This window comes from Celeribacter baekdonensis (assembly GCF_900102315.1).
Classification (GTDB): domain Bacteria; phylum Pseudomonadota; class Alphaproteobacteria; order Rhodobacterales; family Rhodobacteraceae; genus Celeribacter; species Celeribacter baekdonensis.
Genome location: NZ_FNBL01000015.1, coordinates 1 through 56823, shown reverse-complemented (window position 1 = coordinate 56823; position 56823 = coordinate 1). Strand labels below are relative to the sequence as shown.

Sequence of the window (56823 nt, the reverse complement as noted above, 5' to 3'; positions counted from 1 at the left end):
TTGCCGAAGGCGCATGGCATCTGGGCAATGGGTTTGAATTTAGCGCCGATCTGCGCGCCGCCTCCGACATTGCCTATCTGGTGGATTACGGCATTTATGACGGCGATTTTTTGCCCTCCAGACTGGCCCTCACGCGCTATTCCAAAGGCGAGGCCTTTGATGCGCAGTTGATCCATATGCGCACTTTGCGCGCTGCCGATCTGGGGATCGAGGACACGTTGCCGTTCTTTTTGGGCGAGGTCATGTATGAACGCCGGGTCGATCCGGGCGCCATTCCCGGGGCCCTGACCTTTGGCCTCTCCGCCTCCTCCTCCTATCGCGATTCTGAAGTCGATATTGACGGCTATGACGTCTTGCGCCTTGGCGCCGAGGCGGCTTGGATCACCAGCGCGGTGTTCGGGCCGGGGCTGAAATGGGACAGCACCGCCGCCGCCTATGTCGATGCCTATGCCATGCATCAAAATTCGACCTATGAAGACACAGTCGCCCGGTTCACCGGGTCGCTTGAGAGCAAACTGAGCTGGCCCTTGACCCGCACCACAGCGACAGGGGCCTCCGAATTGATCGAACCGATGATCCAACTCGGATGGTCTGACAGCATCGGCGGCGACGTCCCAAACACCGATTCGACCCTTGTTGAATTTGACGAGGGCAATCTGATGACCCTCGCCCGCTTTCCCGGCGCGGATCGCCGCGCCACCGGGGTTACGGCGGCGGCGGGTCTGCATTTTGCCCATTACGCCGAGACCACCCAATATGAGATCACCCTCGGCCGGGTGCTTTATCTGGACGACAGTGCCGCCTATTCTGACGCCTCGGGGCTGTCCACCACGCAATCGGATTGGCTTTTGGGGGCCTCTGTCGCCTTTGACACCGGCCTTGACACCAGCCTCGCCTTTCACACCCGGTCCTTGTTTGACGATGCCTTTGATCTGACCAAATGGGAAACCCGGCTCGATTACATGCGGCCCCGCTACACTCTTGGCGCGTCCTACGCCTATGTGGTGGCCGATGCTTTGGAATATCGCGACACGGCGCTCAATGAGTTTGGCCTCGATGGCACGTTCCGATTGGCCAAAAACTGGACCGCCAACCTCGAATATCTTTACGATTTCACCGAGGATGAGGCGACGCGCACCGGGCTTGGCTTTCAGTTTGAAAACGAATGCGCCCGTGTCAGGTTCAAGGTCTCGCGGCGCTATTCAGACACGGATGCGCTTGACCCCACCACCCGCTATTCCCTGTCTATCGGCTTTGGAGCCTATGGCGCGAACGGTAAGAAAGACACGAGCTGTGGCTTTGGGGCGCTCTAAATCCGCGCGCGCGGGCGGGCATCAGCGGGCACATGCCACTGGAACAAAATGGTGGGACAAACTGGGCCGCGCAATCCGCTTGGCCCGCGCGACGAAACCTCTTAGAAAGAGGTCAGACGCCATAAGCAGGCAACACACGAGGGTGGGCATGAGACGTAAATTCGGGACACTCGACACATCGCAGAGCAGAGCAATCAAGCGCCACGGCGCGCGTCGGATGTCTGCCGCGCTGCACGCCATGGCGCGCGCCGTGGTGCGTGGCATGGTGCAGATGGCGGCCATTGCGGCGCTGTCGCTTTCGGCCCTGTCTGTGACCCTCTCTCCGGTGCTGGCGCAAAACATGTTTGCCCCTGTTGCCTATGTGAATGACAAAGTGGTGACCCGCTATGAACTGACCCAACGCTTGGCGCTTTTGCGCGTCTTGGGTGGCGCGGCCTCGGAAAAAGACGCGCTTGATGCGCTGATTGACGAACGTCTCAAAGCCGAAGCCGCAGCCCGAGTGGGGTTGAGCGTCACCGACGAACAAATCGCCCAAGGCATCCAGGAATTCGCGGCGCGTGGCCAATTGAAGCCCGAACAATTCCTCAGCCTGATGGCCCAAAACGGCGTTTCTGCCCAGACCGTGCGTGATTTCCTCTCGACCGGGCTGATATGGCGCGATTACGCCCGTGGCCGTTTTGGTGCCAAGGCGCAGGTCTCAGACTCCGAGATTGACCGCGCCTTGCAAAACAATGGCCCTTCGGGTGGTTTGCGCGTGTTGTTGTCTGAATTGTTCCTGCCCGCGCGCACCCCGGAAGAGACGGCAAAATCGGAGGCTTTGGTCAAAGAAATCGCCGCAAACCCGACGATTTCAAACTTTGCCGCCGCGGCCGCCAAATATTCGGTTGCCCCGAGCCGTGAAAAATCCGGCCGCATGGATTGGGTCGCGGTTGGCGATTTGCCACCTGCCCTGCGCGGCGCTGTGATCGCGCTCAAACCGGGCGAAATGACCGCCCCCTTGTCGACCGGCAACGCCATTGGCGTGTTCCAATTGCGCCAAATCGCCGAAACCGATGTGGCCACGCCCAACGCCGACGCCATCGAATATGCCGCTTATTACATCAATGGGGGCCGCTCTGAGGCGGCGCTCAAACGCGCGGCGGACATCAAGGCCTCGGTGGACACCTGCGACGATCTCTATGGCATCGCCAAGGGCCAGCCGGAGAGTGTTTTGGACATCGACACCCTGCCCGTCAAAGACATCCCCAATGATGTGGCGATTGAACTCTCCAAACTCGATCCCGGCGAAGTCTCCACCGCGCTGACCCGCGCGGATGGGCAAACTTTGGTGTTTTTGATGATGTGTGGCCGCAGCTATGAAGCCAACGACAGCGCCGATCGCGACCAAATCCGCCAACAGCTTTTGTCGCAACGCATCGGTGCCTTGGCCGACAGTTTCGTGGCCGAATTGCGCGCAGATGCGACGATTGTGATCCCATGAGCAAATCGGCCTCCACCGCGCCAATCGTCCTGTCCTGTGGCGAACCTGCGGGGGTGGGGCCTGAGATTGCGGTGAAGGCGGCGCAGGCTTTGGACGGATCTGTGCCGTTTTTCTGGCTCGGCGATCCGCGCCATTTGCCCCATAGTGCCCGCTTTGCCGAAATTTCCGAACCCGCCGAGGCACATCATGTTGCCAGTGGCAGTTTGGCGGTGTTGCGTCATGAGTTTCAGGCCCTCGCCACGCCGGGCACCCCCGATTTCGCCAATGCCCAAGGGGTGATCGACGTGCTGCGCCGCGCTGTGGCCTTGGTGCAAACCGGCCAGGCTTCGGCGCTTTGCACCGCGCCGATCCACAAAAAAGTGCTCAAAGACGGGGCCGGGTTTGCCTATCCGGGCCATACCGAATTTCTGGCCCATCTTGCGGGCGTCGAGCAGGTTGTGATGATGCTGGCCTGCCCCGAGTTACGGGTGGTTCCGGTGACGATCCACATCGCACTGCGCGATGTGCCTGAGGCATTCACGCCCGAGCTTTTGGAAGAAACGATCCGCATCACTGCCGCCGATCTGGCCAAGTTTTGGGGCATTTCCACCCCGCGCATCGCCATTGCCGGGCTCAATCCCCATGCTGGCGAAGGTGGGGCGATGGGCGATGAGGAACTTGAGTGGATGATCCCGCTGATCACCCGCCTCAAGGGCGAAGGCTTTGATCTCAAAGGCCCAATGCCGCCCGACACGATGTTTCACGCGGCCGCGCGGGCAAACTATGATGTGGCGCTCTGTGCCTATCACGATCAGGCGCTGATCCCGATCAAGACGATTGATTTTGCCGGTGGCGTCAATGTCACGCTGGGCTTGCCGTTTATCCGCACCTCGCCGGATCATGGCACCGCCTTTGACATTGCGGGCCAAAATAAAGCCGACCCAACCAGCCTGATTGCGGCGCTCAAGATGGCGCATGAAATGAGCCACGCCAAAAGGCAAAAGGACCACGGATGACAAGTTTTGATGGGCTGCCACCGCTGCGCGATGTGATCGAGCGGCACGGGTTGGTGGCCAAAAAATCTTTGGGCCAAAACTTTTTGCTCGACCTCAACCTGACCTCGAAAATCGCCCGTTTGGCGGGGGATTTGTCAAAATGCGACGTCTTGGAGGTCGGTCCCGGCCCCGGCGGTTTGACCCGCGGGCTTTTGGCCGAGGGCGCGCGCAAAGTTTTGGCGGTGGAAAAGGACAGCCGCGCCATTGCAGCCCTCGACGAAATTTCCGCAATCTATCCCGGACGGTTGGAGGTTTTGAACGCCGATGCGCTTGAAATCGACCCGCTGGAACGGCTGACGCCGCCGGTGCGCATCATCGCCAACTTGCCCTATAACATCGGCACCGAACTTTTGGTGCGCTGGCTGACCCCGCCAAGCTGGCCGCCCTATTGGTCCTCGCTGACCTTGATGTTTCAGCGCGAAGTGGCCGAACGCATCGTGGCACAGCCGGGCAGCAAGAAATACGGTCGCCTCGCGATCCTCAGCCAATGGCGCACGCGCGCCAATATCGTGATGGAATTGCCGCCCGAGGCCTTCACCCCGCCGCCGAAAATCCATTCCGCCGTGGTGCATTTCGAAGCCCTGCACAAAGCGCGGTTCGAGGCCAATCCAAAAGTCTTGGAACGCATTGTTGCCGCCGGGTTCAACCAGCGTCGCAAAATGTTGCGCGCCTCGTTGAAAGGCGCAGCCCCCGAGATCGAAGACCGCCTGAATGCCGCCGGGATCAAACCAACGGATCGCGCCGAACAAATCTCGGTCGAGGGGTGGTGTGCGCTGGCGCGTGAAGTGGCCAAGACCTAAGCGGGAGAAAATCATGTTTTCGCATGTGACAGTTGGAGCCGATGATTTGGCCCAAGCGGCGGCGTTTTATGACGCGGTTTTGGGCGAAATTGGCATGGTACAACGGGTGGTTGAGCCGGATGGCGGGCCTGATTCGCGCTGTTGGGTCCGGCCAGAGGCGCCCTATCCCCGGTTTTACGTTTATCAGCCTTTTGACGGTGCCCCCGCGCGCGGCGGCAATGGCGCAATGTTGGCCTTTATCGCACCGTCACGCGCGGCGGTGGACGCGGCCCATGCCCAAGGACTTTTGCACGGCGGAACGGATGCTGGCGCGCCGGGTCTGCGCGCCCATTACGCGCCGGATTATTACGGTGCCTATCTGCGTGATCCTTCGGGCAATAAAATCCATATCGTGCATCGCGCCGAGTTTTGGGACGATCTGACGGATCGCTCAAACCGATAAGGCCCTCGGCGTGCATCGCGCCAAATGCAGCGCCTAAAGCGTTGCGTCATAAGCCTGTCTCACGGGGTTATGGCCGAACGCCCACAACATTGATATGTCTTAAAGCGTCACCCTTCCCCACGAAAGGACCCGCCATGGCGCGTTTCACCTCGGCCAAAGCCCCGGCGGCGATGATCACCTTGATTGCGATCCAGACCTTTTGTGCGGTTTTCTTTGTCTTCGATGTCTTCACCGATCTGCAAGAGGCAGGCGGCAAACCGACGACGCATCTTTTGATCGAAGCCATGGCGGCGGCGACTTTGGTTTTGGCGATCCTGTTGGAACTCGGTTATCTGATCGACCTGCAACAGCGCAAAGCGCGATTGGAACACAGCCTGCATGCGGCGTCACAGGCGGTGTTTGATGTGATCGAAAGCCATTTTGAGTTGTGGAAACTCTCACCCTCTGAGCGCGATGTGGCGCGGTTTTTGGTCAAAGGTTTTACCATCGGTGAGATCGCCGAATTTCGCGGCAACAAAGAGGGCACGATCAAGGCCCATCTCAATGCGATTTATCGCAAATCCGCGACCCGCAACCGAGCCGAGATGATGTCGGCGTTGATTGATACGCTGATTGACACGGCGCCGTCCTCACACGCCCCCTCCGATCGGGCCTGATTGACCACTGACCCTTTCAGCCTCAACATAAAACCCGCACAACCAAGTGCGGGTTTTATGTTTTGGTCATAAGCACCGCGCCCAAAGGCCCGGCGACTTATGCAATCACTCTGCGGCCTCGGAACTGTCGCCTGTGGCGGCACTGTCCGCCTCAGCTTTGCCCTTGCCAGTATCACCACCAGTATCACCGCCCGCATTGCCAGACGTCTCGTCCGTCGTTTTGGGTTTGCGCGGCGCGCGCGGTTTGCGCGGGGCACGGGGCTTTTTCGGCGCAGGTGCGGCACTTTCAGGTGTTTCCACCAGTCCGGTGTCGTCGCTTGCAGGCTGATCTTGTGTGCTGTGATCGACAAAGACCACATCGGGCTGATCGCCCTCACCGGCCACCGAGGATGGCGAAGACGCCGGTTGCGACACGTTCTCAGCCGCCTGCTCTTCGCGTTTGCGATGACGCTCGGCACGTTCTGCACGCTCAAGACGTTCCGATTCCTGACGGTCCCGGCGCTCTTGTTGCTCGCGCTCTTGTTGTTCGCGCTGCGCATCCATTTCTTTTTGCGCCACGCTCAACAAGCGCAGGTAATGTTCCGCGTGCTGCTGAAAGTTTTCAGCCGCCACACGGTCATTGGACAGCTGTGCGTCTCGCGCCAGCTGATTGTATTTGTCGATGATCTGTTGCGGCGTGCCGCGCACCTTGCCCTCCGGGCCGGAACTGTCAAACACGCGGTTGACGATGTTGCCGACGGTACGGGGGCGATTGTTGGTCTTGGACCGCGAACGGTTTTTAGAGGATCTCATACAGTATTCTCTCGAGCCTTTGTCTTCCGGGTTCTTCGGACCGGCTTATGCTAGATCGGGCTTGTCTGTCCCATGCGCTCCCCGAAATGGGAGCCCTCAACGTCTAAGCTGTGTTGGGTAACGGCGCTGGGGACAGAAGTCCTGCCAAACGCTGTCCTCAGTAATCATGTCCCACCCCTGTTGACAAGCAGTTTTTGCGCTCTTCACGGGCTAAATGCGACCGATGGCCCCTTTGTCGATGCCCCAGCGTCAGATCAATGTCACAAAATCACGCCTCAGGATCACATCACGGGATCACGTCACAGCATAACAACGCAGCATCACATTGCAAAGCACGCGATAGATTTTCTACGGACACTTTCGGACACCGTAGCGCATACATGACGCATACATGGCGCATAAGGGTTACGATTTTCCTGACGCTTGTCCGAAAGCATCGGCCCATGCTGTCCGAAAGGATCGGCCCATGGATCGCCCCCGGTGTCACTTACCCGCGTTGCGTGGATGTGGATTGGGCAATTGCCCCCGCACCACCCGGTCCCGGCCATCGAGATCGGCGATCACCCGCACCGCCTTGAACCCCTGCGCCAGCAACAGATCGGACACGGCCGCACCTTGGGTTGGGCCGATCTCCAACAGGATGCGCCCACGCGGGGCCAAATGCGCCCGCGCCTCGGCCACAATCGCACGGTAGGACGTCAATCCATCCGCCTCATCGGTCAACGCCATGCGCGGCTCATAGGCCAGTTCGGGCGAGAGCGCGGGCATCTCAGAGGCGGCAATATAAGGCGGGTTGGAGACGATCAGATCAAAACTCCCTTCGACCCCCTGCCACCAATGCGCCTGTTGAAACCGCGCCTGTTTGGTCAGGCCCAAAGCGGCGCAATTTTGACGCGCCACCGCCAAAGCCGCCTCGGACAGATCGGTCCCAAGCCCTTTAGATATAGGGTTTTCCGCAAGCAATGTCAAAAGGATAGCTCCCGATCCTGTGCCAAGATCAAGGGCGGAGGCAAAGGGCTGTGTCAGCGCCTCTTGGATCAATATCTCCGTCTCGGGACGCGGGTCCAACACATCGGCATTGACCTGAAACTCCCGACCATAAAAGGCACGGCGGCCCAGAATATGCGACACGGGTTCGCGCGCCACGCGCCGGGCAATGGTGGCGTCAAACGCGGCTTGCGCCTCTGGCGAAATCGCATCGGGCAACACCAAGGTCAGCCGGTCTGAGGCAATCCCCAACACATGCGCCATCAACAGTCGCGCATCGCGGCCTGCACCCTCAATCTCGGCGGTGGCCAGCGCGCGGGTGCCAATAACAAGCGCCTGCTGAACGGTGGTCGCCGTGCTCACACCCGATGTCACACCCGTTGTCACACCCGATGTCATTGCCCCATCTCCGCCATCAATCGCGCCTGATGATCGGAAATCAACGCGTCAATCACCTCGTCCAAATCGCCGTTCATCACCGCATCGAGCTTATAGAGCGTCAGGTTGATGCGGTGATCGGTCATCCGGCCTTGCGGAAAATTATAAGTGCGGATGCGCTCCGAGCGATCGCCGGAGCCGACCTGCGATTTGCGCTCGCTTGAGCGCGCATCATGCAGCTTTTGCCGCTCTGCGTCATAGAGCCGCGCACGCAACACGTTCATCGCGATCTCGCGGTTGCGGTGTTGCGATTTTTCTGAGGAGGTCACGACGATCCCGGTCGGGATGTGGGTGATCCGCACGGCAGAATCGGTGGTGTTGACGTGTTGCCCGCCCGCGCCAGAGGATCGCATCGTGTCGATGCGGATGTCATTGGCGTTGATTTCGATGTCCACGTCCTGCGCTTCGGGCAGAACAGCGACTGTAGCGGCGGAGGTATGCACCCGCCCACCCGATTCCGTGGTTGGCACGCGCTGCACCCGATGCACGCCGCTCTCGAATTTCATCCGGGCAAAGACGCCCTGCCCGGCGATATTGGCGATCACCTCTTTGACACCGCCCAATTCGCTTTCCTGCAGTTCGATGATCTCAAACCGCCAACCCCGGGCCTCGGCGTAGCGTTGATACATCCGCAACAAATCCCCGGCAAACAAGGCCGCTTCATCGCCGCCGGTGCCGGGGCGAATTTCGACGATGGCCGATCCGGTGTCGGCGGAATCCTTTGGCAAAAGCGCGATTTGCAGCGCCTCTTCGGCCTCGGGCAGTCTGGCCTTGAGCACAGGAATTTCCTCAAGCGCCAAAGCCCGCATATCCGGGTCCGAGAGCATCTCTTCGGCCTCTGAGAGATCGGACAACAGGCCTTGATAGGCGCAAATTTGGTCCACCACGGGCTTCAAATCGGAATATTCCCGCCCCAAAGCCGCAATATCGCCCGTTCCTTGCGCCATGGAGGCCTCAAGAAATTCAAAACGCTCAACGATCTGGTGCAAACGGTCCTGTGGTATCATGGGGTGATCTGTTGCCCTGCAAATGTCGCAGGGTCAAGAGAGGCCGACACAGCGCGCCTCAAAATCCTGCAGCCGCCCGCCATGCGGCCACCCGGCGACCATTGACGCCCATGTCGGAGCGACCAAAGCGCAGCCGCGCCAAAATCGCCACCTCTGCCCCGGTCTCCGTTGACCTCGCGGCGATGGTGGTGAAATCCGGGAAGCCCCAAAAGGCGGTGCGGGTGCGATAGGTCAACCGCCCCTCCTCCACCGATCCGGCCACATGCCGGGTGCGCAGTTCGGTTTCGGCGATGGCGGCAAGGCGCGCGAGGGCCTCGTCCGCCTCCATCGGCACGCTGAAGACCTCCAACACCCCGCCCGGCACCGGGTCCACCGCCGCAAACGGGTCGATATGCCACCGCGACGGCACCGTGGGCGCCAAACGCACCGCAGCTTGCAACAGGGCAAAAAGGCCAATGAGGAGGAGGAGCGCGGTTTTCACGTCATGCTTCCTTACGGCGGGTCCAGCCAAACAGGCTGATGATCTCCATCGCGACATGCGCACCCGCAATTGCCGTGGCCCCGGTGGTGTCATAGGGCGGCGAGACTTCGACCACATCACCGCCGGTCAGGTTCACCCCGGCCATGTCGCGCAAAATCGCGGCGGCCTCCCACGAACTCAAACCGCCCCACACCGGCGTGCCGGTGCCCGGCGCAAAGGCCGGGTCCAGACAGTCGATGTCAAAGGTCAGGTAACAGGCGCGCTCTGCGACGATCTTTTTGACCTCGGCGGCGACCCAGGCCGCACCACGTTCATGCACCATCCGCGCATCAATGATATTGACGCCCATCGTGTCCGGGTTGTCAGTGCGAATACCGATCTGGACCGACGTTTTCGGATCAATCAGCCCGGTTTTCACCGCCTTGTAAAACATCGTGCCGTGATCAATCCGGGTCAGGTCGTCATCGGCCCAAGTGTCGGAATGGGCATCGAAATGAATGAGGCTGAGGGGGCCGAATTTTTCGGCATGGGCCTTGAGGATCGGGTAGCTGATGTAATGATCGCCGCCCAAAACGAGGCTGCCAGCCCCAGAGGCCAAAATCGTGCGAATGTGGTCGGTCAGCGCATCGGGAAAATCGGAGACCTTGGCATAATCAAAGGCCAGATCGCCGTAATCCACCACGTTGAACTCATCAAAAGGCGAATAACCCCAACCGTAAGGCGCATCAAAGGCCTGCAACGCCGAGGCTTCGCGAATCGCGCGCGGGCCAAGGCGGGTGCCGGGGCGGTTGGTCACGGCCTGATCAAACGGCACCCCGGTGATGGCCAAATCCACCCCGCTCAGATCCTTGGTATAACGGCGGCGAAAGGCGGACAGCGCGCCGCCAAAGGCGTTTTCAAACGCAAGCCCGCGCCCGGAGCCGGTGAAGGCCATATCAATCTGAGTTTTTGCGTCTTCCAATGCCATTTTGCACGGGCCTCCCTTTGCTTTGCCCCACTGTAGCGTGGCGCGCGGACTTGGCAATCAGATGCGGCAAAATTCTGATCCGCCACGATAAAACCCCCGCCCTGAGATCAGGACGGGGGCTGTGACGAGAGCAAGCGGGGGGCGCGCCCTTCGTCACTGGGGGGAACGCGGGAGAAATGCAAGGGCCACCCAAAGGCCGCCCTTCACTCCGAGGTTTAGAAGCGGAACGACACGCGCGCACCAAGCGTGGTGGCGGAAAGATCAGAACCGCTGTCGTCGAACTCGCTAAAGTCGTTTTGCAACAGCTCAACACCGGCGTTCATGTTGTCGGTCACGGCGTAATCGACACCGATACCGTAGGTCACGCCCGTGTCGGAATAGGAAGCCCCACCGATGTCAGCGTTGGCATAGGCCGCGCCGACCACACCGTAAACCAGCGTGGAGCCCATATCATAGCCAGCCCGCAATTTCAGACGGGTCAAGTCGTCGAGCTTGGTGGTGCCAACTTCCATTTCGGATTTGAGATATTCAAGCTCGCCACCCAAAACGAACTGACCGAAGTCGTAATCGTAGCCGCCAAACAGGCCATAGGTCATGTCATCGGCGTCATCGAGCGCATCATTGCCCCAGCCGTAGCCAAGCGTGCCACCGGCATAAGCGCCCGTCCAATCAGCACCAACCGGAACAACCGGCGCCGGGGTATAAACAGTGGGTTCAGGGGTGGGAGCTGTCATGCCACCTGCAAATGCAGGAGCGGAAAGAGCCATGCTCGCGAGCACCAGAACGGAAGTTGTCATACGTTTCATAATAGTCTCCTTAACTGCCTCAGGATCGTCCAAAGGTGATGCCGTTTGCGACACCTCGATCAGGGAGATAATGGTTTTTTTCCAAAGAAACAGAGGGGTTAAGGTCACGCCCGCGTGAGGTCTTCGTGATGGGACAAAAGACGCCGAAGGATTTTGCCGTTCTGGCAGGAAGCCGCCGAAATTGGTCCTCAACTGGCCCTTAATGAGAAAAACCCCGACTTATGCGTCGGAATTTTTCTCCTCAAGCGTAAGCCATTCTTCCTCAGCCAGAGCGAGCGCCTCCTGGCGTTCGGTCAGCATATCCGTGGCTTTTTTAAACTTGACCGGCTCGCGGGTGAACAGGTCAGGATCGGCCAAAAGTTCGGACAATTTGCCAATCTGTGCTTCGATCTGCGCCATCTCGTCGGGCAGCGCCTCAAGACGGTGCTTTTCGGTGAAAGTCAGCGCGGTTTTTGCCTTGGCAGGCGCTTGCGATGCCTCTGCGGGCTTGGCATCCGCCGGTTTGCTCGCAGCACGCTCCGCCTGTTTGGCATTTTCGCGCTCCCGCGCCTTGGCCACGGCCCCGCGTTGCGATTGATAATCCGACCAGCCGCCGGGATAAGACGTGGCCCAGCCATCGCCCTCCATCGCCACGGTTTGTGTCGCCACCCGGTCAATGAAATCACGGTCGTGCGACACCAACAGAACCGTGCCCTCGAAATCGGTCAACAACTCCTGCAACAGGTCAAGCGTTTCGATATCAAGATCGTTGGTCGGCTCATCGAGCACCAAAAGGTTCGAGGGGTGCGCCATGATTTTGGCCAGCAACAGCCGCGCCTTTTCACCGCCCGACAATGAGCGCACAGGCGCGCGCGCTTGCGCATCGGTAAAGAGGAATTCTTTGAGATAGCCGACCACATGTTTCGGCACGCCGCGCACCATGACCTGATCGGCCTTGCCCGACACCCGCATGTCTTTGTCCGAGGTCATCGCCTCCCAAAGGGTCAGGTCTTCGCGGATGTTGGACCGGTTTTGGTCAAACACCGCCATGTCCAATTTGGTGCCGAGCTTGATCGTGCCGGTGTCCGGTTCCATCTCGCCGGTCAGCATTTTCAACAGCGTGGTTTTGCCCGCGCCATTGGGGCCGACAAAAGCGATCCGGTCGCCCCGCGCCACTTTGATCGAGAAATCGCGCAGGATCACCTTGTCGCCAAAGCTTTTGGAAATGCCTTCGGCCTCGACCACGCGTTTGCCGGATTTTTCAACCACTTCAAGATCCATCGCCGCCGTGCCCTGACGGCGGATTTGCCCGGAACGTTCGGCACGCAGGTCTTGCAATGCGCGCACCCGGCCCTGGTTGCGTTTGCGCCGGGCCGAAATGCCCTCGACCGCCCACCGCGCCTCGGCCTTGATCTTGCGATCCAACTTGTGGCGCTGCATGTCCTCGTCGTCCCAAATCTTGTCGCGCCATTCTTCAAAGGCTTCAAACCCTTGCTCTTGGCGCTTCACCTCGCCCCGGTCGATCCAAAGCGTCGCGCGGGTCAGGTGATTGAGAAACGCGCGGTCGTGCGAGATCAGCACAAAGGCGGTTTTGGTGGATTTCAACTCGTCTTCGAGCCAGGCAATGGCTTCAATGTCCAAATGGTTGGTCGGTTCGTCAAGCAACATCAACCCCGGCGCTTCGGCCAAAAGCTTCGCCAAGGCGGCGCGGCGTTTTTCCCCACCCGAGGCGGTGTCCACCGGCGTCTCGGGATTAAATTTCAACCCTTCGGCGACCATATCGACCTTATAGGTCTCGGCCGGATCAAGTTCCGAGGCGGCAAAATCGCCCAAGGTGGCAAAGCCCGACAGGTCCGGGTCCTGCTCCATATATCCGACCGTGATCCCCGGCCCCAAAACCCGCGATCCCCGGTCCGGTTCAACCAGCCCGGCCATGACCTTGAGCAAAGTCGATTTCCCCGACCCATTGCGCCCCACAAGGGCGACACGATCGCCCTCCTGAACCACAAGGCCAAGGCCATCAAATACGGGATCTCCCCCAAAAGTGAGGGAAATGTCGGAGAGCTGTAAGACGGGTGCGCGTGCCATGCCGCACCGCTACTGTGCGCCGCGCAAAAGGTCAACGGGGAACGGAGCGGTTGGGGACGTGGGCGGTGACTTAGGGTCGAAGTGAGTAGAGACTGCCCTTTGCAAAGGCTGATCGTTGCACCAAAGCCGCCATTGGGCAAAGTTGTGGCGAATGGCGGCTTTGAGGCCAGACTCTCAACCAAAGTTACTTTCAGAATGTAAATCCACTTGGCACATCTGGCCCATTTGCAAAAGATGATACGAACCGAACATCATTTGCACTCTTCAGCTCTTCACCACCAATAGCCAAAAGCGGATTCCCGCCACCTTTATCTTCGAAGACCAGCAACTTGAAGTAACCATCTTCAGCCAAACCGATATCATGCAACAAAAGCTCTTTTCCGTTGGCTTCTACAAGGCACCGAAGTTGTTTTTCCTTAGTATGGTTGCAGAATCCGATCCGTGCAAAGTCTTGTAAGAAATAGACATTTTGCGTGTCCACTATTGGTTGAATAATGAAAGAGCCGTAAAGAGCCTCTACGATCATCTCCCATTCGTCGTTTGCGCTATCATAGCTTGTTTCGATTCCCCCGAGAACAGCGAACGGATGAAGCGCATCCAGAGCCTTTAGAAGTAACCCTAATTGTTCAACAGCCTTATAGGGAAGTTCTACGTCGCTTTCCAAAAAACCATCCTCATGTTCGAGTTGTTCGCAGTCTAGAAGAAAATCAGTCATTTGACATAGGCGTTACCACGACTTTCAAAGGGCATCTTCATCCCGCACCGCCGTCATCCGGGCGCAACACTCGGAAGATCCGCTATCACTCTCTGATCTTAACGCCATATCTGCAAAGGGCCAAAATCAGCCCTTCAAACCGTCCCCCGTCACCCCGCCACGGCCCGCAACAATTTCTTGCGCGCGGGTGGGATGGCGTTGATTTCCACACCGGTGAAGACGTGCATGGTGCCGAGGTCGCGGTCCACGACGGCGTGATCGGAAACCCAGCCGCCCATCATCAGGTAGGTTTTCAGCAGCGGTGGCATTTTCAACATGGCGCGGCGGGCGTCGGGTTTGCGGCGCAGGCGGGCGGCGAATTTGAAGACGTTGGGGGCTTTGACCTTGGGCAGAAACCGTTTTGGCCCCAAATGGCGGTGTTTGAGCATGGCCAAAGCGTCGGCGTGGTCCTTCCATTCGGTGCCATGAAAAGACGAACAGCCAAACAGCAAAGCGATCTCTTGTTCATCGACGTAGCGCGTCATCGCGCCCCAGGCGACGCGCAAAATATCCGGGTCGCGGGCTTCGGGGTGAATGCAGAACCGGCCCATTTCCAACATCCGGCCTTCAAAATCGGCCAGACCGTCGAGGCCATAAAACTGCGCGGAATAGCTGCGGGCAATCTCGGCACCACCGGCCAGATCGAGGAAGCGATAGGTACAGACGAGCCGCCCGGTCTTGCGCTCTTCGATCAAGACATGGCGACAGAGCGCATCGAAATCATCGGCCTCAAGCCCATCTTCGCGCAGACCCGCGCCCTGAGCGCCTGATCCGACGATAAAGGCAAGGTAACGCAGGCGCTGTGCCGCTTCGATGTCGTGGCGGGTCTCAGCAAAACGGGCGGTGTAACGGCCCTTGAGCAACGGGATCATGGCACTGGTCCTTTTTCAGCCTCACCTCAGGCATCCGCCCCGAACAAGGGACGCCTATAGACTATGGTGTCTCTCCTTCTTGCCCGCAAGACATGACGATTTTTTGAAACCCGATGCGTCTTGCTTCACGCGGACACCCCCCTATCTGCTATATCAAAGAGCAAAAGGAGTGCGCCAATGGCGAAGATTGACAAAACAGAGGCCGAATGGCGCGACACATTGGACCCTGAGACCTTTCGCGTGACGCGACTGGCGGGAACAGAGCGGCCCTTTTCGCATCCCGGCTTTCCGAAATCGGCCGGGTCATTTAAATGCGCCTGTTGCGGGGCGGAGCTGTTCACCCAAGAGACGAAATACGAAAGCCACTGCGGCTGGCCCGCGTTTTACGCCACCAAAGAGGGCGCGCCCGTGGCCGAAACCCGCGATCTGTCGCATGGCATGGTGCGCGTCGAGGTGCATTGCGACGATTGTGGCGCGCATCTGGGCCATGTGTTTCCCGACGGGCCACAGGACAAAACCGGGATGCGCTATTGCATCAACGGCGTGTCGATCCGGTTTGAACCGAATGAGGGCGCAGAAGGATAAGGCGAAAACGCCCGAACAGTCTGCCCCACAAGACAGTCCGCCGCAAAGACCGCCAGCCAAACAAAAAGCCGCCCAATCAGGCGGCTTTTTCATACGAAGATTTCATGCGGGATACGACAGCCCGTCACAGCCCGTTATTGCAACAATTGATCGGCGGAAATTTGCCCCAAGTTGCCAAACAACTGTTTGATAAAGGTCGTGCCCTTGGTGTTGGCCACGGTCACACGACGCGACAAGACCACGACGCGGCCCTGTTCCAACCCGAACCGTTCGATATTGCTGACCGTGCCACGCGAATCAAAGGAGATGGCAACGACCTGACGGTCCACCTCTTTGGGCTCAAACGCCCCCATGTGACGGAATTGCGAGCGGACATAATACCACCCGGAACTGTCCAAAATGCCTTCGGTGCCGGGAACGCCGATCACGTCAGAGACGGTGTCTTTGGTGTCCACGCCCACGACGACCTGCGCCAGAGCCTCCTCAGAGGGGACATAGCCATGGTTGCGGTATTGCGCGACACAGCCGGACAAAACAACAGCAAAGACAACGCCCAAAGAGAGCCCTAGAATGCGGTTCAATCTCATGGTCGGTCCTTTTGGGAAAATGCGTGTGGACATGTGCCCCCTCTTGCCTTGTGCGCGCGCGCCTCGTATCCGGCTTATAGAAACAGCGCCCGACGATCAAGGAGACATCCAACATGGGACACGACGGTTTGACAAGCTGGGGCACTGAGTTGCGCTTGCGCGATCTCTCAAATGCCCACGCTCACCCGTTCCGCCTCATCCCCACCTCGGAAGACATGGAGGTGCTGGCCACGGCACTCGGTTTGTCTGCGGTGAAAAAATTGCGCTTTGAAGGCAAACTGACCCCCATCGGCAAACGCGACTGGCAATTGACCGGAACGCTGGGCGCGACGGTGGTTCAGCCCTGTGTGGCCACGCTTGCGCCGGTCACCACGCGGATTGATACGCCGCTCTCGCGCACCTATCTGGCCGATCACAGCGATGAGATCGACGTGGCCGATGCCGAAATCGAAGCGCCCGAGGACGATACGATCGAACCTTTGCCCGCAACCTTGTTGCTGTCTTTGGTGGCCGAAGAGGCGCTTGCGCTTGCCGCACCCGATTATCCCCGCGCCGAAGGCGTTGAAACCGTCAGCGCCCAGATCACCGAGCCGGGCAAAGCGCCCTTGCTTGATGAGGATACAAAGCCTTTTGCCAGCCTGAAAGCGCTGCGCGATATGCTTGGAAAAGATGACGCTTAAGACGGGGTGCAAGGCGGGGCGAAAGCCCAGAAAAAGGCGCATACACCACGACCAAACAAAAAGGTTGCACGCCTCAAGATTCCGAGTATGTTCCCGGCCTCGCTTCCCGTAACGGTTTTGCCTGTGGCATCTGTGGCGCATGGGATCGGTCCTGACACAGGTCACGGACCAAATTCATGTGCCATCCATGTCAAACTGCATGGTTTACACTCTGCCCGCGAAGCCCTATGAAGCGCCGAGAATTGATCGGGATAACACCCGAATGTATATGGGGCCACGGCCCCGCCCACCTAGGGGCCCGCACCAAAGGCGGATCAGATCCCCACGAACCCGAGGTCGAGACATGGCTGTTCCTCAGAATAAAGTCACCCGCTCCAAGCGGAACATGCGCCGCGCGCACGACGCATTGGTTGCTGGCAATCCGGCAGAATGCCCGAACTGTGGCGAGTTGAAACGCCCGCACCACGTCTGTGGCGCATGTGGCCACTACGACGAGCGCGAAGTCGTTGCAAAAGCCGACGAGATTGATCTCGACGACGACGCAGCATAAGCGCGTTTGACTGCCCTGATGCCGCCAAGAGCATGAGCACGCCCGTTCCCTCCTCTCCTATGACCGTCTCGGATGTTCCGAGTCGGGTTGATGAGACGAAAGGGCGGCTTGGCGCGCGCGGGGGCATTCAAGTCACGCTTTCTATCGACGCCATGGGTGGCGATCGTGGGCCGGCGACCATTGTCGCCGGCATTGCACGTTCTGCGTCCAAAAACCCCCATTTGAATTTCATCCTGCATGGGCCCGGTGACGAGCTTGATAAACTTGTGCGCAAGCGCAAGATTTTGAAAGATCGTGTCGAGATCCGCGACGTGCCCGGCGTTGTGCGCATGGATGAAAAACCATCGCAGGCGATGCGCCGCGCCGATACCTCGATGCGCTCAGCCATTGATGCCGTCAAAGACGGTGAGGCGCAGGCCTGTGTGTCCTGTGGCAACACCGGCGCATTGATGGCCACCTCGATGATCCGCCTGCGCAAGCTCGACGGCATCAACCGCCCCGCCATTGCCTGCCTCTGGCCCTCGCGCAATCCGCAAGGCTTTAACGTCATGCTTGACGTCGGCGCGGATATTCGCGCCGATGAACGCGACCTTTTGCAATATGCGATGATGGGCGCCTCCTACGCCCGCAACGGCCTAAACCTCAATGTCCCGCGCGTCGGTCTTTTGAACGTCGGCACCGAAGAGCACAAAGGCCGCGCCGAATTGAAAGCGGCCCAGGATTTGATCGCCAACGCCTCTGGCATTGGTGGCTATGAGTTCATGGGATTCATCGAAGGCGGCGATATTCCCGGCGATAAGGTCGATGTCATCGTCACCGACGGGTTCACCGGCAATGTCGCGTTGAAAACCGGCGAGGGCACGGCGAAACTCGTGGGTGATTTCCTCAAAGAAGCGTTCAAAGCCACGCCGCTGTCGCGCATCGCTGCGCTGCTCGCTTTGACCTCGCTCAAACGCCTGCAAAAGCGAATCGACCCGCGCCGCGTCAATGGCGGTGTGTTCCTTGGCCTCAGAGGCACCGTGGTCAAATCCCATGGCTCGGCGGACGCCACCGGCGTCTCTGCCGCGATCAAATTGGCCTATGAGCTCTCCGCCTCAGGTTTTTCCGAACGTTTGGCGGCACGGGTTGCATCTGCCGTCGCCTCAGCGCAAAATGACGGAACGTCACAACCAAAATAAGGCGGCAAAGCCATGACTATCCGGGCAGTTATCACGGGGGTGGGCCATTACCTTCCCGAACGTGTGGTTGAGAACGCCGAGTTCGAAAAAACCCTCGACACCTCCGATGAATGGATTCGCTCGCGCTCCGGCATTGAACGCCGCCATTTTGCCGCCGAGGGGGAAACCACCTCGATGATGGGCACCACCGCCGCCAGAGCTGCGCTGGCCGATGCGGGCCTGACGGCCGCCGACATTGATGCGGTGATCGTGGCCACCTCGACCCCGGATCTGACCTTCCCCTCTGTGGCGACGATGATCCAAAAAGAACTGGGCATGACCTGCGGCTTTGCCTTTGACGTACAAGCGGTCTGTGCCGGGTTTATCTATGCCCTCTCCAACGCCAATGCCCAAATTGTCTCAGGTCAGGTCAAACGCGTTCTGGTGATCGGTGCCGAAACCTTTAGCCGGATCATGGATTGGACCGATCGCTCAACCTGTGTGCTGTTTGGCGATGGCGCGGGGGCTTTGGTGCTTGAGGCGCGTGAGAGTGCTGGCACCTCCGAAGATCGCGGCATCCTCTCCGTCGATCTCAATTCCGATGGCACCTATAAAGACATGCTCTATGTCGATGGCGGTGTCTCCACCACCGGCACCTCTGGCAAATTGCGGATGCAGGGCAATGCTTTGTTCCGCCAAGCCGTGCAAAAACTGGCAGAAACGGCAGAAACCGCCATTGCCAAGGCCGGATTGACCCCTGCCGATATTGATTGGATCATCCCGCATCAGGCCAATATCCGCATCATCGAAGGCACCGCGAAAAAGCTCGGTCATGCGATGGATCAGGTCGTTGTCACCGTTCAGGACCACGGCAACACCTCCGCCGCCTCGATACCCCTGGCGATGTCCGTTGGCCGCGCCCGTGGTCAGATCAAAGACGGCGATCTCTGCGTGGCTGAGGCGATCGGCGGTGGTTTGGCCTGGGGCGCAGTGGTTCTGCGCTGGTGATCATGCGCGCAGTGGTTCTGCGCTGGTAGCCATGCGCGCAGTGGTTCTGCGCTGGTAGCCATGCGCGCAGTGGTTCTGCGCTGGTAAACTGGGGCAGATGTAAGCACACTTGCGACAAAATCCGCCCGTTCACCCATCTCAACACCCTGTGCCAAGTCATTGATATTGACGCTTGCTTTGCAAACTGCCACTCTCCTTGGCAACTCACTACACCGGGGGAGACCGATGAGCAAAACTTTGACACGAATGGATCTCAGCGAAGCCGTGTTTCGCGAGGTCGGCCTGAGCCGCAATGAATCCGCAGCCCTTGTTGAAAGCGTATTGGCCCATGTGTCCGACGCGCTGATCGGCGGCGAGACGGTGAAAATCTCTTCTTTCGGCACCTTCTCCGTGCGCGCCAAATCCGAACGCGTGGGTCGGAATCCAAAGACCGGCGACGAGGCCCCGATCCCCGCACGCCGGGTGTTGACCTTCCGCCCCTCGCATCTGATGAAAGATCGCGTGGCAGACGGCAACAAGGCCTGATCCGAGGCCCACAAACTCTTGTAAAGGTTTGTTTTAAATGGATAAATCACCGGACGCCTTTCGCACAATAAGCGAAGTCGCCGATTGGCTCGACACGCCTGCGCATGTGTTGCGCTTTTGGGAGAGCCGTTTTACCCAAGTCAAACCCGTGAAACGCGCGGGCGGGCGGCGCTATTACCGCCCTGCCGATATGGCGCTTTTGGGCGGGATCAAAAAACTGTTGCACGACGATGGGATGACCATTCGGGGCGTGCAAAAACTGTTGCGCGAACATGGGGTGAAATACGTCGCCTCGCTGTCGCCGCATATTGAGGGGGTCGATCCGATCTCGGCGCAGGCCAGCGGATCACCGGGTCCCCTCGCCCCTCCGGCGCATGAAGCGATTCCCACAACGAATCCCTCTGTGCATCCCCCAGTGAATCCCTCTGCCCCTGCCATGGCGCGGATCGCGGACGCGCCCATGGCCGAAAATGTGCCGCATGACGCCTTTGACATCGCCACCCCACCGGCAGAGAAAATTGTGCATTTCTCGCGGCCCTCTTCTCCCGCACCGCATGCCCGGTCCGAGCCAACGCCGGCTCCGGCGGAGCCCAGCACGCCCACGCCGGACGCTCCCTTCACGCCGCCGCATGGGTTTGAGCCACAGTTTGAGCAACCGGCCCCCTTTGTGGCGGACAGGAACGCAGAACCGCCCACCGCAGCAGAAGAGGATGCCGCCACGCCTGAGCTGACGTCAGACGCGATCCCAGAAGCGCCCCATGAGTCCATGGCGGAATCGGTGTTTGACATGCGGGCTGAAGAGGCGCTGACCCCGGAAGATCGAGACCAGGGACCGTTAACCGGCCCGGCTGAGGCCAACGAACCATCGCCGCGTCAGGACAGCCCTATCGCGGCAGACACGCCGGAGCACCCCGCCTTACCGCAGACCACCGAACAGCACACAACCGAACAGCACACAACCGAACAGCACACAACCGAACAGCACACAACCGAACAGCACACAACCGAACAGCGAACCACTGAACAGCGGACCTTTGACTTTGATCTGACATCGGCGGCCTCCGTGCCCGCACCCTTGACGCCAAGCGCCGACGCGCGGGCGACTTTGACCGCGGACTTTGCGGCAGACGAGGCGGCGGCGGATGAGGCCGATGAGATGTCTGGGGATATGGCCGATTTGGACCCGTCAGACGGCCCGGCCCTTTTCGCCGAACCGGGCGAAGAGCCTGTCGCGAAGGCCGGTCCAGACAGTCCCACAGATGTCAGCCCTGACATCGCAGCCGAAGCCCCTGCCCCCACAACTACCCCCACTGCGCCCGCGCACCTCCCGCCGCTTGGGGTCGGGATGGACCTGCCGGACGACCCGGATGAGGCGGCGGCGGATTTGGTCGTGGGAGACGGTATTTTAGGCCGGCTCAATCATCGCGACCTGATCCGGGTTCCGCCGCAAGACATCGCCACCCTCTTGGCGCGCACGCAAGCCCTGCGCGCGCGATTGGTGTCCTGATCCGCCATTGCGCTCCCATCATGTCCCGACCCACAGTCAGTGGCGCAGCGACACAAACCTCCCGCATGCGGTTTCGCATCAGATTTGCCGAAATTCCGCTTGCCCCTGCCAATAAAATCACTATGTAAGGCTCCAGTTCGGGCTATAGCGCAGCCTGGTAGCGCGTCCGTCTGGGGGACGGAAGGTCGCAGGTTCGAGTCCTGCTAGCCCGACCAAAACACCCTTAAAACCGCTCGTAAGCCTCTGGGCTTGCGGGCGGTTTTGCGTTAAGGGGGATAAACTGCGCCCTTTGGGGCCAAAGCGACGTGAGGGATGAACATGGGTGTATTGGCTGATCACGCGATCCGCGACATGGTGGCACGAGGCGAGATTACGGCCAGACCAGCGGTGATCGATGCACAGGTGCAACCCGCCTCCCTTGATCTGCGTCTTGGCACCCGTGCGTGGCGGGTGCGGGCCTCTTTTTTGGCGGGCGACGGGCGCAAAGTGGCGGATCGGCTGGCCGAATTTGAAATGCACCAGATTGATCTGAGCCACGGCGCGGTGCTGGAAAAAGGCTGTGTCTATGTCGTGCCCTTGATGGAATCTTTGGCCCTGCCAAAGGGCGTTCAGGCGGTGGCCAATGCCAAAAGCTCGACCGGGCGGTTGGATCTTTTGACCCGGCTGATCACCGATGAGGGCGTCGAATTTGACCGCATCGCCCCCGGCTATCACGGCCCGCTATTTGCCGAGATTTGCCCCCGCTCCTTCTCCGTTCTGGTGCGTCCCGGAATGCGGCTGAACCAAATCCGATTTCGGGCCGGACAAGCGATCCTCAGTGACGCGGAATTGAAAGCGCTGCACAGTGAAAGCCCGTTGGTCGATGGGCCTGCGATGATTGATCAGGGGCTTGGCTTTTCGGTCGATCTCAAACCTGCGTCGGGTGATCTGGTGGGTTACCGCGCCAAACCGCACACGGGCGTGATTGATCTCGACAATATTGGCTATTACGAACCCTCGGAATACTGGGAACCGATCCATGCCAAGGACGGGCGGATCATTTTGGACCCCGGTGCGTTCTACATTTTGGTGAGCCGCGAGGCGGTGCATATCCCGCCCGATTATGCCGCCGAAATGGCGCCTTATCTGGCAATGGTCGGGGAATTTCGCGTCCATTATGCCGGGTTCTTTGATCCGGGCTTTGGTCACGCCAATGCCGGAGGCGCGGGCTCGCGCGGGGTGTTGGAAGTGCGCTGTCACGAAGCGCCTTTCGTGTTGGAAGACGGGCAGATCGTCGGCCGTTTGGTCTATGAGCGGATGGACAGCCGTCCAGAGCGGCTTTATGGCGCGGATTTGGCGTCCAATTATCAGGGGCAGGGCCTGAAACTGTCGAAACATTTCCGCGCGCAGTGATCCCCATCTCGCGGTTCAGCACCTCAGTGAACCTTATCACGCGGTGGCAAAAGATCGGTGGCGCGCACCGTCTGACCGCGTTCTGATCTGAAACATTTGACCCGATTGCGCCCCTGCGTCTTGGCACTGTAAAGCGCCGTGTCGGCGTGTTGAATCGTCTTCTCCAACGAGTCGGCCCCGTTGCGACTGTCATAACAGGTCACGCCGATCGAAATGGTGATCGGTTCAACCTCCAACCCATTTTTCCAACTCACATGCGTCGCAATCGCCGTGCGCAAGACCTGTGCGATGTTCATCGCCTGATCCTGCGTGGCACCGGGCAGCAGCATCAAAAATTCTTCGCCGCCCCAGCGCGCCACCATATCAGAAGACCGCAGCTTGCCCCGCAACACGCCCGCCACGTTTTGCAACACCCGGTCCCCCGCTTCATGGCCCAGCGTGTCATTCACCCGTTTGAACAAATCAATATCGGCCAAAATCACCCCCACCGTGATCTCGTCGTCATCCCGGCGTCGGCCACGGGCCATATTCTGGACCATGGCGACATAATCGCCCACCGCATGGCGGTTCAAAAGCCCGGTCAGCGGATCATGGCGCGCCCGGTGTTCAACCTCGCGCAACAAAGCCCGCCTGTCGCGTTCGATCCGTTCAAACACTGATCCTGACACCAAAATGATCATGCCGAAAAGCCACATGGCCGAGGCCAGAATAGCCTCAAACATCATGGCGGTTTCGGTCAGATGTGACACGGCACCGACGATCCAAACCCCCACCATCGTGCCAAACAATTGCAGTCGCGCCATCCGTCCCCACGCCGATGTGGTGAGAAGCGGTCGCAAAATCACGCTGCGACTAAAAGAAAAAATTGAGGAAACCCCAATCAGGATAAGCAAAGCCAGTGTCGCGGGAGACATGTCGACATTGGCCGCTGTCAGCCCATAGGAGTAGATCAAAAAGACAAAACTCACGGGCACCAAGCCCGACAAGGTCACCACGAATCCTGACACGGGCGCGACAGGGCGCAGAAATGCGCCCAAGCTGAACAACATCAATGAGATGGCTGTGCTCATGGCCATATCATCGCGCGGGTCTCTATTGAACAGAAACGCAGCCACGTCAGACAGGGGCGTGGCCGCCAAGAGGTAGATCTCAGCCAAACGAAACAGCGTAAGGGCGAAGACCAAAGCAAACAGCCCGCGCCGCCAGAGTTGCACCACCGGAAACAGGGTTTTGTAGATCAAAGCGATGCTCAACAGCAGGATACAGATCAGCGTCAGCGGGGTGGGACCATGTCCGGTCGGATAGAGCAAATCGCCGCCATAATGAGCCAGTTCCATCCCGGTAATGATTACAGCCAGACAACCAGCAATAAGAGCCAGCAAGGATTGCATCCGAAACGCAATCAAGGCCGGACCAAAGGACGGCCGTGTCGTGTCAGTTTGGAAGCCGGAAGGAAGGATCAATGCCTCACTCTCCCCTTGTTTGCGGGAAACAACATACCCAAACACCTAAATTCATTACCAATATTCCTGCGACCGTGACCGTATGAGTCCGCTCGGAGAAACTGTGCTAGGGTCTCTTAATTGTGGTAAATAAACAGTAAAAATATACCCTATGTCGCATGACATAAGCACGTTTCCGCCGATATTGGCGGAAAATCATGCGTTTACACCCGTTTCCTCACCTGTTTTCTTTGTGACATCACGTCGCTCGTGCTTGAGCGCCGCTTTGACGCGCCTTTTGACACGCCTCAGGTGAAGAGCACCAACTCGGTGTCAGAACCGTCCGATGCGCTTGTTCATCCGCGCCATTTTACGTGCGCGTTTGGCGGCCTGTTGCGCCTGAGCGTTCAACTGGGACTGATCTTGGCCGCCACTCTGGCCGCCGTTTTGCCCTTGCCCCGACCGAGCGCGGATGTTGCCGTAATCATCGACCTCGCCCATTTGCGCATCGCCCTGCACCCCTCCGGATTTGCGCCGCGCCAAGGCGGAACTGCCCGCATCAATGCCCTTGTTGATCCCTTTACTAATCAGAACCCGCATCACGCGGTTGATGATCATGCTGATCAGTCTGTCCAAATTCATCGTCACTCTGCTTTCCGGCCATTTTCTGACCCATTCTCTGACCTGACGGCTGCGGTTTCGATTCACTTTAACATAGATAGGCGCGCAATGCGCCTTTAACAGGGCCTCATCACCGTAAGGGAATGAACCCTAGCGCTGTCGGGCTTAGCTTTCATCCTCAAACAGATCGTCCTGATCCTCGGTATCCTCATCGTCCAGCCCCGGCATCGGGCGGCTTTCCAAAAGCCCCGCAGCCCGCAACTCCTTGACCCCCGGAAGATCGCGCGCACTTTCCAGACCAAAGTGGTCCAAAAATGCGGGCGTCACCACATAGGTCACCGGACGCCCCGGCGTCATGCGGCGGCGGCCAAAGCGAATCCATTCCAATTCCAAAAGCTGATCAATCGTGCCTTTGGACACGGACACGCCGCGAATTTCTTCGATCTCGGCGCGGGTGCAGGGTTGGTGATAGGCGACAATCGCCAAGGTTTCGATCGCCGCACGCGACAGTTTGCGGGTCTCGACCGTTTCCTTTTGCATCAAAAACCCAAGATCGGGCGCGGTGCGCATGGCCCAGGCCTCGCCGATTTTCACCACCCGCACACCGCGTCCCTCATAGCGTTTTTGCAACATCTCAAGCGCCGCTTTCGCGTTGCAACCATGCGGCATGCGTCCGCTCATCTCGGCCACGCTCACGGGGTTTGCGGAGGCAAACAGCACCGCTTCGACCATGCGCTCTTGCTCGGCCAAAGGCGGTGCCTCAAACAGGCTGGCCTCGGCGAGCGCGTCCAAATCCGTGTCGTCACTCACGGCGTCACTCATCGTCCATTCCTCGCCTTGATCTCGATACGGGCGAATGTCCCGCTTTGGCGGATTTCAATCTGGCCCTGTTTGGCCAATTCCAAGGAGGCGGCAAAGGTCGCAGCCGTGGCCGAGCGCCGCTTTTTCGGGTCAAGCTCCCAGCCCTCCGGCAGGTAACTCGCCAAATCGGCCCATTCAATCGCATAGGGGATCAACCCGCGCAGCCGCTCCAGCGCCTGTTCCATCGACAGGATCGCCTCGCGGTCCATGACAAAGGGGCGAAACTCGTCCTTGGTGCGCACGCGGGCATAGCCCTGCATCAGGTCCAAAAGACTGGCGCTATAGGTGACATTTCTGAGCCGCGCGACCTCTTCGGGAATGCCACGGACAAAGAAATCCCGGCCCTTTTGATCGCGCGCCATCAATTTCGCCGCCGCTTCGCGCATCGCTTCCAAACGCTGCAACTGAAACGCCAAATGCGCCGCCAGTTCTTCGCCCGATGGACCTTCGTCAGTGGGATCGGGCGGCAGCAAAAGCCGCGATTTCAAAAACGCCAGCCACGCCGCCATCACCAGATAATCGGCGGCCAATTCGATCCGAAGCTCTGTGGCCTTTTCGACAAAGATCAAATATTGCTGCGCCAGATGCAGGATCGAGATCTTCATCAAATCGACCTTTTGCGTGCGCGACAATTGCAACAAAAGGTCCAAAGGCCCCTCATAGCCATCGACATCCACGATCAACGCCTCAGCCGCGAGCCTCTCCTCGACGCTGAGCAGATCGTTGATTTCAAATTGGTCCGGGTCGGCCATTTTGCCCCTATCGGTTCAACAGGCTTTGAAGTTCGGCATCCAAGGCGGAGATGTCAATGGGGTGATGTGTGGGCTGATGCGTGGGCTGATGTTTAGGGTGCGTGCTGATGGCGCGATCCGCGCGGGCCTGTGCCGCCGTCCCCATCGGCCCAAGCGCGGCCAATGTCTGCATCTCGGCCAGATCACCGTTGCAGTGCAACACCATGTCACAGCCTGCGGCTAGCGCCAATTGCGCGCGCTGCAAAATCGTGCCCGCCAAAGCCCCCATCGAAATATCATCGGTCATCAACAGCCCGTCAAAGCCGATTTCCTCGCGGATCACCTGAATCGCGGCGGGGCTTTGGGTGGCGGGGCGATCCGGGTCGATCGCCTCCATCACAATATGCGCCGACATGCCCATGCTCAGATCGTTGAGCGCTTTGAACGGGGCAAAATCCACCGCCAATTCTGCACGCGATGCATTCACACGCGGCAGGCCCTTGTGACTGTCCACAGCCCCGCGCCCATGCCCCGGTAGGTGTTTCATCACCGGCGCCACACCGCCCGCCGCCATGCCATCGACCAAGGCGCGACCCATCTGGGCGACGACACCCGCGTCATCGGAAAAACAACGGTTCATCAAAAACGGATGGGTCTGAGCACAGGCCACATCCAACCCCGGCACACAGTTCACATCAATGCCAACACCGTGCAAATCCGCCGCCAACAACCGCCCGCGCAGCCACATGGCCCGCAGCGGATCGGAAGCGATTTGCACCTGATCCAATGGCGGCAAAAATTCGCGCCAATGTGGCGCGCGCAGGCGTTGGACCCGCCCACCTTCTTGATCTATCAGGATCGGCGCGTCACGGCCCACAGCGGCGCGCAGCTCATGCGTCAAACGCCGCAATTGGTCAGGGCTGTCCACATTGCGCGCAAACAGGATAAAACCCCAAGGGTCGGCGTCGCGAAAGAAATCAGCCTCCAAAGAGGTGAGCGCAAGCCCTTCACATCCAAAGATAAAAGCGCCCTGCCCCAGTACGTGGTCCAGTGCGTGCTCCGGCCCCGTCACCATCGCGATTTATCGCTGAACCGTGGGCACACAGGCCGCATTCATCGCGGTCAAAGCGGCACAGAACCGGTTGGCATCCGAGGCATCGGCAAAACCATAGGCGCGCAGACGGTAAAAGGTCGTCCCGCCGCTTTCGGCCTGTTCAATCACCCGCGATTTGCCTTCCATCAGGTCCTCAAACCGGCCCGAAAGACGGTCCCATTCGCTGCGCGCGATCTCTTCGTTTTGAAAGGCGCCAAATTGCACCAAACGCGCGCCTGTCGGCACCTCGCTTGGGGCCAATTCATCCGTCGCCCCAATCGCGGCCAAAATATCGCCCGCCACGCCCTCAAGGCTGGCCGAGGCACCCGGTGTAGCGCCCGTTGCCAAAGACGCCACCCGCACAGGGCGCGGTTTTGGACGTGGCGACTGCGCAAGATCAGAGGCCTCAGGCGTCACATCGGCGGCAGAGGCCACCTCTTCGACACTGTCCAGTTCAAGCGGGTCGTCCTCAACCGCCACAGTGGTCATATCTGGGGCGGCAGCCGGCTCTTCCGGTTGCACGGCAAAAGCGGTGTTTTCCGGTTCATAGGCGGAAACGGCGGTTTGGGTCGCGGACATCGGTTGATCTTCGTCGCTCAATGTCGCAATGCGCGGTGCCAAAATCAAACTGTCGGCGGGCGCTGCGGCGGAGCCATCGGCCGTGACGGAATTGACTGCCAAGCCTTGGTGCATCGCCAACTGGCCGCCCGGATCGTCGGGCACTATGCGAGCCGAGCCTTCGAGCGCACGAATGACAGGCACGCCGTTCACATCGCGCATCATCAACTTATAGCCCCAAACCCCAAGACCCAGCACCAACGCCAGCGAGACCACCGCGCCAGCCCATTGCGCCTTGCCGAGTTTCGGCCGGCCAAAGTCTTCAGATGAGCCGTCACCGCCTGTGGTGTCATAGGCATAATCAGGTCCGGTGTCTGGTCTTGGCGCGTAGTGCGACTGCGGAGCGGCAAAGCCATGCCGGGCATAGGTTTGCTGCCCGGTCTGTGCCTCAGACGGAGACCCGGACTGTGGCGCAAACCGCACATCTTGATCATTGAAATATCGGTCCGGATCAGGCGCACCGCCAAAATTTTGCGCGCCTGAAGAGCGCGACTGGCCCAGATGGGCCTCGCGATAGGTATATGTCCCGTTCTTGTCTGCGACATAGTTCCCGTTCACACGGGGGGAAGGATAGCCCGCATTGGGGCCGCTCCGGAAATCCTGCGCCATCTTCGCCTCATACCGATTCCCGCTTTGTTTTCTGCGGGTTATTGACTGCTCTTAAGGGGATGCATGAGGATCTATGCCCTCATGTTGCACCAATCCCTCTCGGTGGTCCGACCTTGGGCGCTTTGACTTAACGCATCTCTTCCGCCGGAGTTACCCCCAGAATAGCAAGACCTGCAGAAATCACAACGGCCACGGCACGCGGTAGGGCAATTTTTGCCGCCGACAGCGCGGGGTCATCCTGCAAGAACCGCAAGGCACCATTGTCATTGCCCTTGTTCCACAGCGCGTGGAAATCAGACGCCAAATCATAAAGATAAAAGGCGATGCGGTGCGGCTCATGGCCTTTCGCGGCGATCTCGACCTGACGCGGCCAATCGGCCAATTTGCGCGCCACGGCGATCTCTGCCGGATCATCAAAGCGCGGCGTGTCGGTCAGGGTCACCCCCGCCTCCTCCGCCTTGCGCAGCACCGAACGCACCCGCGCATGGGCATATTGCACATAGAACACCGGGTTGTCTTTCGACTGTTCCAGCACCTTGTCGAAATCGAAATCCAAAGAGGCATCGTTTTTGCGGGTCAGCATGACAAAACGGGTGACATCCGCGCCGACCTCCTCAACCACATCGCGCAGGGTGACAAAATTGCCCGCGCGTTTGGACATTTTCAACTCTTCGCCATTCTTGATCAGCTTGACCAGTTGAATGAGCTTGATGTCACAACCGACCTTGCCATCGGACAGGGCAGACACAGCCGCTTTCATCCGTTTGACATAGCCACCGTGATCCGCGCCGAACACGTCGATGATCTCGTCAAAACCGCGTTTGACCTTGTCATAGTGATAGGCGATGTCGGGGGCGAAATAGGTCCATGCGCCATCGGATTTCTGGATCGGACGGTCCACGTCATCGCCATGCGCGGTGGATTTGAACAAAAGCTGCTCGCGCGGCTCCCAATCCTCGGGCATTTTGCCCTTTGGCGGCTCCAACACGCCGCGATAGATCAGGCCCTTTTCGTCCAGTTCCTTGATCGCGGCCTCGATCAACCCGGTGTTGTACAAAGATTTCTCCGAGTAAAACACATCCATCTCAACGCCCAAGGCTTTGAGATCCCCACGGATCATCTCCATCATCGCATCGGTGGCAAAGACTCGCACATCGGCGAGCCAGACCTCTTCGGGTTGGTCCAAAAGACTGTCGCCATATTTGGCCTTCAAATCCTCGCCCACCTTGACGAGGTAATCGCCGGGATACAGCCCCTCGGCGATTTCCGGGTTCAGGCCATTGGCCTCGCGGTAGCGTTGAAACACCGAGCGCGCCAAAACATCGACCTGCGCGCCGCCATCATTGATGTAATATTCGCGCGTCACGTCATAGCCCGCGTAATCCAACAAGGACGCCAAAGCATCGCCAAACACCGCACCGCGGGTGTGGCCGACATGCATCGGCCCGGTCGGGTTGGCGGAGACATATTCGACATTGACCTTGGTGCCCGTGCCCATAGGCGAACGGCCATAGCCCTTGGCGGCCAAAATCCCCTCAACCAGCGCCGACCAAACGCCATCGGCAAGCCGCAGGTTGATAAACCCCGGACCCGCCACATCCACAGCGGCGATGCGCGGGTCAGCGGCGAGTTTTTCGGCCAGTTTATCGGCAATGTCGCGCGGTTTCAGATTGGCCGGTTTGGCCAAAACCATCGCCGCATTGGTGGCCATGTCGCCATGCAACGCATCGCGCGGCGGCTCGACCGCCACATTGGCAAACTCAAGCCCCTCGGGCAGCACGCCGTCCAGGACAAGGCCAGTCAGGCTGTCGATCACAAGGGCGCGGATATCGGCGAACAGGTTCATCTTTGGTCTCTCCATCTCTTGCGGCGGGTTTACCACGCCCGCGCGGCGCGTCAACGGCATTGACCGCCAAGCGCAACGCTATGCGGGTTTTGGCGGTGCTTTCGCGGCTGTTTTGGCCGCATTTGCGCGCGCAGATGTCGGTTTTTCGACCGTTTTCACGGTTTCGATCTCCCGCGTTGCGGGCGTGGAGGCCTCCGGCGGCACCAAGGCGACAAGACGCGCCCCTGTGGCCACGCGCGCCCGCGATGCGGCCTCGCGCGCCTCGCTCATGCGGCGTTTGAGCGCCGCGCGCGCACTCTCGCGTTGCTCTTCGGGCAGCGCGTCAATTTCCGCCTCGGCGCGCAACGGAAACAGAATATCCGCATCTTCTGACAACAACCGCCGAAACGTCCCATCCTCTTTCAAACGCCCCAGCAAAAGCGCGCCTTTGCGATCGGCTTTCCACGTCTCGAAATCGTAATCCTCGCTCAATGTCGTCACCGACACCCGCCAGCCGCTTTGCATCAACGCATCCAGATCGCCAAAGGTTTTGCCCATGCCAAAAGGTCGTCCCCCCAATTGCGTCGGCAGGCTGTGCCGCACCTTGCCCTCCTTGACACGGGCCAATTGCCACACGTTTTCGCGGCCATATTCCGAGCCAAAATCGGTCGCAACCAAGGTGTTATAGGCATCGTTATCCGAAGCCGCGATCAACGTGTCATAGGACAGGATCTCAAGGCTGTCTTCGGCCGCCTCACCCAAAATATCGCCATAAAACACTGGTAAATTCGCCGCGCGCGGCCGCACAAGGCGTGCATGGTTTGGATCGGCGATCAGCACAGGGATGTCTTCGCGTTTGAGTGCCTCCGCCAAAGAGGTGGTAAAGCGCGATCCGCCCAGGATCAACACTCCCGGCTTGCCCGTCGAGGCCAGCCCAAGCGCGCGCGCGAAAGGCGCCAGTGTAAAGCCGTGCAACACCACCGTGACCAAGACCAGGACAAAGGCCAGCGGCCCGATGACCCCCGCGCCCTCGACCCCTGCGGCCGCCAGACGTTCGCCAAACAGCCCGGCCACGGCAACCAAAACCACCCCGCGCGGGCCCGTGAAAGCGATCAGGAGCTTTTCATTGCGCGGCAATTTGGTCCCGATCAAGGCGACAAGCACGGTCACAGGTCGCGCCACCAGGATCACGAGGGCCACAAACACCCCGGCCCGCCAGGTCAATTGCCCCAGCGAGGCGAAATCCATCGAGGCGGCCAAAAGGATGAACACGCCCGACACCAACAGGATCGTCGCGTGTTCTTTGAATCGGCGCAGCTCGTCAAAGGAGGGCAAATCGGCATTGGCGATCACCAGCCCCATCACGGTCACGGCCAAAAGCCCGCTTTCATGCAGCATCAAATCCGGCACGGCAAACGTCACCAACAGGGTCACAAACAACACCGGAACCTTCATATATTCCGGCACATAGGCGCGTCTGAACGTATAGGACACCGCCAACCCGGCCAAAAGCCCGACGGCACCTGCCACAATAATGCCAAAGCCCAATTGCAGCAAAGCCGCAGACAGGCTTTCGGCTTCGCGCCCCACAAGCACGAATTCAAAGGCCAGAACGGCGGCCAAGGCCCCGACCGGATCGTTGACGATGGCCTCCCATTGCAACAGGTTCGCGGGACGGCGTTGGAGTTTCGCTTGCCGCAGCAAAGGCGCGATCACGGTCGGGCCGGTGACCACCATGATGCCGCCAAACACCGCCGAGGCCTCCCAGCCCAGCCCCGCGCCCCAATGGAGCGCCGAGGCCGACAGCAGCCATCCCAAAGGCGCGCCGACAACCACAAGCCGGAACACGCCACGTTTGGCGTCGCCCAATTTATGCAGATCCAGTGTCAGCCCGCCCTCAAACAGGATCACCGCCACCGCCAGAGAAATCAGCGGCTGAACCACCGGGCCAATGTCGCGCGCGGGCTGCAAAAGCCCAAACCCCGGACCCACAATCAGACCCGCCGCCAGCATCAAAACAATCGCCGGGAGTTTCAACCGCCACGCCAGCCATTGTGCGCCCACGCCCAAGACGCCGACCAGCGCAAAGGCGTCCACCGGGTTCATCCCTGTCATCGTGTCCGTGGCCATGATGGTCCTTCCCCTCCTGTGGTCCTGTGCGGTCCTGCGCGCTCTGTCGTCAAAGACTTAGGCGCACAGCCGCTCAAATTCCTGAATGGCAAAGCGGTCGGTCATCCCGGCCACATAGTCCAAAACGATCCGCGCCAGTTCCGTGTCGCTCTGCGCCAGCTCCACCTCATGACGCCATTCTTCGGGCAAAAGCTCGGGCTGTTTCATGAACAGGGGAAACAGCGCATTGACCATATGCGTCACCCGTTCGCGTTCTTTGATGACCGTCGGAGCGCGATACATCCGTTTGAATAAAAACGATTTAATCGCTTTTAGGTTTTGAAAGAACGGTTTGGAAAAGCGAATGATGGTGCGGTCCATCTCGCGAATATCCTGCGCCGTTTCGGGCTTGGCGCTCTCCAGACGGTTGGTGGCTATCGTGATCACATCCTCCACCATATAGCCAAAAATCCGCCGCAGGGCCTCGTGATCGCGCCGATGCGGATCAAGGCCGGGATAGGCACGATCAACCTCCTCGTAAGCCGGGCCTGTCAGGGGCAATTCCATCAAATCGGCGGCGGTAAACAGCCCCGCGCGCAACCCGTCATGCAGATCGTGGTGGTTGTAGGCCACATCATCGGCAATCGCCGCCACCTGCGCCTCGGCACTGGCAAAGGTGTAAAGCTCCAGATCAAACTGATCGTTCACCTCTTTGAGCGCATAGGGCAGTGGCGCATCCGCCGGGTGTTTTTTGGGGTCGGCATGTGGCCCCATCACCGGGCCATTGTGTTTGGCCAGCCCCTCAAGGCTTTCCCATGTCAGGTTCAGCCCGTCAAAATCGGCGTAATGTTTTTCCAACTTGGTGACAATCCGCAGCGCCTGGGCGTTGTGATCAAAGCCGCCATAAGGCGCCATCAGCAGTTCAAGCGCATCCTCGCCGGTGTGACCAAAGGGCGAATGACCCAGATCATGCGCCAGCGCCACAGCCTCCGCCAAGCCTTCGTTCAGCCCCAAAGCCCCCGCGAGCGTGCGCGCCACCTGCGCCACCTCAATCGAATGGGTCAGACGGGTGCGGTAATAATCGCCCTCATGTTCGACAAAGACTTGGGTCTTGTGTTTGAGGCGGCGAAAGGCCGAAGAGTGAATGATCCGATCCCGGTCGCGTTGAAACGGCGAGCGAAAGGTCGAGAGTTTTTCCGGGAAAAGCCGCCCGCGCGTTTCAAACGGTTGGCTTGCATAGGGTTTCAACATCTGCCTGTCCTGCTATATGTGACCGGATCGAACGGGTGGATGGCACGTCTCTCGCGCCATTGCCGCGCCATGTCCTTGTCGATGATCTTTTTCACACTTATATTAAGAGACAAGCCCTACGACAAACAGATGACACGGGGTTATCCCCTGTTTCTGCTTTAAATCTCTGAAATTCGGTGAATTCCCGCCGCTTTAGACCAAAAGGTAGCATTATGTCCCTCACCCTCCCCCCCAAAGTGACCACCCGTGCCTATGAACGCCTCTCTGAGATCAACGCGGCGACGGGCGAGGCCAAGGCGCTTCGCATCGCGGTTGAGGGCGGCGGCTGTTCGGGGTTTCAATATGACATCACGCTGGACGAGCCTGCGAGCGACGACATTGTGTTGACCGGCACGGGCGGCACGGTGGTGATTGATCCGGTGTCCTTGCCATTTTTGGAAAACGCCGTGATTGATTTTACCGAAGAGGTGATCGGCGCGCGGTTTGTGATTGAAAACCCCAATGCGACCTCGTCCTGTGGCTGTGGCACCTCGTTTTCGATGTGATCCGCCGCAAAGATGTGATCCGCCGCAAAACGGATGTTTTTGTTCTGCCCCAAACGCCCTGCGCCCAAACGCGGGGCGTTTGGCATTTGGGTCAATCCACGCGCGCACGCCGCCTCACAGAACGATCTGTTTCTTGTGATTTTTCAACCGCTTAACATTTCGATATCGCATCTCCACCTGTCTCTCACAACGACGAAATATACCCTGTCACCTATCCGCCGCTCGTAAAACACGATTAAGGCGTCATGCCATAAACCCGTGATTCAGGTTATGGCGGAACGCTTTAACCAAGGGTCATTCGCCCCTCCCAAGGCGCACTGAACAGGCCTTGCAGCACTGCGGGGCCTGTTTGTACGTACGACGACCTGTCTTTGCACCAATCTTTGCACCAAACCATGTATGCCGTCTCAGGCTCTGATCGGCGCAAGTCCGAGCCGACGCCGAAACGGGCCGACCCGCTCAACCGGAAAAAGATCGCGAAACGCCCGCGAGGAATGTGCGCGGGGGCATAAAGCCATCACATCGGCGCGCTGATCCGGCGACAACTGCCGAAGGGCTTGGGGTCCCGGATTGAAGCTTTCGCACCAAAGCCCCTCGGCCCGCAACAAAACATGGCGCTCCAACAGCAGATGGACATAGGTCTGACGCACACACGGCAACCGCCGGACATCTTTCCAGCCGACAAAGGCCTTGGCCGGCACAAGCCGCGGGCCAAGATCAACATCCTTCCAAAACATACGATGGTGCGGGCTGGTGATCAGGCCACCACCCGGCGGGTCCGGCCCAATAGATGCCCCCAACGCAAGGCGGGCCTGCGGACCAAAGCAAATGGCGGCCTGTGATCCCTGCCCCGGCACTGTTGACACCCCGCACCATAGGATCGGCAGAGTCCCATGATCGCGCGTCGTCACAGCCTCTCCCATGCGCAAAGTTTCAACCCGGCGGGCCCCATCCGGGGTTTGGATGCGCATTCCGGCCCCAAAGCACACAAACATATCTGCGTAGGCCACCTGCGGATCACTGCTGTCGCGGGCGATGATTTCATAGGTGACTCCGGGCGTGAGATAGCCATCGGAGGCCATCCCCAAAACATCCCCCGACACTTCAAACGCATAGATGGTGACATCTTCGGTCCCATCCGTAGCACCTCCGACCGGGCGAACGATATAGGAATATTCATTCTCAACCTCAGTGCCCGCCGCAAAGGTCGTGCCGCCCAACATGGATGAGGTGGTAAAATCCTGAGAGGAATCCCCATCCTCGAACATCCCCTCATCGTCCGTGATTTCAAGATGCTGCGGACCAGTGTTGATGACAAAACTTGTGCCAACATCGCTTAGATCCGCCGTCGCATTCGACTGAAACGGCGTTCCGGTAAAAGAAATGTCCTGAAGATCCCAAACGGCAATAACCGCCATAGCCACACCCCGATGAAACGTTGCAACATATATAACTCTTGGGCTTTAAGCCTTGGTAAATATCCCTCATTCCCTTGCCAAATCCGTTCCGGCCTGTTCAAACCACGCCCAAGGAGCCGGGCATGGACCAGTTTGACACGATCATTATAGGCGCAGGCGCTGCGGGGCTGTTTTGCGCCAAATTCGCGGCCGCCAAAGGCGCGCGGGTCTTGGTCGTGGATCACGCCAAACGTCCGGCGGAAAAGGTGCGGATTTCCGGTGGTGGGCGCTGTAATTTCACCAATCTGGATGCGGGGCCGGCCAATTACCTGTCACAAAACCCGCATTTCGCCAAATCCGCTCTGGCGCGCTACACCCAATGGGATTTCATCGACCTTTTGGCCCAGCATGGCATCACATGGCATGAGAAAACCCTTGGCCAATTGTTTTGCGATGGCAAATCCGCCGCCATTGTCGAGATGCTTCTGTATGAAGCCCGCGCGTCTGAACTGCGCCTCTCCACCACGGTGGACGAAATCACCCATGACGGCACCGGGTTTCGCGTCACGCTCTCGGGCCGCACGGTCCATGCGCGCCGTCTGGTGATCGCCTCGGGCGGCAAATCCATCCCCAAAATGGGCGCAACCGGATTGGGCTATCAGATTGCCACGCAATTCGGCGTGCCCCTTGTTGAGACCCGCCCCGGCTTGGTGCCCCTCACGTTCGGTCCGCAAGATTTGGACTGGATCGTGCCCTTGGCTGGCACCGCGCTTGACGCGCGTCTCGTGGCGGGTGGCACATCCTTTGATGAGGCGCTGTTGTTCACCCATCGCGGCCTCTCAGGACCTGCGGTGTTACAGGCGTCAAATTACTGGCGCGAGGGCGAAGAGATTCACGTCGACCTCCTGCCCGCCCGCTCTGCCTTTGACGCCCTCAAAGCCGCGCGCTCCGAAAATGGCCGCCGCCAAATGCACACGGCGCTCTCGCTGCTCTTCCCCGCCAAATTGGCCGCCGCTCTGGCGCAAAAATGGAGCCTCACGGGCAATTTGGCCGATCAATCCGACGCCAAACTGCGCGCTTTGGCCGATCTGATCCACGCCCTGCCCCTCAAACCCACCGGGTCCGAAGGCTACCGCACCGCCGAAGTCACCTTGGGCGGCGTCAACACCGACGCGCTCTCAAGCAAAACCATGGAGGCCAAATCCGTCCCCGGCCTGTATTTCATTGGCGAAGTGGTCGATGTCACCGGCTGGCTCGGCGGCTATAATTTCCAATGGGCCTGGGCCTCCGCCGCCGCCTGTGGGCGCGCAATCGCAGATCAAAGCTGATCCCGGCTTTCCCTTCCGCGCCCTTCGCCATACAAAGAGTCAAAGACGAGGAGACGCACATGAAAATCGCCAGTTTCAACATCAACGGCATCAAAGCCCGCGTCGAGGCGTTGCAGGAGTGGCTGAAAGAGGCCGAACCCGATGTGGCGATCTTGCAAGAGATCAAATCGGTCGACGAAAACTTCCCGCGCGACCTCTTTGAGGACATGGGCTATAATGTTGAAACCCATGGCCAAAAGTCCTTCAACGGCGTGGCGCTCCTGTCCAAACGCCCACTCGAAGACGTCACCCGTGGCCTACCCGGCGCGGAAGGTGCAGGTCGCGACGGTGACGATGACGTCGAGGCGCGCTATATCGAGGCCACGGTGGTCGGCGACACACAGGCGATCCGCATTTGCGGCCTCTACCTGCCCAATGGCAATCCGGTCGAACTTACACCCGAGGGCGCGCCGGTGCTTGGGTCAAAATACGACTTTAAACTCAAATGGTTCGCCCGTCTCGAAGCGCGCGCGCGCGCGCTTATGACCGAAGAACAGCCCTTTCTCATGGCGGGCGATTTCAACCTGATCCCACAGCCCGAGGACGCCAAACGCCCCGAGGCCTGGGCAGACGACGCGCTGTTTCGCCTCGACTCCCGCGCCGCGTTTCGCCGGTTGATGAACCTTGGCTTTACCGATGCGCTACGGGTCAAAAACAACGCCCCCAACACCTACACATTCTGGGACTACCAAGGCGGTGCGTTTGACAAAAACGATGGCATCCGCATTGACCATTTCCTGCTCTCGCCACAAGCCGCCGATCTGCTGCGCGACTGCCAGATCGACGCCTATACCCGCGCCAAAGCAAAACCGTCGGATCACGTCCCGATCTGGGTTGATCTGGATCTCTGATATTGAGTGGCTCTGCCACATGCCGAACATACACAAAGGCGGTGCCGGATTTGCATCTGGCACCGCCTTTTGATCGCGTTATGTCGCCTCAGCGTTTTGGAGGGCGCTGTTTTTGGACCTTCGGCGCATCGGCACGGTCTTTGCCAAGGTGTTTGCGCAGGCGCGACGGCATGGATTTGGTTTTGTTCTTGAACGGGTTCTTGTCGCCTTGTGAGCGGAAAAACAGCCGGATCGGCGTGCCGGGCATATCAAAGTCCTCGCGCAACCCATTGATCAGATAGCGTTTATAGCTATCATTCAATTCCTCAGGATGGCTGCACATCACCACGAATTGCGGTGGGCGGGCTTTGACTTGGGTCATGTAGCGCAGCTTGATCCGGCGGCCACCGGGCGCGGGCGGCGGGTGCGCCGTGGTCATCGCTCCGAGCCAATTGTTGAGCTTGGCGGTGGAGACACGACGGTTCCACACCGCATGAGCGTTCAAAATCGCCTCTTGCAGCTTGTCCAGATTCTTGCCGGTCAGCGCCGACACCGTCACCAAAGGCGCGCCGCGCAACTGTGGCAAAAGTCGGGTGAATTCTTCGCGCAACGCCTTGGCTTTGTTGGATTTATCGCCTTCTTCATCCCATTTGTTGACCGCGATCACCACCGCACGACCTTCGCGTTCGGCCAAATCGGCGATCCGCAGGTCTTGTTGTTCAAACGGGATCGACACATCGAGCAACACAACGACCACTTCGGCGAATTTCACCGCGCGCAGCCCGTCAGACACTGAGAGTTTCTCAAGCTTTTCCTGAACCTTGGCCTTTTTGCGCATCCCCGCCGTGTCAAACACCCGCACGGGCGTCTCGTTCCACGTCATCGTCACCGAAATACTGTCGCGGGTGATGCCCGCCTCAGGCCCGGTCAAAAGCCGCTCTTCGCCAAGCAACTTGTTGATCAGCGTGGATTTCCCGGCGTTCGGGCGACCGACAACGGCGATTTGCAGCGGCTTATCAAGGGTAAAGTCGCGCGAAAATCCGGCCTCATCGCCCTCTTCGAAATCCTCGCCAAGGGCGGCTTCTTCCTCGGACAGTTCAATATCGGTCTCTGGGGCTTCCGCAGCGGAGCGCTCTTCGAACTCTTTGGAAAGCGGCAGCAACATGTCATACAGCTCATGCATCCCCTCGCCATGTTCGGCAGAGAGGCGCAAAGGTTCGCCCAGACCCAAAGCATAGGCTTCCAAAAGCCCGCCCTCGCCGGCTTTGCCCTCGGCCTTATTCGCCGCCAAAATCACATGTTTGGCACGTTTGCGCAGGATTTCGGCAAAGATTTCGTCGGCCGGCAAAATGCCCACCCGCGCGTCGATCATAAACAGGCAAATGTCAGCCATATCGACCGCACGTTCGGTGAGCTTACGCATCCGGCCCTGAAGCGACTCGTCGGTGGCTTCCTCTAACCCGGCGGTGTCGATCACGGTGAATCGCAGATCCACAAGCCGCGCCTCGCCTTCACGCAGGTCACGGGTCACCCCCGGTTGGTCATCCACAAGCGCCAGACGCCGCCCAACCAGACGGTTGAACAGGGTCGATTTGCCCACATTGGGACGGCCAACGATGGCAAGCGAAAAACTCATGAGGATAGCTCCGGGTCAAAGGTCTAAAACGGTCCGCTACACCCCAGAGACACTGGTTTTGGCGGAGCGTGCGACACGCTGAGATGTTGCGCTGCGCACCGCCTTTTCCCCGAAACAGGTCAAAGGCCGCACGCTTTAGCGGCTCCGATACACCCAAACCGGGGGCGCGGTAAAGGCTTTAACGCAGCGCGGCCAAGCTTCCGTCCTCAAGCAGCACATACATCACGCCACCGACCACGATCGGATCGGAGGCCGCGCCCTTGGGCAGGGCCACAGAGGCGACCAGCGCGCCGGAGGCCGGATCAAAACCACGCAGGACCGCATCATTGGAGGCGACCCAAAGTTTGCCGCCCGCAGCCACAGGCCCGTAATGGGCAAAGACATCTTTGCGTTTGCGCTGTTTGTCCGTGGTGAAAAACGGCAATTGCACCGACCAGACCCGCGCACCGGTGGCGGCAGAGAGCCGCACCAAAGCATTGCGATCGGTGACGATAAACACCGATCCGCCGATCACCGTGGCCGGGCTATAGGCACCCTCATCCGCGGTCCATTTGCGCGCACCGGTTTCGACGTCAAAGGCGGCATAGCGCCCGGCTTGGTTGCCGACATACAGCGTCGGGCCAACGACCACCGGATCAGAGGTGATGTCAGAAATATTGGCATAGACCACGCCTTTGCGTTGGCCAGCCAGAGAGGCGGACCACATGCGGATGCCGCCCTTGCGGAATGCGCCGTAGAGATCGCCGGAGGCGAAGGGGAAGACCACCATACGGTCGGTGACCACCGGAGAGGCGGCGCCCACGCGCGAGGTCACGGTTTCGGGCCCACTGATTTGCCATTTGACCCGGCCATCCGATGTTTTCACCGCCCAGCCCTGGCCATCCCCCGCCACGACATAGACCAAGCCATCATAGACCGCGAGGCCAGAGGCCCCCACAGCATCCAAGGATTGCCGCCATTTGACCGCACCCGTGGTCAAATCCAAAGCGATCAGTTCGCCGTAACCGATGGTGGCATAAACGGTCGTGCCCTCAATCGCCAAAGCCCCGCCTGAGGCCTTGCCGGGCTTTTCGCCCGCGGGCGTCAGATCAACCGACCAAACGGGCGCACCGGACGCGGCAGACACGGCGGTCAATTGCGCCGCGGCATCCATCGCCACGACCAAACCGTTCGCGGCGACAGGATCAACAGAGAGGCGCATTTTGCGCGAGTTGCCTTGGCCAATCGGCGTGGTCCAAGCGACAGAGGGCACGCCAGAGGTAAAGGCATTATGCCCCGAGGCATGAAGCCGCCCGGCCCCGGTCGTGGGCCACGCGGCGCGGCTGACCTGTTGGCCCAGCGAGATTTTTTCAACCCGGTTGGCCGTTTCCGTCTGAACGGAGCCAAAAACCAAGCCCTCGCGCGGATCAAGGCGCTGCCCTGACAGGATCTCTTCGCGTCCAGCCCCACATGCCGTGAGCGCCAGCACGGCGCAAAAAAGCCCCGCTTTCCCTGCCTGACCGATCATGCCCGCACTCCCATTTGTCTCAACTCGACTTAAACCCACGCCCCGAGAGGCACCATATGCGCTCACCCGGCGCTCACTCAGCCGCCGGGTCGGCTCCAAGCGCCACAATCATCTGCAGCGCACGCCGACGCAAGGCATTACTTGCCTCACCATCTTGCGAGATCGCCCGATAGCCATCAATCGCCGCCTCGACCTGACCCATTTCAACCTGAGCTGCGGCAATTTGTTCTTCGGCCAAAAGCCGATAGGGCGCGCCGGGGGCGGCAATGCCCGCAAGCTGGCTCACCCGCTCTTCAGCCGGGATGTCGCCCGCACCGATCATGGCGGTTTTGAGCACGGCCAAATCGCGATACACCGGGTCCAGCATGGCATCTGCGGTAAACGGCGCCAAAGCGGCAATCGCCCCTTTGGCATCGCCCGCCGCATGCAATTCGCCCGCGCGCAGCATCGCCGTGATCACCCGGACATCGCCCTCGCCGCCAATCTCGGCCAAGGCCTGCGCCCGTGCCGTGGCATCCGCGCCCTCAAGCGCCGCCGTCAACGCATCGCCCATGGCCTCTGCCTGAGTCCGGGCCTGGGCTTTGGCATATTCATTCCACGCCGCGCCACCGACCAGAACACAGACGGCCAAAATGCCAATCCAGCCATATTTGCGCAAAAAAGCATAGAATTTGTCACGGCGGACCTCTTCGGTCACCTCGTCGATAAAACTGTCGGTTTGGCTCAAGGGGCCCCCATCTCGCAACACGGCGTGCGGTCATTATGTTTCAACCTGTTGCCCCCTCATACCCCGATCTGAAACCGAATGCCAAGACCTGAGCAGCGGTCTGGACCCGGGGAGCGCGGCAAATCGTCCTGCTCACGGTCCTACTCACGGTCCTGCCCATGGTCTTGCGCACGGTGTTGGCCCCTCACGACTTGAGCCGTTTTCCAGCTTGGGTTAGGCTCATCACCGTCGCCTCAGTGATCACGCCGCTGTCACGAACGCTGTCACGAACGCTGTCACAAACAAGGTGCAATCTGAGCGAATTTAACCTGTAGAGGCCGAAATTTCTATATTTAGGCGATTTTTTTCCATCGCGACCTTGTGATTGCCCTGCGATCTCCCCATCTTGGCCGCAATGTTAATGATATTAACTCTATGGTGAACGCGCCGCAAAACCTGACAGACCGCAAAATATCTGTCAAAAATATCCGCAAAATGAACTGTTGTGTGCACGACGCCGTATATCGAACTGAAACCCAGCCTCTCTGAGACAGAGAGGACGCCCCAGACCGAGACAGAGACCCACATGCGTATTGTTTCCATCGTCATCGCCCTGCTTGTCACCATTGCTCTGTATTTCTTTGTCTTTGAGCGTGATCGGCTGACCAATTTTGCCGCCTCAGACACTCCCCCTTCCGGGGAAACGCCAGACACCGCTGCACAGACAGAATCAGAATTTGCAACGCCTGCGCAAAAAACCATGGGCGAGGCCCATCCGGTTTCTGTGGTGGTGCGCCACTCCACCGCACAGCTTTTGGCGAATGTGGTGGTTGTGCGGGGTGAAACCGAAGCGGCGCGCGAGGTCAATGTGACGGCGGAAACCTCCGGTCGTGTGGTCAACGCCCCGCTGCGCAAAGGCGCTTATGTTCAGGCCGATCAAACGCTGTGCGAACTTGATATAGGCACCCGCGAGGCGACATTGGCCCAAGCCAAGGCCGAATTCACGCAGGCCGAGGTGGCGTTGGCGAATGCACGCAAGCTGGCCGAAGGTGGCTATGCCTCCGAGACTCAGATCCTGACCGCCGAGGCCGGGATCGAAAGCGCACGCGCGGCGGTCGCCTTGGCCTCCCGCGACATCGAAAACCTCACCATCAAAGCGCCGTTTGCCGGGCTTTTGGAAAGCGACACGGCCGAGCTTGGCACGTTCTTGTCCTCAGGCTCCGCCTGCGCCACGGTGATCCAACTCGATCCGATCAAATTGGTCGGTTACGCACCGGAAGCAGACGTGGCGGCGATTGAGGTCGGGGCTTTGGCGGGCGCACGGTTGATTTCTGGCCCCGAAGTCACTGGCCGCGTCACCTTCCTGTCGCGCTCCGCCGACCCTTCGACCCGCACGTTCCGGGTTGAGGTCGAAATCCCCAACCCGGATTTCTCCATCCGTGATGGTCAAACCGTTGAAATGGCAATCTCCTCCGCCGGTCTGGCCGCACATCTGGTGCCGCAATCGGCGCTGACCCTGGACGATGAGGGCCAAATCGGGCTGCGGCTCCTCGGTGCGGACAGCCGCGCCGAATTTGCCCCGGTTCAGGTGCTGCGCGACACCCGCGAGGGCATTTGGGTGGCAGGTCTGGCCGATGAGGTCGACATCATCGTGGTGGGTCAGGATTTTGTCAAAGCCGGGGTTTTGGTGGCGGCCTCTTTTGAGGAGGCCCCCACCGCAGCCGATACAGAGACGCAGATGGAGACGCCTATGGAGAGCGACCAATGACCGGCCTCGTCGATTGGGCGGGCGAACGCGCCCGGATGATCCTCGCCTTCATCGCGCTCACCTTGATCGCGGGGACATTTGCCTATGTCAGCCTGCCAAAAGAGGGCGAACCGGATATCGAAATCCCCGCGCTCTTTGTCTCCGTCCCCTTCCCCGGCATTTCCGCCGAAGACGCCGAGAAACTCCTGGTCAAACCGATGGAGACGGAACTCTCCGATCTGGACGGTCTCAAAACCTTGTCGGGCACCGCCGCCGAAAGTTATGGCGGCATCGCGCTTGAATTTGAATTTGGCTGGGACAAGACCAAAATCATCGCCGATGTGCGCGACCGGATGGGCCGGGTTCAGGCGAATTTCCCCACGGGCGCCGACAATTATACAATCACCGAGATCAACTTTTCCGAATTTCCCATCCTCATTGTCAACCTGACCGGCCCCGTGCCCGAACGTACCTTGGTCCAATATGCCAAGCGAATGCAGGACCGGATTGAGGGTCTGGAGCCGATTTTGGAAGCGCAGCTTGCCGGACAGCGTGACGAGATGCTGGAGGTGGTCATCGACCCGCTGCGGCTTGAATCCTACAATGTGACGGCGGGCGAATTGATCTCGGTCGTCACCAACAACAATCGCCTTGTTGCGGCGGGCGAAGTGGAAACCGATCAGGGGACATTTTCGGTCAAAATCCCATCGTCGTTCAAAGATCAACGCGATGTCATGGCCCTGCCCGTCAAGGTCAATGGCGACCGTGTCGTCACGTTGGGTGATTTGGCCGATATTCGTCTGACCTTTGAAGACCGCGAGGGCACAGCGCGCTTTAATGGCGAAAACACCGTCGCGCTTCAGATCGTCAAACGCAAAGGCTACCCGATCATCGACACGGTTGCCTTGGTCAAAGAGGAGGTGAGCGCCGAGGTCAAAACCTGGCCGCAAGCCCTGCAAGACGCCGTGGTGGTCGGCACCTCCAACGATCAGTCGCGTCAGGTCGCCTCGATGGTGAGCCAGCTTGAAGGCTCGGTTCTGACCGCCGTGGCGCTGGTGATGATCGTGGTGTTGGCCTCCTTGGGCATCCGTTCGGCTTTGCTCGTGGGCTTTGCCATTCCAACCTCGTTTCTGCTATGTTTCATCCTCTTGGGGCTGATGGGCATCACCATTTCCAATATCGTGATGTTTGGCCTCATTCTGGCCGTGGGCATGTTGGTCGATGGCGCGATTGTGGTGGTCGAATATGCCGACCGCAAAATGGACGAGGGCGAAGGCCCGATGTCCGCCTTTGTCGAGGCGGCCAAACGGATGTTCTGGCCGATCGTCTCCTCCACCGCCACCACGCTTTGCGCGTTTTTGCCGATGCTGTTTTGGCCCGGCGTTGCGGGCGAATTCATGGGCATGCTGCCGGTGACGATCATCTTTGTGCTCTCCGCATCTCTGATTGTGGCGCTGATTTACCTGCCGGTCATGGGCGGTGTGTCGGGCCGGATCGCGCGGCTGTTTGACCGCGCCTCAAGCGGCCTGCGCGCCACCACGCCCTATTGGCTGCGCGCCGTTTTGGTCGCGCCTTCGGCCTATCTGGTGTTCCTGGGCCTGATGCAATTGATGAACCCCAGCTATCTCATGGGCGCGGGGGCCACGGGCCTTGCGCCCAAGATTGTCGGCGGCGCTTTGTTCCTCATCGGCTCATCGCTGACGGGCATCATGTTGTCGGCGGCCCGGATCGAACGGGCAGAGAAAAAGGTCAAATCCGGCTACAAACGCTCGCTCTTTGGTCATTTCACCCATGCCATCGCCGGCAATCCGGTGATGCCTTTGGTGGCGATTGGCGTGGTTATTTTTGGCGTCGTCTCGGTCTTTGGCTATTACGGCAAACACAACAAAGGCGTTGAATTCTTTGCCGCGTCTGAGCCCGAACAGGCGATCATCTATGTACGGGCGCGCGGCAACCTCTCGGTGGCGGAAAAAGACGCGCTGGTGCGCCAAGCCGAAGAGGTGGTTTTGACCCAACCCGGCGTCGACAATGCCTTTGCCTTTGCTGGCTCCGGCGGCCTCAACGCCAACACCGGCGGCGGCTCATCGCCGCGCGACACCATCGGGCAAGTTCAGGTCGAATTGATTCCATGGGAAGACCGCCCGACCGAAACCAAGGACGGCTGGTTGTTCTTTGAGGACACCCATGTTGCGCCCGAGTATGACGGCGATTATGTCCTGGCCCAGTTGGAGGCCCGACTGGCCGAAATCCCCGGCATCTACACCGAAACGCTCAATCTGGCGATGGGGCCTGCGTCGGCCAAACCTGTGCATTTGCGCCTCAAAAGCGACAGTTTCGAGGATTTGGAAACGGCCACCGCCCTTGTGCGCGCCAAATATGACACCACCCCGGCACTCACCGACGTGGAAGACACCCGGCCCCTGCCCGGCATTGATTGGCAAATCGACGTCGATGTCGCCAAGGCCGGGCGCTATGGCGCGGATGTGGCGACCGTCGGCGGCATGATCCAATTGGTGACGCGCGGGCTGTTGCTCGACACCATGCGGGTCGACAGCTCGGATGAGGAAATCGACATTCGCGTGCGCCTGCCGGAACAGGACCGGGTGCTGTCCACGCTCGACACGCTCAAAGTGCGCACGATGGACGGGCTTGTGCCTTTGTCGAATTTCATCACCCGTCAACCCGTCGCCAAACTGGCGCAAATCGACCGGGTCGATCAGCAACGCTATTACGATGTCAAAGCCGCGGTCGACTCCGGCCTGACCCGCGAGGACGGCGTGGCGATCACCGCAACCGAACGGATCGAAACCCTGACCAAATGGCTTGAGAGCGAGGCCACATTGCCCAATTCGGTCACATGGGAATGGACCGGCGATGATGAGGAGCAAAAGGAAACCGGGGCGTTTTTGGTCAAAGGCTTCAGCGCTGCCTTGGCCCTGATGTTCATCATCCTTCTGGCCCAGTTCAACAGTTTCTACAATTCCGTTTTGGTGCTGATGGCGGTGGTCATGTCCACGGCGGGCGTCTTGGTCGGCCTTTTGGTGATGGACATGACATTCGGCATGATCATGACCGGCACCGGGGTCGTGGCCCTCGCGGGGATCGTGGTGAACAACAACATCGTGCTCATTGACACCTATCAGGAATATTCCCGGTTTATGCCCCGGATCGAGGCCATCGTGCGCACCGCCGAGGACCGCATCCGACCCGTGCTCTTGACCACGATCACCACCATGGCGGGCCTGACGCCAATGATGTTTGGCCTCTCGTTGGACTTTATCAATGGCGGCTATTCGATGAATTCGCCAACGGCGGATTTCTGGACCAACCTGGCCACCGCCGTGGTCTTTGGTCTTGGCATCGCAACGATTTTGACGCTGATCTTCACCCCGGCCATGTTGGCTTTGCGGGTCTGGTTCTGGGACATCGCGCATCATCTGACCATGCGTTTGGCCACGCTGTTGGGCCGTCAATCGCGCACGGCCGAAGATTTCCGCCTGCGCGCCGAAGCCAAACGCGCCAAAAACCCGGAATTCGTCTGGTCCACCGGCGCGGCCGCATGGGGGACGCCCGAAGACTTCGACGCCCACCGCGCCACAGCCCCGGCCCTCGCCTCAGCCTCCGCCCCGGCAGCGGCCCCAATGGACAAAGCCCCCGAGCGTCCCGTGACCCAACCCACCGCCACACCCGAAAGCGTGGTGGAATTTGAAGCCGAACAGCCCGAAACCGGCACGCTCAAAAAGGTGAAAAAGATCAAAAAGCCGAAAGGCGGCGGGCAAGAGGCGGCGGAGTGAGATGGCATATTATCGCAGCATATCGGCCATAGCGGCCTTGATGACAGCTCTGAGCAGCCCCGTCTTTGCCCAAGACGGGACGCCCGTTCACGATGACAGCCCTTGCGCCCTGCGCGCCGTGATTGAAGGATATTACGACGATATTGCCAGAGGTGATTTTGCCACCGCCTACGCCCTGTGGGGGGGCGAAGGTCAGGCCAGCGGCAAAAGTTATGACGCCTTTCGCGCGGGCTATGCCGAAACGGCAAAGGTTCAGGTCTTTACCGCCCCGCCCTCCGAGATCGAAGGGGCCGTCGGATCGCTCTATGCCACCGTGCCCGTGCGTCTTGAAGCCGAAACCACCGGGGGCGAACACCAGTCCTTTGCGGGCGTCTATACGCTGCGCCGCGTCAATGATGTCGAAGGCGCAAGCCCGGCACAGCTGCGATGGCACATTGAAAGCGCTCAGATCAAAAGCCTTCGCTGAGGCCTCTGAGGCACCTGTCACTCAGGCAGAGCCTCTTTCACCAGTTCAAACCCCGCGCCGTCTTTGTGCGCGCCCTCGGAGAGCACGCGTTTCCACCGCCGCGCGCCGGGTTGACCGGCAAACAGCCCGAGCATATGTTTGGTGATCTGCGCCAGCTTGCCGCCCTCCGCGATATGCCGCCCGATATAATCCTCCATCGCCCACACCACCTCATGCCGGGTCAGCGCCACGCGGGGGTCGCCAAAAATCCGCGCATCCGCCGCGCCCAAAATGTCATAGGGCTGATGATAGGCGGCGCGTCCAACCATCACGCCATCCATATAGGTCAGTTCTTCTTCCACCATTTCAAGGCTTTGAATGCCACCATTGATCGACAGATGCAGATCGGGAAAGGCCGCTTTCATCGCATGGACCAGCGGGTAATCCAAAGGCGGAATGTCGCGGTTTTGTTTGGGGCTGAGCCCGTCAAGCCACGCCTTGCGCGCATGAATTTGCATCCGGGTGATCCCCGCCGCGCGCATGGTCTCGATAAAGGCGGGCAAGACCTCGGTCGGTTCCTGATCGTCCACCCCGATGCGGCATTTTACCGTCACGGGCACATCGCCCGCCGCCTCTTGCATCAACGTGACGCAATCCGCCACCAGCTCCGGCGATTTCATCAACACCGCGCCAAACGCCCCCGATTGCACCCGATCCGAGGGGCAACCGACATTGAGATTGACCTCATCATAGCCGTGATCGACGCAGATCTTCGTGGCCTCTTTCAACTCTACCGGATCAGACCCGCCAAGCTGCACCGCGACCGGATGTTCCTCCGGGTTGAACGCCAGTAAATGCACCGCTCCACCGCGCACCAAAGCCGGGGCAGTCACCATTTCGGTGTACAAAAGCGCATGATGCGACATCAACCGGTGCAAATACCGACAATGGTGATCGGTCCAGTCCATCATCGGGGCAATGGAAAATTTATTATTATTTTCAACCATCTACATATATCTCCTAAACCATATCGAAGCCGGACAGACTGACATCATATGGCGGCAAGGCTGTCATCCCGCTCGATGAGGTCCGTCGCAATTTCTTTTCGCACCTGACGCTGCAAAAGCTTCTTCGCAAGCTCAGCTCAGGCGACATCGCACTGCCGCTCATGCGAATGGAACACAGTCAGAAATGCGCCACGGGAGTCCATCTACAGGATCTGGCAGACCACCTCAACAAGCGACGCCAGGCTGTCAAGAAGGAATTGTGTCAAATGACCGGCTGGACCTGAGCAGAGCGCTCGGAAACGTCAAATGGTTTGACCCATTGCCAGCCATGCTGAGTCCCACAGCGATCAAGGCCATTCTAGTGAAGGGAGCATCAGGCCCGCATGTGCCGCCGATAACCGGCACGGGTTGCGGAGCTTTTAAGACAGTCATCTGGAAAGCCGCGCATTCGGACGACGGAAGTAACCAGCATGCGTTCGGCAGACCTGTGGCTGAACCCGGTGGCCGCCCCTTTTTCTTGGCGGTTCAACCGTTTTCCGGCACCAAAAGCCGCAAGATCATTCCATCGAGACCGGCGATGACGCCATTGACGGACGGCTTTTCGTTGCGTTGATACCAGCTGTCGATGGCGGCGAAGACGCCGGCCGCGATGAAGTCGATGACAGGGAGCGGCGTGGCGCGGAACCGGTCCGATTCCGCAATTTCCTCGGCGATCATTTCAGTGATCACCGCCTTTAGGCGCCAACCGATCAGCAATGTGGCAACCGATGGGCGGCGGCGGCTGAACAGGAACCCATGGTCTTTTTCAACCATGAACGAGAACAGGACAGGCAAGACCCCCAGCGCGCCGTCCGCATCGAGTGAACGGCTTGCCGGTGTGTTTCGCATCTCCTCGCCGAGAGAGGCGAAAGCATAGTCCAACAGTTCCGCCTTGTTCTGGAAATGCAGATAGAATGTGGATCGCGCCACGTCCGCCGCGTCGCAGATCTGCTGGATGCTGACGGCGTCCCAGTCGCCATTTCCGGCGCAATGCACCATGGCTTCGACCAACCTGTTCCTGGTCCTTCTGACACGACGATCCATGAAAACGTCTCCTACTGGACGAAATGGCCTTCGACCGTCCAGCAATTCATGCCGACTGCCTCTTCGAGTGCATTGATCAACATGCGCTCACCCTAATATAGACAGTATATCAATAATGGACAACCGTCCATAATATCAGACCGCAAGAGTTGGAGACGCCCATGCAATTCCCGCGCAACACGCCCAAAGGCCCCCGCCTGTCGGCGCGGCATCTATCGAAGGCGTTCGAGACCGGATCCGGTCAGTTTCTGGCGCTTCATGATATTTCCCTTGATATCCATGCCGGTGACTTCCTGGCCATTGTCGGCAAATCGGGTAGCGGCAAATCGACCTTGGTCAACCTGCTGACGGGCCTTGATGCCGTGTCGGGCGGCGACATCTGGTCGAGCGCCAATGGAGGCACGGTGATCACCGATCTCAACCAGGAATCCCTGGCGCGCTGGCGCGGCCTTGAAATCGGCGTCGTCTTCCAGTTCTTCCAGCTCCTGCCCTCGCTCACGGTGCTGGAAAACACCATGCTGCCCATGGATTATTGCAATGCCTTCCCGCGCGGCGAGCGCCGCGAGCGGGCGATGGCAATCCTTGAACGGCTGGGCATCGCCGAGCAGGCCGAAAAATTACCGTTCGACATGTCGGGCGGCCAGCAGCAGCGTGCCGCCATTGCCCGCGCCCTTGCCAACGAGCCTGGCATCATCGTCGCCGACGAGCCGACCGGCAATCTCGACAGCTCTACCACGCATGAGGTGATGGACCTTTTCGCCGCCCAACGCGAGGCTGGCAAAGCTGTGGTGATGGTGACCCATGAGCGCGACTTGTCCAGCTATTTCACCCGGACGATTGAACTTACAGACGGCGCGATCACAGCCGAGTTGGGAGACGTCACATGACGATCCCGCCCCGCTGGCGAAAGCTCATCGCCGATTTCGGCTCCATCAAGGGCCGCCTCGCCCTGGTGATCGCGGCAATGGCGATCGGTCTTCTCACGACGATCGCGATCACCAATGCCTATGCGATCCTCACCCGCGAGATCAGCGCCAATTATCTCGGCACCAATCCGGCATCGGGCATTTTAGATATCGGAGAGGTCGACCAGACCCTCGTCGCGCAGGTGCGCGGCATGGACAATGTCGCAGCCGCTGAACCGCTCTCCATTGTCGAGACCCGCGTCCGCTATCCCGACGGCCGGACGGGCCGCGCGCTTCTGTTCGTCTCGCCCAATCCGCTGGACCAAAGCCTCAATACGCTGCGGATCGAAGAACAAATGGCGTCGCCGCCGGCCAATGCGGTCCATCTGGAGCGCAGGGCACTCGATCTGGCCGGCATCGGTCTCGGCGAACGTCTTTCCATCGAGATCCCCGGCAGCGGATTTGTACCCGTTCTCGTCGCCGGCACGGTGTTCGATCCCTCCCTTGCCCCCGCCGAGCAAGAGCAGACGATCTACGCCTATCTCAGTCAACAGACTTTCGTCGCATTGGGCGGCCAATCCGCCCTCGAATGGATCAAGGTGCTGGTCGCCGAGGATCCCTTCGACCAAGCCCTTGTGGACCAGACGTTGGCCGGGATCGCCATCGCTTTGGAGGCGGCGGGGCACAACGTCCATCTGGTTCAGGCCCCCAATGCCGGCCTGCATCCACATGAAGGGCAGATGCGCGGCATTTTGGGGCTGTTCCTCGCCTTCGGCGTTCTGGCCTTCCTGCTCAGCGCGGTCCTGGTGTCGATCACCGTCGAGGGCCTGATGGCGCAGCAGATCCGGCAGATCGCGATCATGAAGACCATCGGCGCGCGCACCGCGCAGATCAGCACACTCTATATCACGGGCATTGCGATCATTGCTGCAACAATGTTGTTTGTCGCCCTACCGATTGGCATTGCGCTGGGCCGGGGACTGGCCGGCATTATCGCGGACCTTCTCAATTTCGACATCGTGGATGCCTCCACGCCACCGGCCCTGTTCGCCGCATGGCTGGTCACTGGCTTGCTGATACCGGTGCTTTTTGCGTTGAGACCGATATTTCGGGCGACCGGAACGACAGTGGTTGCGGCCTTGTCCGATCTCGGGATCGGGCGGAGTTCCGGTGCCGGTGGCCGCCTGAACCGGTTCGTCGCGCGCCTTTTCGGCACCAGCGGGCAGACCTTGCTGGCTTTGCGCGGCGCCTTCCGGCGGCGGCGCAGGACCATGATGATCCTGACGCTGCTCGGCTTGGCAGGTGCCATGTACATGACTGCGGGCACTGTCTCGGTCTCCTATCAGGCTTCGGTCGATATCGCCGCCGCAGAACGTGGCTACGACGCCGAGTTCCGGCTGACCCGCCCGCTCGACCGCAACAGGGTGGCCGCGATTGCCGCTGCGACCCCCGATGTCATTTTCGCCGCGCCCATGATGCGCCTTGAAGCGGCGAGGATGCGTGGCGACGGAGTCGCGCTGGTGCGCACCTATCCGGACGGTGGCCACGGGTCGATGACCCTTTATGCCCTGCCCGGCACACAGGAACTGGCGCGGTTTCAGGGTCTCGAAGGCGCCCTGCCAGTGGAGCGCCTCGACGGTCAAATGGTGGTCAATCAGGGGGCATGGGCGTTGCTCGGCAGGCCCAGGATCGGCGAACAGGTGAACCTTTCGCTGGACGGCAAGCGCCTTGAATTGCCACTCGCCGCGGTCATCCGCCAATATATGACGCCTGCATCAGTCTTCGCGGCAGACACCGATGTCGCGGCAATGACCGGCGAAAGCGGTATAAACGCGCTCCGCGTCGTAAACGCCGCACGTTCTCCCGCCGAGGTCGAAGCTGTTGTGGATCGCGTCGGACAACAAATCGAGGCGGCCGGTGCCGGCATCTCGCTTGTCGTCACCGGCAATCTGATGGACGCCGCCGTTTCCGGTCATGTCAACATCCTCATCGTCCTGCTGCTCGCGCTCGGGGTGCTGATGGCGGCGGTCGGATTTCTGGGGCTGACGGCGGCGCAGGGCATTTCGGTCCTCGAGCGCACCCGCGAATTCGGCATCATCCGGGCCATTGGCGGCCAACGGCGGCAGATTGTCACCAATCTCTTGACCGAGTCGCTGGTGATCGCGTCGATCAGTCTGCCGGCGGCGATCCTTGTCAGCATTCCGCTCAGTACCGCGATCAACATCATCGTGGGGCGCATGACCTTTGGTATGGCCCTGCCCTTCACACCCGACGTCTGCGGGATGGGCGAGTGGGCAGCCGTGTCGCTCGTTGGCGCCCTTGTGGCCGGACTCCCCCCCGCATTCAACGCCTCGCGCCTCAGCGTGAGGGAAACCCTTGTCCAGCAATAGGAGCTGACATGACGATGCAACGCAAACCACGCAACATCTGGCTAAAGGCCGTCCTGACGATCGGGCTGATCGGCGCGGCGATGGCCACTCTGCACTTCGCGCTCAACAGCGACATTGTCGACTGGCTCAGATCGCTACATGGCTGAGCCAAGCCCGACTTTTGCGTGACATAACGTCAAAGAATTTCGACATCGTCGAGAAGGCATCGGTCATAATCGTCACAAAATACACTTTGGCGAATATCCGGCAAAGGCCAAAGCGGCGGCAATGGCTTCGACAGGTGTCACCGACGGATCGAATGCCATGGTCGCTGTCCTTGCATGGAAATCGATGCATGGAAATCGATCACGACCCGTCTCACGCCTTCAACACATTCCATCGCCATCAATCGGCGCAGAATGAGACCCCTTCCTTAGGGCACAACGGGGAGGCTAGACAGTGAGCGCTCGACCGGGTGGAGATGGTCGGGGTAGCGCTGCCCAGTCGGGCGTGCCGTTTATCCGTTTCCTGCGTTCAAATCCCGCAACGAAGCGCTACGTCTCTGAGCGCGCGCAAGCGTCTGCGACAGGATTGGATCGGGTCCGCTGTTTCGCGGTCCAAGCGCAGGCTTGACGTGTGCATATTTATGCACATATATACTGGGCGATGAAAATTGACTGAGCAGGGCCATGCAGACCGAATCCTATATCCAAAGCTGTACCGATATGTTGGACGACCGGATGTTCGCCGCCCTTCAGGACCCGGCGCGTGTCGCGATTCTGCGGCGCATGTTTGCGCTTGGTCGGGCCGATATTTCGTCCATTGCCGAAGGATTCCCGCAAGACCGTTCCGTCATCTCGCGCCACATCCGCATTCTGCGCGAAGCGGGCATCGTCAGCTGCGAAAATGTCGGGCGACAAACGCTCTGCGACGTCGATGGCCCGGCGATCCTGCGACGGCTTGAAGCGATGACCGAGCAGATGCGCGCCGTCGTCGCGGCCTGCTGTCCTGAAGAGTGACTTTTTTGACCAAATAGGTGCATTCATGCGTCCATATGCAAACAAACTACGGCTGAACCGGCGGAGCCTTCTGGCCGGGCTGACCGGAGCCGCGGTGACGGCACAAACCAGTGCCGCTCAGGACGGGTTGATGCCGTGGATGCAAACCCTCGGCGATGACGACCTGCCCTATGGCCTGCCCGGCCCCCGCGTGGCCAATGTCGTTCGGCGCCCGGCGGCGGATTCGCCCGGTTTTGAAATCTGGCATACGCCGCTGGAACACCTGCGCGGCACGATCACGCCGAATGGCCTGCATTTCGCCGTGCATCACAACGGCATTCCCGACATCGACCCGGCAGAGCACCGGCTGGTCCTCCACGGCATGGTCGCGCGCCCCCTGAGCTTTGATCTGAACAGCCTCGCCCGCTATCCGCTGGTGACCCGCACGGCCTTTATCGAATGCGCGGGGAACTCGGCCACCAATGCCGTATCGCCATGGGCCCGCGACATGACGCTGGGTGACGTGTCAGGGCAAATTTCCGCCGCCGAATGGACCGGCATCCCCCTTCGCATTCTGTTCGACGAGGCGGGGATTGATCCGGCCGCCACCTGGGTCATCGCCGAGGGGGCCGATGGCGGCCGGCATATGCGCAGCCTGCCGCTGCGCCCCCTCGTCGCGGAAGGAATGCTCGCCCTCTATCAGAATGGCGAACCGCTGCGCCCCTCGCAGGGGTATCCGATGCGCATCCTGATGCCCGGCTGGGAAGGCAACGCGCAGATCAAGTGGCTCCACCGTCTTGAACTGGCCGACCGTCCAGCATGGAGCAAGGACGAATCCGGTCTCTATGCCGATCCGCTTGCAAACGGGAAACTGCGCATGATGAGCCTTGCGATGTCGGTCAAATCAGTCATCACCGCGCCCTCGGGGCAACAGGTGATCGCGCCGGGACCGCGCCAGATCGAAGGGCTGGCCTGGTCCGGGCGCGGGCGGATCGCGCGGGTGGAACTGTCGGTCGACGGCGGGCGCACTTGGACCGAGGCAAGGCTACAGGCCCCGGTGCAGCCCAAAGCACTGACGCGCTTTTCCCTGCCGTGGGACTGGCACAACGAGCGCGCCATCCTGATGAGCCGCGCCACAGACGAGACCGGAGACATGCAACCGACACGGGACATCTGGCACGACATTTTCGCCGGGCATTCCTTCAACCACTTCAACGCTATTCAGGCCTGGTCGATCAACCGATCCGGCGAGGTGAAAAACCACTATGCCTAAGATCGCCCTCCTGGCCCTCATCGCTTTCACCACCGCAGTATTCGCCGTCAACGCCGCGCTGTCGCAGGTGTCCGATCAACCCGCGATCACAGGGTCCCCGACCCCCGCCCTTGGCCAGCCGTTCGAAGAGGTTGACCTGCCCGAAGCGCTCCGCACAATCTGGCCCGATGGGCGCAATCTGCCCGAAGGGCGCGGCGGCGTGGCAGAGGGCGCGCAAGTCTATGCGCAGCAATGCGCCTCGTGCCATGGGGCGACGGGTGTCGAGGGGCCGAACGCGCGGCTGATCGGGTCGGATGGAGTGTTCGGTTTCGGCGACCCGCTGCGACCTGTGCGCATCAACAGTCACCCGATCCTGATCCTGTCCGCAGGCGGCATGTGGCCGCATGCGACAAGCCTGTTCGCCTATGTCCGGCGCGCGATGCCCTATGGCGCGCCCGGCACCCTGACGGACAACGAAATCTATGCTGTGACGGCTTGGATTCTCTACCGGAATGGCGTGTTGCCAAAGGCCGGTGTGCTCGACCGATCAAGCCTGCCGCAGGTCTCGATGCCCGGCGCGGCGCGTGTTGTTCTTGACCCCGAAACAGCTGCGGCTGTTCACCACCCAAATCCAACTCGGTCACGCGGCACTCAGTCCAACGCCGGATCCGCCGATTAGATCGCTTTCGCGGCCTGGGCCGCCGCAGCGAGGACCTCCTCGCGCAACGTCGGGTCCGTCACCGCGCGCGCCATGCCCGCCGCACCCGACAGCACCGCAACAAGCGCCCAGACCTGATCGCGCGACATCCGCTGGCCGGGTCCATTTGCAATCTTGTCCACGATCTCCGTCAAACCCTCCGCATAGGCGTGCCGCGTCTCGTCATCCGCGCGCGCGACATCGGCGGTCAGGGTTGGCAGGGCGCAAGCCTCGTCCAGACCTGTGGCCATCCTGTCACCGAGGTAGAAATCGACGAACTTGTCCCGCCAGTCCGCACCGTGCCGGGCTTGGAAGTCCTCGATTCCGTTCAGAAGAAAACCCAGCCCATCGTCGACAGCCATGCGAAAGGCTCCGGCCTTGGAGCCAAGATGGGCGTAGAACGCGCCCGATGTCAGGCCCGCCTCCTTGGCGAGAGCGTCAACGCCGATCCCCCCGAACCCGCCTTTTCTAAAGCCCCTGCCTGCCGCCGC

53 protein-coding genes and 1 tRNA gene (1 of these 54 only partly in view) are annotated in these 56823 nt (G+C 59.8%); 28 read left to right on the top strand and 26 right to left on the bottom strand.

From position 1 onward, the window contains the following. From BLT54_RS18610 to BLT54_RS18585, 6 genes are all read left to right on the top strand, one after another. Positions 1–1313, top strand: partial view of an LPS-assembly protein LptD gene (locus BLT54_RS18610; RefSeq protein ID WP_083351897.1) — the 3' portion only. Its footprint begins 895 nt before the window's first position; the window shows 1313 of its 2208 coding nt (coding positions 896–2208); the start codon falls outside the window, past its left edge; it ends in the stop codon at positions 1311–1313. 148 nt (positions 1314–1461) lie between these two features. Further along, the gene (locus BLT54_RS18605; RefSeq protein WP_176832919.1) at positions 1462–2793 is read left to right on the top strand and encodes a SurA N-terminal domain-containing protein; all 1332 of its coding nucleotides are present in this window, start codon (positions 1462–1464) and stop codon (positions 2791–2793) included. Further along, a complete protein-coding gene (gene pdxA, locus BLT54_RS18600; RefSeq protein WP_074646677.1) occupies positions 2790–3788 on the top strand; it encodes a 4-hydroxythreonine-4-phosphate dehydrogenase PdxA in 999 nt (332 codons plus the stop codon). The genes BLT54_RS18605 and pdxA overlap by 4 nt, the downstream gene beginning before the upstream one ends. Beyond that, positions 3785–4627, top strand: coding sequence for a 16S rRNA (adenine(1518)-N(6)/adenine(1519)-N(6))-dimethyltransferase RsmA (gene rsmA, locus BLT54_RS18595; RefSeq protein ID WP_074646676.1), 843 nt, complete (start codon positions 3785–3787; stop codon positions 4625–4627). Before pdxA ends, rsmA begins: the two co-directional genes overlap by 4 nt. A gap of 13 nt (positions 4628–4640) precedes the next feature. Continuing rightward, positions 4641–5069, top strand: coding sequence for a VOC family protein (locus tag BLT54_RS18590; protein ID WP_074646675.1), 429 nt, complete (start codon positions 4641–4643; stop codon positions 5067–5069). A gap of 134 nt (positions 5070–5203) precedes the next feature. Then, entirely contained in the window at positions 5204–5725 is a 522-nt protein-coding gene (locus BLT54_RS18585) for a helix-turn-helix transcriptional regulator (protein ID WP_074646674.1), read from the top strand. A gap of 105 nt (positions 5726–5830) precedes the next feature. Here the strand turns inward: BLT54_RS18585 and BLT54_RS18580 are convergent, their stop codons facing one another. From BLT54_RS18580 to BLT54_RS18540, 9 genes are all read right to left on the bottom strand, one after another. Beyond that, the gene (locus BLT54_RS18580; protein WP_074646673.1) at positions 5831–6517 is read right to left on the bottom strand and encodes a DUF4167 domain-containing protein; all 687 of its coding nucleotides are present in this window, start codon (positions 6515–6517) and stop codon (positions 5831–5833) included. Between the two features lie 483 nt (positions 6518–7000). Further along, positions 7001–7903 (bottom strand): peptide chain release factor N(5)-glutamine methyltransferase, encoded by a 903-nt coding sequence (gene prmC, locus BLT54_RS18575; RefSeq protein ID WP_245708058.1) that lies wholly within the window; start codon positions 7901–7903, stop codon positions 7001–7003. Then, a complete protein-coding gene (prfA, locus tag BLT54_RS18570; protein WP_074646672.1) occupies positions 7900–8949 on the bottom strand; it encodes a peptide chain release factor 1 in 1050 nt (349 codons plus the stop codon). Before prfA ends, prmC begins: the two co-directional genes overlap by 4 nt. A 58-nt stretch (positions 8950–9007) precedes the next feature. After that, positions 9008–9430 (bottom strand): DUF1499 domain-containing protein, encoded by a 423-nt coding sequence (locus tag BLT54_RS18565; RefSeq protein WP_074646671.1) that lies wholly within the window; start codon positions 9428–9430, stop codon positions 9008–9010. Position 9431: 1 nt separating this feature from the next. Further along, the gene (gene speB, locus BLT54_RS18560; protein WP_074646670.1) at positions 9432–10397 is read right to left on the bottom strand and encodes an agmatinase; all 966 of its coding nucleotides are present in this window, start codon (positions 10395–10397) and stop codon (positions 9432–9434) included. 215 nt (positions 10398–10612) lie between these two features. After that, on the bottom strand, positions 10613–11203 hold the full coding sequence (locus BLT54_RS18555) for an outer membrane protein (protein WP_074646669.1): 591 nt from the start codon (positions 11201–11203) through the stop codon (positions 10613–10615). Between the two features lie 219 nt (positions 11204–11422). Continuing rightward, the gene (locus BLT54_RS18550) at positions 11423–13270 is read right to left on the bottom strand and encodes an ABC-F family ATP-binding cassette domain-containing protein (RefSeq protein ID WP_074646668.1); all 1848 of its coding nucleotides are present in this window, start codon (positions 13268–13270) and stop codon (positions 11423–11425) included. A gap of 190 nt (positions 13271–13460) precedes the next feature. Continuing rightward, positions 13461–13985 carry a hypothetical protein gene (locus tag BLT54_RS18545; protein WP_074646667.1) on the bottom strand — a complete coding sequence of 175 codons (525 nt, stop codon included), beginning with the start codon at positions 13983–13985 and terminating at the stop codon, positions 13461–13463. A gap of 149 nt (positions 13986–14134) precedes the next feature. Next, positions 14135–14896, bottom strand: a complete 762-nt coding sequence (locus BLT54_RS18540) for a GNAT family N-acetyltransferase (protein WP_074646666.1) — start codon at positions 14894–14896, stop codon at positions 14135–14137. Positions 14897–15073: 177 nt separating this feature from the next. Here BLT54_RS18540 and msrB point away from each other — a divergent pair, with 177 nt between their 5' ends. Beyond that, complete coding sequence (gene msrB / locus BLT54_RS18535) at positions 15074–15481, top strand: peptide-methionine (R)-S-oxide reductase MsrB (RefSeq protein WP_074646665.1); 408 nt, start codon at positions 15074–15076, stop codon at positions 15479–15481. A gap of 134 nt (positions 15482–15615) precedes the next feature. Here the strand turns inward: msrB and BLT54_RS18530 are convergent, their stop codons facing one another. After that, the gene (locus BLT54_RS18530) at positions 15616–16068 is read right to left on the bottom strand and encodes an outer membrane protein assembly factor BamE (RefSeq protein ID WP_074646664.1); all 453 of its coding nucleotides are present in this window, start codon (positions 16066–16068) and stop codon (positions 15616–15618) included. 113 nt (positions 16069–16181) lie between these two features. Here BLT54_RS18530 and BLT54_RS18525 point away from each other — a divergent pair, with 113 nt between their 5' ends. From BLT54_RS18525 to BLT54_RS18490, 8 genes are all read left to right on the top strand, one after another. Next, positions 16182–16748, top strand: a complete 567-nt coding sequence (locus BLT54_RS18525) for a YceD family protein (RefSeq protein ID WP_074646663.1) — start codon at positions 16182–16184, stop codon at positions 16746–16748. Positions 16749–17091: 343 nt separating this feature from the next. Continuing rightward, the gene (gene rpmF / locus BLT54_RS18520) at positions 17092–17298 is read left to right on the top strand and encodes a 50S ribosomal protein L32 (protein WP_074646662.1); all 207 of its coding nucleotides are present in this window, start codon (positions 17092–17094) and stop codon (positions 17296–17298) included. 59 nt (positions 17299–17357) lie between these two features. Then, positions 17358–18476 (top strand): phosphate acyltransferase PlsX, encoded by a 1119-nt coding sequence (plsX, locus tag BLT54_RS18515; RefSeq protein ID WP_281241911.1) that lies wholly within the window; start codon positions 17358–17360, stop codon positions 18474–18476. A 12-nt stretch (positions 18477–18488) separates the two neighbouring features. Then, the gene (locus BLT54_RS18510) at positions 18489–19463 is read left to right on the top strand and encodes a beta-ketoacyl-ACP synthase III (RefSeq protein ID WP_074646661.1); all 975 of its coding nucleotides are present in this window, start codon (positions 18489–18491) and stop codon (positions 19461–19463) included. 225 nt (positions 19464–19688) lie between these two features. Next, positions 19689–19988: an integration host factor subunit alpha gene (gene ihfA / locus BLT54_RS18505; RefSeq protein WP_009571767.1), complete on the top strand. Its 300-nt coding sequence runs from the start codon at positions 19689–19691 to the stop codon at positions 19986–19988. A 37-nt stretch (positions 19989–20025) separates the two neighbouring features. Beyond that, complete coding sequence (locus BLT54_RS22915; RefSeq protein WP_245708057.1) at positions 20026–21495, top strand: MerR family transcriptional regulator; 1470 nt, start codon at positions 20026–20028, stop codon at positions 21493–21495. A 138-nt stretch (positions 21496–21633) separates the two neighbouring features. After that, positions 21634–21710, top strand: a tRNA-Pro gene (locus BLT54_RS18495). Positions 21711–21813: 103 nt separating this feature from the next. After that, positions 21814–22887 carry a 2'-deoxycytidine 5'-triphosphate deaminase gene (locus tag BLT54_RS18490; RefSeq protein WP_074646660.1) on the top strand — a complete coding sequence of 358 codons (1074 nt, stop codon included), beginning with the start codon at positions 21814–21816 and terminating at the stop codon, positions 22885–22887. Between the two features lie 23 nt (positions 22888–22910). Here BLT54_RS18490 and BLT54_RS18485 read toward each other — a convergent pair whose 3' ends face one another. From BLT54_RS18485 to BLT54_RS18445, 9 genes are all read right to left on the bottom strand, one after another. Further along, positions 22911–24350, bottom strand: a complete 1440-nt coding sequence (locus BLT54_RS18485; RefSeq protein WP_143026882.1) for a GGDEF domain-containing protein — start codon at positions 24348–24350, stop codon at positions 22911–22913. A 312-nt stretch (positions 24351–24662) separates the two neighbouring features. Then, positions 24663–24971 carry a hypothetical protein gene (locus BLT54_RS18480; protein WP_074646658.1) on the bottom strand — a complete coding sequence of 103 codons (309 nt, stop codon included), beginning with the start codon at positions 24969–24971 and terminating at the stop codon, positions 24663–24665. Positions 24972–25115: 144 nt separating this feature from the next. Beyond that, complete coding sequence (gene scpB / locus BLT54_RS18475; RefSeq protein WP_074646657.1) at positions 25116–25772, bottom strand: SMC-Scp complex subunit ScpB; 657 nt, start codon at positions 25770–25772, stop codon at positions 25116–25118. Beyond that, complete coding sequence (locus BLT54_RS18470) at positions 25769–26563, bottom strand: segregation and condensation protein A (protein WP_074646656.1); 795 nt, start codon at positions 26561–26563, stop codon at positions 25769–25771. Before BLT54_RS18470 ends, scpB begins: the two co-directional genes overlap by 4 nt. Before the next feature lie 7 nt (positions 26564–26570). Continuing rightward, positions 26571–27617, bottom strand: coding sequence for a beta-N-acetylhexosaminidase (nagZ, locus tag BLT54_RS18465; RefSeq protein ID WP_074646655.1), 1047 nt, complete (start codon positions 27615–27617; stop codon positions 26571–26573). 6 nt (positions 27618–27623) lie between these two features. Next, the gene (locus BLT54_RS22910; protein WP_083351894.1) at positions 27624–28862 is read right to left on the bottom strand and encodes an SPOR domain-containing protein; all 1239 of its coding nucleotides are present in this window, start codon (positions 28860–28862) and stop codon (positions 27624–27626) included. Between the two features lie 127 nt (positions 28863–28989). Beyond that, positions 28990–30708, bottom strand: coding sequence for an arginine--tRNA ligase (gene argS / locus BLT54_RS18455; protein ID WP_074646654.1), 1719 nt, complete (start codon positions 30706–30708; stop codon positions 28990–28992). Between the two features lie 78 nt (positions 30709–30786). After that, a complete protein-coding gene (locus BLT54_RS18450; protein ID WP_074646653.1) occupies positions 30787–32817 on the bottom strand; it encodes a cation:proton antiporter in 2031 nt (676 codons plus the stop codon). A 57-nt stretch (positions 32818–32874) separates the two neighbouring features. Continuing rightward, positions 32875–34047 carry a deoxyguanosinetriphosphate triphosphohydrolase gene (locus tag BLT54_RS18445; protein ID WP_074646652.1) on the bottom strand — a complete coding sequence of 391 codons (1173 nt, stop codon included), beginning with the start codon at positions 34045–34047 and terminating at the stop codon, positions 32875–32877. 212 nt (positions 34048–34259) lie between these two features. Between BLT54_RS18445 and BLT54_RS18440 the strand changes: the two genes are divergently transcribed. Then, complete coding sequence (locus tag BLT54_RS18440) at positions 34260–34592, top strand: HesB/IscA family protein (RefSeq protein WP_074646651.1); 333 nt, start codon at positions 34260–34262, stop codon at positions 34590–34592. A 407-nt stretch (positions 34593–34999) separates the two neighbouring features. Here the strand turns inward: BLT54_RS18440 and BLT54_RS18430 are convergent, their stop codons facing one another. Beyond that, entirely contained in the window at positions 35000–36010 is a 1011-nt protein-coding gene (locus BLT54_RS18430) for a Hint domain-containing protein (protein ID WP_074646649.1), read from the bottom strand. A gap of 122 nt (positions 36011–36132) precedes the next feature. Between BLT54_RS18430 and BLT54_RS18425 the strand changes: the two genes are divergently transcribed. Together BLT54_RS18425 and xth are read left to right on the top strand one after the other, a co-directional pair. Further along, positions 36133–37317 (top strand): BaiN/RdsA family NAD(P)/FAD-dependent oxidoreductase, encoded by a 1185-nt coding sequence (locus tag BLT54_RS18425; RefSeq protein WP_074646648.1) that lies wholly within the window; start codon positions 36133–36135, stop codon positions 37315–37317. 59 nt (positions 37318–37376) lie between these two features. Beyond that, positions 37377–38207, top strand: a complete 831-nt coding sequence (xth, locus tag BLT54_RS18420) for an exodeoxyribonuclease III (protein WP_074646647.1) — start codon at positions 37377–37379, stop codon at positions 38205–38207. A gap of 88 nt (positions 38208–38295) precedes the next feature. On the opposite strand, the gene der is transcribed toward xth, so the two are convergent. The 3 genes from der to BLT54_RS18405 form a co-directional block, all read right to left on the bottom strand. After that, entirely contained in the window at positions 38296–39822 is a 1527-nt protein-coding gene (der, locus tag BLT54_RS18415) for a ribosome biogenesis GTPase Der (RefSeq protein ID WP_074646646.1), read from the bottom strand. Positions 39823–40000: 178 nt separating this feature from the next. Next, positions 40001–41329: a PQQ-like beta-propeller repeat protein gene (locus BLT54_RS18410; protein ID WP_074646645.1), complete on the bottom strand. Its 1329-nt coding sequence runs from the start codon at positions 41327–41329 to the stop codon at positions 40001–40003. Between the two features lie 73 nt (positions 41330–41402). Then, positions 41403–42056 (bottom strand): tetratricopeptide repeat protein, encoded by a 654-nt coding sequence (locus BLT54_RS18405; RefSeq protein ID WP_074646780.1) that lies wholly within the window; start codon positions 42054–42056, stop codon positions 41403–41405. Between the two features lie 565 nt (positions 42057–42621). On the opposite strand from BLT54_RS18405, the gene BLT54_RS18395 reads away from it, so the two are divergent. From BLT54_RS18395 to BLT54_RS18385, 3 genes are read left to right on the top strand one after another with little or no spacing between them, the layout of a single operon-like run. Further along, positions 42622–43803: an efflux RND transporter periplasmic adaptor subunit gene (locus BLT54_RS18395; RefSeq protein ID WP_074646643.1), complete on the top strand. Its 1182-nt coding sequence runs from the start codon at positions 42622–42624 to the stop codon at positions 43801–43803. Further along, entirely contained in the window at positions 43800–47576 is a 3777-nt protein-coding gene (locus BLT54_RS18390; protein ID WP_074646642.1) for an efflux RND transporter permease subunit, read from the top strand. Before BLT54_RS18395 ends, BLT54_RS18390 begins: the two co-directional genes overlap by 4 nt. 40 nt (positions 47577–47616) lie before the next feature. Then, positions 47617–48042, top strand: coding sequence for a hypothetical protein (locus tag BLT54_RS18385; protein WP_143026881.1), 426 nt, complete (start codon positions 47617–47619; stop codon positions 48040–48042). A 17-nt stretch (positions 48043–48059) separates the two neighbouring features. Here BLT54_RS18385 and dusA read toward each other — a convergent pair whose 3' ends face one another. Then, on the bottom strand, positions 48060–49028 hold the full coding sequence (dusA, locus tag BLT54_RS18380; RefSeq protein WP_074646640.1) for a tRNA dihydrouridine(20/20a) synthase DusA: 969 nt from the start codon (positions 49026–49028) through the stop codon (positions 48060–48062). Positions 49029–49048: 20 nt separating this feature from the next. Between dusA and BLT54_RS18375 the strand changes: the two genes are divergently transcribed. Next, a complete protein-coding gene (locus BLT54_RS18375; protein ID WP_074646639.1) occupies positions 49049–49312 on the top strand; it encodes a pyocin activator PrtN family protein in 264 nt (87 codons plus the stop codon). Positions 49313–49553: 241 nt separating this feature from the next. Here the strand turns inward: BLT54_RS18375 and BLT54_RS18370 are convergent, their stop codons facing one another. Continuing rightward, positions 49554–50111 carry a TetR/AcrR family transcriptional regulator gene (locus BLT54_RS18370; RefSeq protein ID WP_083351893.1) on the bottom strand — a complete coding sequence of 186 codons (558 nt, stop codon included), beginning with the start codon at positions 50109–50111 and terminating at the stop codon, positions 49554–49556. A 161-nt stretch (positions 50112–50272) separates the two neighbouring features. On the opposite strand from BLT54_RS18370, the gene BLT54_RS18365 reads away from it, so the two are divergent. From BLT54_RS18365 to BLT54_RS18345, 6 genes are all read left to right on the top strand, one after another. Next, the gene (locus BLT54_RS18365; RefSeq protein WP_074646637.1) at positions 50273–50998 is read left to right on the top strand and encodes an ABC transporter ATP-binding protein; all 726 of its coding nucleotides are present in this window, start codon (positions 50273–50275) and stop codon (positions 50996–50998) included. Then, a complete protein-coding gene (locus BLT54_RS18360) occupies positions 50995–53406 on the top strand; it encodes an FtsX-like permease family protein (RefSeq protein WP_074646636.1) in 2412 nt (803 codons plus the stop codon). The genes BLT54_RS18365 and BLT54_RS18360 overlap by 4 nt, the downstream gene beginning before the upstream one ends. Before the next feature lie 8 nt (positions 53407–53414). After that, complete coding sequence (locus tag BLT54_RS22660; RefSeq protein ID WP_176832918.1) at positions 53415–53552, top strand: hypothetical protein; 138 nt, start codon at positions 53415–53417, stop codon at positions 53550–53552. Between the two features lie 522 nt (positions 53553–54074). Then, a complete protein-coding gene (locus BLT54_RS18355; RefSeq protein ID WP_074645847.1) occupies positions 54075–54404 on the top strand; it encodes an ArsR/SmtB family transcription factor in 330 nt (109 codons plus the stop codon). A 25-nt stretch (positions 54405–54429) separates the two neighbouring features. Continuing rightward, positions 54430–55656 (top strand): sulfite dehydrogenase, encoded by a 1227-nt coding sequence (gene soxC, locus BLT54_RS18350; RefSeq protein ID WP_074645848.1) that lies wholly within the window; start codon positions 54430–54432, stop codon positions 55654–55656. Further along, the gene (locus tag BLT54_RS18345; protein ID WP_074645849.1) at positions 55649–56314 is read left to right on the top strand and encodes a c-type cytochrome; all 666 of its coding nucleotides are present in this window, start codon (positions 55649–55651) and stop codon (positions 56312–56314) included. The genes soxC and BLT54_RS18345 overlap by 8 nt, the downstream gene beginning before the upstream one ends. On the opposite strand, the gene BLT54_RS18340 is transcribed toward BLT54_RS18345, so the two are convergent. After that, positions 56311–56823: TetR family transcriptional regulator (locus BLT54_RS18340; RefSeq protein ID WP_074646635.1), on the bottom strand; the 513-nt coding region annotated here is incomplete at its 5' end. The two genes, BLT54_RS18345 and BLT54_RS18340, sit on opposite strands and share 4 nt — an antisense overlap.

What these genes read in the sequence shown, in the direction of transcription:
- BLT54_RS18605 (WP_176832919.1), top strand. Translation starts at nt 1,462, where the DNA reads ATGAGACGTAAATTCGGGACACTCGACACATCGCAGAGCAGAGCAATC.
- pdxA (WP_074646677.1), top strand. Translation starts at nt 2,790, where the DNA reads ATGAGCAAATCGGCCTCCACCGCGCCAATCGTCCTGTCCTGTGGCGAA.
- rsmA (WP_074646676.1), top strand. Translation starts at nt 3,785, where the DNA reads ATGACAAGTTTTGATGGGCTGCCACCGCTGCGCGATGTGATCGAGCGG.
- BLT54_RS18590 (WP_074646675.1), top strand. Translation starts at nt 4,641, where the DNA reads ATGTTTTCGCATGTGACAGTTGGAGCCGATGATTTGGCCCAAGCGGCG.
- BLT54_RS18585 (WP_074646674.1), top strand. Translation starts at nt 5,204, where the DNA reads ATGGCGCGTTTCACCTCGGCCAAAGCCCCGGCGGCGATGATCACCTTG.
- BLT54_RS18580 (WP_074646673.1), bottom strand. Translation starts at nt 6,517, where the DNA reads ATGAGATCCTCTAAAAACCGTTCGCGGTCCAAGACCAACAATCGCCCC.
- prmC (WP_245708058.1), bottom strand. Translation starts at nt 7,903, where the DNA reads ATGACATCGGGTGTGACAACGGGTGTGACATCGGGTGTGAGCACGGCG.
- prfA (WP_074646672.1), bottom strand. Translation starts at nt 8,949, where the DNA reads ATGATACCACAGGACCGTTTGCACCAGATCGTTGAGCGTTTTGAATTT.
- speB (WP_074646670.1), bottom strand. Translation starts at nt 10,397, where the DNA reads ATGGCATTGGAAGACGCAAAAACTCAGATTGATATGGCCTTCACCGGC.
- BLT54_RS18555 (WP_074646669.1), bottom strand. Translation starts at nt 11,203, where the DNA reads ATGAAACGTATGACAACTTCCGTTCTGGTGCTCGCGAGCATGGCTCTT.
- BLT54_RS18550 (WP_074646668.1), bottom strand. Translation starts at nt 13,270, where the DNA reads ATGGCACGCGCACCCGTCTTACAGCTCTCCGACATTTCCCTCACTTTT.
- BLT54_RS18545 (WP_074646667.1), bottom strand. Translation starts at nt 13,985, where the DNA reads ATGACTGATTTTCTTCTAGACTGCGAACAACTCGAACATGAGGATGGT.
- BLT54_RS18540 (WP_074646666.1), bottom strand. Translation starts at nt 14,896, where the DNA reads ATGATCCCGTTGCTCAAGGGCCGTTACACCGCCCGTTTTGCTGAGACC.
- msrB (WP_074646665.1), top strand. Translation starts at nt 15,074, where the DNA reads ATGGCGAAGATTGACAAAACAGAGGCCGAATGGCGCGACACATTGGAC.
- BLT54_RS18530 (WP_074646664.1), bottom strand. Translation starts at nt 16,068, where the DNA reads ATGAGATTGAACCGCATTCTAGGGCTCTCTTTGGGCGTTGTCTTTGCT.
- BLT54_RS18525 (WP_074646663.1), top strand. Translation starts at nt 16,182, where the DNA reads ATGGGACACGACGGTTTGACAAGCTGGGGCACTGAGTTGCGCTTGCGC.
- rpmF (WP_074646662.1), top strand. Translation starts at nt 17,092, where the DNA reads ATGGCTGTTCCTCAGAATAAAGTCACCCGCTCCAAGCGGAACATGCGC.
- plsX (WP_281241911.1), top strand. Translation starts at nt 17,358, where the DNA reads ATGACCGTCTCGGATGTTCCGAGTCGGGTTGATGAGACGAAAGGGCGG.
- BLT54_RS18510 (WP_074646661.1), top strand. Translation starts at nt 18,489, where the DNA reads ATGACTATCCGGGCAGTTATCACGGGGGTGGGCCATTACCTTCCCGAA.
- ihfA (WP_009571767.1), top strand. Translation starts at nt 19,689, where the DNA reads ATGAGCAAAACTTTGACACGAATGGATCTCAGCGAAGCCGTGTTTCGC.
- BLT54_RS22915 (WP_245708057.1), top strand. Translation starts at nt 20,026, where the DNA reads ATGGATAAATCACCGGACGCCTTTCGCACAATAAGCGAAGTCGCCGAT.
- BLT54_RS18490 (WP_074646660.1), top strand. Translation starts at nt 21,814, where the DNA reads ATGGGTGTATTGGCTGATCACGCGATCCGCGACATGGTGGCACGAGGC.
- BLT54_RS18480 (WP_074646658.1), bottom strand. Translation starts at nt 24,971, where the DNA reads ATGAATTTGGACAGACTGATCAGCATGATCATCAACCGCGTGATGCGG.
- scpB (WP_074646657.1), bottom strand. Translation starts at nt 25,772, where the DNA reads ATGAGTGACGCCGTGAGTGACGACACGGATTTGGACGCGCTCGCCGAG.
- BLT54_RS18470 (WP_074646656.1), bottom strand. Translation starts at nt 26,563, where the DNA reads ATGGCCGACCCGGACCAATTTGAAATCAACGATCTGCTCAGCGTCGAG.
- nagZ (WP_074646655.1), bottom strand. Translation starts at nt 27,617, where the DNA reads ATGGTGACGGGGCCGGAGCACGCACTGGACCACGTACTGGGGCAGGGC.
- BLT54_RS22910 (WP_083351894.1), bottom strand. Translation starts at nt 28,862, where the DNA reads ATGGCGCAGGATTTCCGGAGCGGCCCCAATGCGGGCTATCCTTCCCCC.
- argS (WP_074646654.1), bottom strand. Translation starts at nt 30,708, where the DNA reads ATGAACCTGTTCGCCGATATCCGCGCCCTTGTGATCGACAGCCTGACT.
- BLT54_RS18450 (WP_074646653.1), bottom strand. Translation starts at nt 32,817, where the DNA reads ATGGCCACGGACACGATGACAGGGATGAACCCGGTGGACGCCTTTGCG.
- BLT54_RS18445 (WP_074646652.1), bottom strand. Translation starts at nt 34,047, where the DNA reads ATGTTGAAACCCTATGCAAGCCAACCGTTTGAAACGCGCGGGCGGCTT.
- BLT54_RS18440 (WP_074646651.1), top strand. Translation starts at nt 34,260, where the DNA reads ATGTCCCTCACCCTCCCCCCCAAAGTGACCACCCGTGCCTATGAACGC.
- BLT54_RS18430 (WP_074646649.1), bottom strand. Translation starts at nt 36,010, where the DNA reads ATGGCGGTTATTGCCGTTTGGGATCTTCAGGACATTTCTTTTACCGGA.
- BLT54_RS18425 (WP_074646648.1), top strand. Translation starts at nt 36,133, where the DNA reads ATGGACCAGTTTGACACGATCATTATAGGCGCAGGCGCTGCGGGGCTG.
- xth (WP_074646647.1), top strand. Translation starts at nt 37,377, where the DNA reads ATGAAAATCGCCAGTTTCAACATCAACGGCATCAAAGCCCGCGTCGAG.
- der (WP_074646646.1), bottom strand. Translation starts at nt 39,822, where the DNA reads ATGAGTTTTTCGCTTGCCATCGTTGGCCGTCCCAATGTGGGCAAATCG.
- BLT54_RS18410 (WP_074646645.1), bottom strand. Translation starts at nt 41,329, where the DNA reads ATGATCGGTCAGGCAGGGAAAGCGGGGCTTTTTTGCGCCGTGCTGGCG.
- BLT54_RS18395 (WP_074646643.1), top strand. Translation starts at nt 42,622, where the DNA reads ATGCGTATTGTTTCCATCGTCATCGCCCTGCTTGTCACCATTGCTCTG.
- BLT54_RS18390 (WP_074646642.1), top strand. Translation starts at nt 43,800, where the DNA reads ATGACCGGCCTCGTCGATTGGGCGGGCGAACGCGCCCGGATGATCCTC.
- BLT54_RS18385 (WP_143026881.1), top strand. Translation starts at nt 47,617, where the DNA reads ATGACAGCTCTGAGCAGCCCCGTCTTTGCCCAAGACGGGACGCCCGTT.
- dusA (WP_074646640.1), bottom strand. Translation starts at nt 49,028, where the DNA reads ATGGTTGAAAATAATAATAAATTTTCCATTGCCCCGATGATGGACTGG.
- BLT54_RS18370 (WP_083351893.1), bottom strand. Translation starts at nt 50,111, where the DNA reads ATGGATCGTCGTGTCAGAAGGACCAGGAACAGGTTGGTCGAAGCCATG.
- BLT54_RS18365 (WP_074646637.1), top strand. Translation starts at nt 50,273, where the DNA reads ATGCAATTCCCGCGCAACACGCCCAAAGGCCCCCGCCTGTCGGCGCGG.
- BLT54_RS18360 (WP_074646636.1), top strand. Translation starts at nt 50,995, where the DNA reads ATGACGATCCCGCCCCGCTGGCGAAAGCTCATCGCCGATTTCGGCTCC.
- BLT54_RS22660 (WP_176832918.1), top strand. Translation starts at nt 53,415, where the DNA reads ATGACGATGCAACGCAAACCACGCAACATCTGGCTAAAGGCCGTCCTG.
- BLT54_RS18355 (WP_074645847.1), top strand. Translation starts at nt 54,075, where the DNA reads ATGCAGACCGAATCCTATATCCAAAGCTGTACCGATATGTTGGACGAC.
- soxC (WP_074645848.1), top strand. Translation starts at nt 54,430, where the DNA reads ATGCGTCCATATGCAAACAAACTACGGCTGAACCGGCGGAGCCTTCTG.
- BLT54_RS18345 (WP_074645849.1), top strand. Translation starts at nt 55,649, where the DNA reads ATGCCTAAGATCGCCCTCCTGGCCCTCATCGCTTTCACCACCGCAGTA.